Below are 57,671 nucleotides of genomic sequence, written 5' to 3' on the forward strand. Positions count from 1 at the left end.
GAAATGATTAAATCAAAAGAATTCAGGGAAAAGTGCTCAGTTACCTCCATAAAATCCATTTGGTAAAAACTCACGTTATTAAGCCCTTGCTGCATGGCCAACTGCTGTGCACATTGAATTCCATTTCCACACTGTTCAATGCCAACGATCTCCGCATCTGGAAAAATCGTGGCGTACCAGCAAGACAGCAACCCATTATCACAGCCAATTTCCAAAATCCGCTTCGGCTTTAAATGAGTTTGCTGACTGATCCAGTTAAGCAAGGACTGATGGAAATTCATCGTCCATGATTCTACTGCCAAACTGAAGGGCAGTGTTCGGTTTTTCACTTCATAAAGATTCCCTTTTAGTTTGCGGTCCATAGTGGGTTGGAGTTCCTTAGCCAAGAAGGAGTCAACCTCGGTTACGTGCCTCCAAAAGTCTTCTTTGGTAAAGCAGTTCTTGATACCCAGTGACTTAAAATAGTCAGAGACACTTTGTGACTTTAATTTGGTATTTATAAACATAGTATTATCTCCAGTTTAGGCGTATTTATTTTGCTTAACAGGACCAAAACCTATTAGTTAGTATTATTATCTGATACTAATTATAGCATAAAAAAAGCTTTACTCCTTAGTGAAGTAAAGAAAAAAGTGTAAGCGATTAAATGAAATTTTCTAAGGCCTTTGGAGGTTAAACAAATATTGTTAATCCGAAAGGCTAAACGCTAGCAGAAGCCTCATGGAAGAATTCACTCACGAATGACAGAGGAATAATGGTAATAATTCAGCCCTAACTTACTTCATCACCTTGTCACTAGAAAGTGCATGTTTAAACTGTTCGATTAGGACAGGAACGATCTCAAAGGCATCGCCAACAATTCCATAATGACAGTTCTGAAAAATAGGAGCTTCTTTGTCCTTATTAATGGCAATAATTAAACCAGAATTTTTCATTCCCACAATATGTTGAATCGCACCAGAAATCCCAATCGCAAAATAAATCTTTGGCGTTACCGTCACACCGGTTTGCCCTACTTGATGAGGGTGGGCAATCCACCCCGCTTCCACCACATCCCTGCTCGCACCAACGGCTCCTCCAAGGGTTTCCGCCAACCGGTGTATTAACTGAAATCCTTCGTAGCTGCCTAAGCCTTTTCCGCCAGCCACAACGATGTCCGCTTCGTCGATTCTTACCTTCTTAACCGTTTCTTTTACAATTTCCAAGACTTTTGTCCGGATATCTTCATCCTTTAGTGAGACGGTTTCTTCGATGACCTTTCCTATTCTCCCCACCTCTGGGATCAGCGCCTTCATGACCTTGGCGCGTACGGTCGCCATTTGCGGCCTGTATTTTTTACATAAAATGGTCGCCATAATATTTCCGCCAAACGCCGGCCTACTCGCAAGGAGTAACCCCGTTTCCTCTTCCACATCCAGCTCCGTCGGATCCGCCGTCAACCCTGTCGGTAGGTCGGTGGCCACTGCACTTGCCAGGTCTTTTCCCGTTGAGGTGGCCCATAGAGGATAATTTCCGGTTTATATTTATCACTGCACTCTAGCAGCGCCTTCATGTAGGTTTCGGTCCGGTAATGCTTAAAGAGAGGTTGATCATAGACATACACGGTATCTGCTCCATATTCAAAAGCGGTCTTTGTTAAAGGTTTAACATTTTCCCCGATGAGAATACCCGCTAGTTAATAAAAACTCAGAAAGCTAATACATATTTAAAGGTTTACGTGATTGATAAAGCTGGAAATCAAAACTACCGTACGATTAAAGTCGTAAAATAATTAATACGATGTGATAAAAAGTGAATTTCTTATTGCATCGTATTTTTTTTAGGCAATCTGGAAATAAAAGTGGAGAAGTGCAAAGCTTGTTGAAGCTCAGTTTGACGGTTCCGATCGGACCATCCTAGATGTGGGTTTGTTCCCTTCTCTCTCACTTTCATATCTCCCTCTTAAAATACCCCGCTATTGCTGGAAAACTCATGAATTCCTTCCTCAAATCCCGAAACGAAATTACATCATTTCCTCTAGCGAGCCGGTAATCTAGCGAATTTTCGTGACAATTCAATGGGTTTTGATGAAATGTTTCTGTATAGAATTGGATGGCTTCTTTGTGGCTGCCAGCAAAGATAAAGACAAAATCCTTCTGGTTCATCTTCAGTGAGTAGATGCCACCTTTATGAATACCTAATACATTGTTTTGAACCAATTCCCTTACTTTCTGATGGTCGGCTTGTTCTAAGTCTATCTTGGATATGTCGTCATCTAATGAAATTTTCTGCTCTGCTAGTAAATGATAGATGCAATGGGCCAATGAGGATTCTTCATAACGGAAACAATCCATGTAAAGATCTTTCACAATCATGTGATCACACCTCGATTTAAGATTTTTTTCGGCTAAATATAGGTTATACAATGGTAGGACTCGATTCCTTCTGGTCCTCAATCCTTCCTGTATGCTCGTTGTAATTGACAGCGATGCTTCCAACTGGACCATTTCTGTTTTTCGAGACAATGATTTCAAGGGAATGATTGTCCGTTTCCTTGTCATAATACGCTTCACGATATAAGAACAAAATGACATCCGCATCCTGCTCCACACTGCCCGATTCCCGAATATCAGACATCATCGGCCGTTTATTGGCTCTTGATTCCACCGATCGATTGAGCTGCGCTAAACAAATGACGGGGCAATCAAATCCTTCGCCATTGTTTTAAGGGATTTGGATATTTCCGTTACTTGTAAATGGGAATTTCCACCGTAAAATTGTCCAGAATGGATTAGTGTTAAGTAGTCGATAAAAAGGATTGGTTTCTTGTATGGAAATTGATTGATCATTTTTCGCGTTTTCGTTCTCATTTCGGCAATGGTTTGTCCCGCCCCATCAAAAATTTACATATGGGTTTCCGGGAGATCACCAATCACATCCGACCATTTATTCTTTTGATTTTCAGTTAGCATTCTTTTTGGATCCCGCATTTTTGCACGGTTAAAGCCTCCAGTCGAAGCCATTAATCGGGAAGTGATCAGCTTTTCAGGCATTTCTAAGGAAAATACGAGTGGCAGGAACCCGGCCCAACCCGACATTTTCGCAAAATGAAGCATCACATCGGTTTTTCCCATCGATGGTCTTGCTGCTAGAATCGTAACTTCCCCGCCCTGAAAGCCTCCCGTCACTTCGTCGAGCTCTTTGATACCCATTGTTGCACTTTTCAACGATATTCGATCTTCCCATGGTGCCTCATAGATATCTACCAATTCTTGTTGTAAGGACGTGTGATCCTCCATTTTCATTTGGTTAATTTTATCCATTTCGGCAATGACTTTCGCAATCTCCCAATCATTCATGGCTGCAAGCGTCAAGATGTTTCTCTTTTCACGTTCCTTCCATAGATCGAGAATGAGCTTCTCCGTACCGTCAAATTTCTCCAGTTCCGCGTATGATAACAGCTCCGATAGGTAAGACATTCCACCTAATGAATTGAGGTCTGGTAAGGTTGTCCATGTGATTAAATCAACATTCTTCCCCGCCCGTTTTAACTCCACCATTCTTCGCATGATTTCTTTATGCCGTGTACTTTCTAGCTGTTCAGGTTGAATGATGGTATCTTGGAGTAAGTACTCCGCCTTCATCAAGCTTCCTAAGAACGCTTTTTCCACGATACTCATCACTCTTCACCTGCCGTAAGGTCAAGTTTAAATCCACCTGGAATCGCTCTTCCGGTAGGAAACGATTCGGTTGATTGCCTATGCTTTGGTGCGGAATTTTGACTCTCATAAAAGGAATCAATTTCTTCTACGGTCAGTAAGGAGTCATTTACCCAGTTTTTCAGAATCCCAACCACATAACTCAGCTTTCGCTTGTTATTGGCACAAGCAATATCCATCGCTTTTAATATCACATCTTTCGGTTGTAAAAAGATAGAATCATCTAACCAAGATAATAACTGTTGTTTGGCATTCACGTTCGAAAAACCAAATCCATTGTTGTCCCAACACTCAATAATTTCTTTTACATCTACATCTTTTTGATTATTTTCTGTGTCTGGATTTTTCTCTATATTTGGATTAAAAGCTTCTTGTTGTTGTTGTTTTTCTTTTTTATTATCTTTTTTATTTTCTTCTTCTTTTTGCCCTCTTGTCGTATCACGATGCGTCAACGTATCGTCAAGCTCTCCACATTCAGGTTCTAGATATGTATCATTTTCATCTTGGCTGCTAACTTCCTTGCCGAAAACCAGCTCTTCTTGTTCACAAAATGATTCAAATAGACTGCGAATTTCCTGTTTTTGAATCGCCTTCGAAACATATTGAATCAGTGTTAGATCCTCCACATCCTTTAACTCGGAAGATATACAATCCATGAACGGTTTCCCGCCTTTATCCAGGTTATATTTCCCCCAGTTCTTGATCGCCAGTTCTCTCGTTTCAGGATTGTAACGAATCAGCTTGTGATGCACGATGAATCGCTCCATTAACGAGTGAACACTCTCAATCGAATAACCCAAATCAAAAGCCATTTGTTTTTTGGTAATCTTATAGATTCCAATTTGGGTCGTATGTGGATTGGTAAGAAGATACAGGTAAAAGTATTTGTCCTCAGGAGTCATCTCCTCAGAAACAACCGGATTCTTCCAAAAATCAGTACGTACCATTCGATATTTTGCCATCTTCAACCACTGACTTTCTTCTAATAAAACTCCTTCATATTTGATATAGAAATAAATGAAGAAAAAGGTCATATGATTTTCATTAGAATGTGAATATTTTATGACACCTTTTCATCACCTTGTCCTTTGCGAGGGATTTAGGTGAAAGCCCGCATCCTTTGCACTTCTACGATATCGAGATTGGCGGGGTAAAGCGAATCGCCAATTTTCAAATTTGAGGGCATTTTTTGAGCGTAAACGTCAAAAAACGCCTTCAAATTTGATTTTTGAAGGCGTTTTTTGCAATTTTGGTTATTTTTTACCCTTTTTTTTGTGAAGGCGTTTATTTAAACTTTCTTAGGTTATAGAAAGAACTGTCCCCTGTTGCTTCTAAAATATTGGACCAAAAATTAATTGTTAACCTTTGTTTATGTCCAATCCAAACAATGAATTTTTTGGACCACAAGCACCGTTAGGAATAGCCTTATTTTCGGCCTCGTTCTTTATCGGGTCCGTCCTTCATGCCTTACTGATTGAGTACATTACGAAATGGTTCGACCAATCAAATGGCAAGCTGAAACTTGCCTACCTAAGCTTTGCAATTCTCTCCATACCTGCCATCCTAATACTAGTATTTATGTTTATCGAGATTTTTACCGAAATGCTGCCAAAAATAATAAACAACTGATTTATCGGTTCCCTGAACTCCAAGAAGATTGATAAACTAGCTTAAATACTTATAAATAGCTTCCTTAACTGTTAATTTAGATTCTTGATTAATGTATTTCCGGTTTGCTGCTGACGGTAGTGGTGAATAAATAGTTTCCTAGTTCTTCCAGAGTTAACCATTTCTGCGTTGTTTTTGATTAGCTTCATGGTTTTGCTCTTTTTACCGTTAGGAATTAGTTGATTTTTGGTGTAAACCTACTGCATTCACACTTCCAACAGTCAAAAACAAAGCTCTAATCATCTTTAATCGATTAGAGCTCTATCTTTATTTCAAAAAAAGTATTTACTTCCACACAGAACCTAGCTTCCATGATTCAATGCTATCTACACAAACCTTGCCGCCTTCTGTAAATAGGTTAAACTGCTTGCTAGTATCCTCTGGGAATATCCGATTGGTAATGACCTGCTCCCCATCGTTAACAAATAGCTTAATGGATGTAGTATCCATAAACATTCGCAGATTAATGGTGCCATCTTTCTTCACTACCATTGATGCTTTGCTAATTCCTTTTTCACCGCAGCCAATATGTTCTTTAAATCGATGATAAAGTCTTCAAAAATACTTACTTCTATAAAGATAAACACTTCAACTGTCTCAGTACGGTTATCTACGATCCAATACCCTTTAACTCCTGTCGGTTCATATACTTTTATTTTTAGCTAACGCTCATGTTTGTCAGTTAATGGCGATGATATTTTTACAATTATGGAGAGGGAACCGAATGGTAAACGTGGTTCCTTTTCCTTTTTGGCTTTGGACGGTGATTTTTCCATGAAGCGAGTCGATAATGCGATAGCTCACCATGAGTCCTATGCCGGTTCCTTTTTCTTTCAGGGAATAAAATGGTTGTCCAAGACGTTTCACTTCGTCTTCATTCATCCCCACTCCCTCATCTTGGATTTGGATCATCACATGCTGTGACTCCTGTTTCACGCAAATGGAAACCGCACCACCTTGAGGCATCGCTTCGATGCCATTTTTGATGATATTGAGGAAGGCTTGTTTCATTTTTGGGGGATGACCCAATATCGCACACTCTTGCTCCGGAAGTCGGACGTCTATGCTTACTTTTCGTTCTAAAGCATAGGAGTAGAGAATCTTGACGACTGTTTGTATTTTTTGGCAAACATCGACGGACTCTTTCGTATCCGCTTCTGGCTTGGCAAACGAAAGATATTCGGTAATGACGTCATTCGTTCGATCCACTTCTTCTATACAAATTTGAACATACCTTTTATACGTCTCTGAAATTGGCGATTGTAGAAGTAACTGGAGAAATCCTCGATTGGTCTGCATGGGATTTCGAACTTCATGAGCAAAGGAACTGGCCAATTCTCCGAGTATCTTATATTTTTCCGCCTGTTGAGCTTCCATGTGTAACTGGGCATTTTCCCTTAAGGTTTCAATCAAAAAGACGGTTACGATGGTGGCAACACATATCGCTAAAATTTCCTGAAGTGTGTGGGTAAAAAAATCCATCTCTTGAAAATCCACGAGGAAGAAGATCAAGGACATCCCCGATGTTATCATCCAAGCCAGTTTCATTCGACCTGCTCGATCCTGTTGGATGAAACGTGGATATGCTAAAAAAAACATGGGTAAGAAGAAAAGGACTTCGTATGCCGTTGAATAAAAACCTGCCCCCCCGAAATACCAACGATACAACAATAAGATGATCGTGAGAACAATACCTGTTGCGTATCCACCTCCATAAAATATACCTATCATAAGAGCTACAAACCGTAGGTCATTTCGCTCGTTTACATCCGAATAGATCGGGAAGGACATGCACAATACTAACGTAATCGTTGCCAAGAAACTGAAAATTAATTTTTGACGTTTCGTTTCGATGAATTGATGACGATTGGTTAAATACATAGAATAAAAAAAGACAGGGATCAAAATAATCAATACTTGTAAGAGCAAGTTTTTAGTATGTTCCATACAGGTTACCTCATTGTTAAGATCATTCTAGTATAAAAGAAAACCGAATATAAAAACAGAAGAAAAAAATGGGTTCTGGTGCAAAAAACTCAAAACAATCGCAATTAATCTCTAATGCTTGGACATACTGATACTATGACTCTAAAAGGGTGTGATCAGGACGCCAGAGGGGCGGTTCTCACTTTCCCTTCAAATTTAGCATCTACTACTCCATAATGTGCCAGTTCATAATTCGTTTTTGTGCTGTGCTGTGCTGTTCTGTTCATATCTCTCTAAAATGGTTAGTTCCCCAGACTTATATCTAATATCCTGATATATCGCAAAAGCCATAACAATAATGATTATTCCTAGAACAAGGATATATATTGCTAACACACGATTAAACATCGACACTACACCTTTTCGCCTATGGATTCCCCTGGTTTAATTTCCACATAATTTATCCTTCTACACCAAAACTTCTTACTTAAATTGAATAAGAAAAAACACCTAAAATGGCAGCTAGATCTTCAACTTTTGCATCCTATAGTTTAAGTACAATTTTTCACAAGGTTCGTATTAAATGGACTTATTTTAAACGCTATTATTACATCACCAAAAAAGTGCCTTCAATCCAAATGGGCGAGGCACTGTGAGTGTTACCTACTCACTGTTCTAAGATTTATAAGGGATTTTCGATGATTTTATTATTCCTCAGGTACAAATGTAACCATATCAATCAAAAATGGATAACCTTTATCGTCTTTATCTAACCGAATCTACTCCTTCCCCGCTATCATATGAAGGAAATGACTGGTTATACTAAAGAGGACGAATTGACTCAGAAAGGGGGAAAACGCTGTGATACGGAACCTGGTAGCCTTTTTTCTGTTTGCCGTCCTCTCTTTCGCCGGCGGTCTCCAAACAGACGGCCAAGCCCCGCCCGACCCCATCCAGATGGGGATGGAAGAGGGATATTATGAGGGAATCCGTTCGGGGCTAGAAGACCGACATAATTTCCGGATTTCCCGTGCCTGGCAGCAAATGCCACAATCTCGGCTGTTCATGGACAACAAGAAGGAAATCGTCCTGCCCCTCATGAAAATAGGGCTTCTCAAGCAGGTGTATCTCTCTTTTTCTTCCGGGAAGAAATTCTACTCATACCTTCATGCCCACCCGGAATTGACGGCGGAACAGGCGGCCCGACGGATACTCGGGCAGAGGTTTGTACGGGCGTACGAAAGAAGCTTCCGGAAAGGCTATGAGAGATCCCTCACGGCCCCGCCTGAAGAGGCGGCAAACTATGCGGCCTTTTTGAAGGCGAAAAGCAGATAAGGGGAAAACAAAAAGGGCAATCTCATACTGAGGACATAACTTCTGCATCAAAATAAAACTCAAAATCATTGCGATAACGATGATCCTAGGAATTTCCAAGCATATAAAAGGACATTGGAAGTAATAACAAACGACCTGTTGGGTCGCTTTAAATCGTAATCACGCTATATCATTTTGTAGTTGACTAAGTTCTTATAAATCCAGGTTGGCGGGGCTGCGTGGGAATCGAACCCACCAGACCTGGGGGGCCACTTTACGTGCTAATCACGTCTAAATGATTTATCAGCTGTAATATCGTTAAATGGCAGAATCAGTTTTTTCACCTTATCAAGGCTCATCGAATCTATTTCCTGTACTAATCGTGGAATGGACTGCTCTGGATAACCGTAATCACGAAGTAATTTTTCCTTTTCTTCATTATGTACCATGTATTGACACCTCCAAAATCTTTTTAGAATTAAACTTTGATATAGTTACCAAATAAAGTGACTGTATATCCAATTTGCCAATAATGATACAAGACCGAATGCAATATTCATCCATGCCAAAATAAACGCTGTTATATGGTCTTTTTTCTGTTTAGCTTTTTTGTACATTTTTGCAAGTTTGAATAGTCTTAAAAAAATAAAACATATTTGCATGGTACTGTCCAAAAATTTTAAGATGTTTCACTTGAAAATGACCATTTTTACCTAAAATGTTTTCTATTAAGGCTTCTGTTTCATTTTAGAGGTGCAGAAATCTTACTTTGAGAAATTGATCTATGTACTCCTCCACCTAATTAATACTTTTTGCCACTTTCTTATAAATATTCCTTATGTCTCTTATATCTGGGATTTTATTATCTAGTTGAACCTTTAAGAATCCCAACTACAGTATGCCATCTCAAAATGTTTAAGGATGATATAGAAAATCCCCTTTTATCAAAAAAACACGGTTTGGTGCGACCGTGTTTCCTTTGACTAAAAATAGTCATTTCATTACCAATCCTCCATTTACATTCAGACATTGACCAGTATTTTTGAGTGATTTTTAGGTTATTTTTGTGTGAAGGCGTTTATCTAGTCATACTTCCTAGGGGAAATATGGAATTTTTGATTCGCAACTAATAGTATTTAAAAACCTTTAAATCATGCGAACATACATTTTTTTTTTACAAAGCAGGGAAATTCCTTAATGCCTAATTTACTATCGAACTTAGATTGGATTTACCTGCTTTAACGACTCATCTATTTTTGTACATAATTTACTTATTCAGAATGGAAAAATAAATCGTCGCCTTTTAAACCAAAAAGATTGCAGAGCCAAGTTACATAGTTCAAACGTGGATAACCACTTTTCATTTACACCAGGTAATATATTGAATTTATTGCATCTGCCTAGACAATCCTATTTCTTTTCAAAAATTTGTTTATTTAGCTCAGAGAAATACATTTTTTTGTATTAACCCCTTCAATGTGTCTTTAACTAATACTAGTAATTCTCCATCTTTCATCTGCTATTCTTAGTTTCATTTACTACTTGGTCGAAAGCGTTAATGATTACCGAGTGTCCTGTAATCCCTACATAACAGGCTCCCATTTCGAAACTTTTCGCTGCTCCTGCTGAGTTTGCTGCTACGGTTCCGACCTTAAATCCATGCTCATTGGCGATTCTAAACAACTCATGGATTGACTGTTTTACTTCAGGATGATTTGCTCCCTCTGCCTTAAATCCCATACTGACTGATAAATCAGTGGATCCAATAAATGCCATGTCTATACCTGGCACACTCATAATTTCCTTAAAGTTGTTCACAGCCTCTGGTGTTTCAATATGAACACTGACTAGGAGATTCTCATCAGCTTCTATAAAATAGGATTCACCACCATCCCTTCCAAAACGTGCTGCCCGGATGGCAAAAGCGGCTCCCCTTTGTCCATGCGGCGGAAATTTAGCTCTTTTCACCACCCGCTCCGCATCTTCTTTTGTATTAACCATAGGTACCTGAATACCTTTTGCTCCTCGATCCAATGCCTTTTGAATGCTTGATGGATCATAAGAAACCCTGATAATTGGGACTAATTTAACCAACTCTGCAGCCCTTACCATGTTTTCAATTTCCGAATGACTAAACGCCCCATGTTCATCATCAATTACGACAAAATCATATCCAGAATATCCAATCATCTCGATCAGTGAGGGTGAGTAAATTCCAAGAAAAACACCCAGTACTTTTTCTCCATTCCTGATCTTTTCCTTCACTTTGTTAATCACTTTATTCACTCCTTTAATCAATATTGTTAATACGGAAATTTCTGATTTATTGGTGTTGTATTACGATTTTTACTCTACCTAACTAAGCAGCCAGTCACGTAAAACTGTTGTAACCTCCTTTGGCCGTTCCATCGTACTTAAGTGACCACAATTTTCAATAACTGCGAGTTCTGCATTAGGAATGACAGAAGCAAGATATTCATGCATCCCAATGGGACAAAGTTCATCCTGGTCTCCAAGAATAACAAGTGTTGGAGATTTAATTGAGGATAAATGCTCCCTTACATCCGGACGAGTCATAAGCGCGTTCATTTGTCTGCTCATGGCATTAGGTCCGATGTCTTCAGCCATTTGTATAATGGTTTTAACTAAATTATCGTCCTTCTGTCTATTAGGATGGATTAAAACAGGCAGCAAATACTTTTCGGTAATTTCCAAAAATCGTCCGTTATTTGCCATGGCAATAAAATTTTCCCAGCCCGCGATCTGTTCTGAGCGTGGAGGGGTAGGATTTGTATCCAGCAAAGCTAATCTCTTGACCCTTTCAGGGGCTTGGCGCATTATTTCCAACGCAACAATCCCGCCCATAGACAGACCAGCAAGGCAAAATTCCGATGGGGCTTCTCTTAATATCGATTCCGCCATCCCTTGGATTGTATCGTTCTGTGTCAAATCGCCAACTTGGATATTCGCCACATCTGACAATTGTTCTATTTGATATTTCCAAAGACTTTCCGTGCACAGTGTCCCTGGAAGCAAAATTAAATCTTCTTTACTCATCATTATCCCTTTCTTGAATATGTATTTTATCTTTTGAAAGTAATAAAAGAATCAGCAAGAATCTCCCCGAAGCAATTCTTTGAAAATAATATTTTAATAAAATCGTCTGAATCAGCATTGGAACCTCCTCAGCTTCTTAAATAGCTGTCCATCCTCCATCAACTCGAATGGTCTCTCCCGTTATAAAATCTGACATTTCAGAAGCCAAAAATAGAACCGATCCTGTGACATCAGAAGGGCGGGCCATTTTCCCCAGCGGAATCCTGCTTATCACATCTTGATAAAAATCTTGATCCTCAAACATTTTTTTTGTAAAATCGGTCTCGATAAACGTTGGGGCAACTGCATTAACCTTTATATTATAAGGAGCCCATTCAACCGCTAATGCTTTCGTAAGCTGAACTGCCCCACCTTTACTAGAACAATAGGACGCTCGTTTAACATATCCAACAAAAGCCATTTGTGAAACAATATTAATAATTTTTCCTTTTCTTTGGGAAACCATATATTTCCCGACCTGTTGGGAACAAAAGAACACTCCTTTCAAATTAGTGTCCAGTACCCGATCCCAATCCTCTTCTGTCACTTCAAGCGCGGGTTTCGGAATATTTATTCCTGCATTATTGACAAGAACATCAAGGCCTTTCATCCGAGAGTATGCTTCATCAACCATTAAATAGATACTCTTAATATCTTGCATATCACAAACAATATAGGAACAATCGGAATTATATACTTTTAATTGATCAGCTGTTTCCTTAAGGGATGATTCTTCCCTCCCGGTAATGATGACGGTTGCTCCTAGTTTGGCAAAAGAATGGGCAATTTCCTTTCCGATTCCTTTATTTCCACCGGTAACAATCACCTTTTGACTCTTCAGGTCTGTAAAATGGTCCACTTTCTTCCCTCCACTTATATCTGCTTGCTATCTCATAAATAAAAGTATTGATATGGAACATGGAAAACTTTTAGTCTTTGAAAAAATCGTAACCCTCAAGCTGTTCTGAAACAGAAAACTTGGGGTTACGACCATTTCATTTTATTATTACTTATCTATAATTCTAGCAACCTATTGTTTTCATCCAGATATAAGCCGGTTTTCCTAGCAGCGCTTACCACTTCAGGTGCCCACTCAAGCTTTGGACGATCGTCCCCGCTGTTGATAATAAAGAGGAATCCTGTTTCCTTTCCTACACTTTCAATACGACGAAAAACATCCCTTGGAATAGACATGATATCCTTAGCTTTTAGCACGACTTCTCCGTCTTCTCCACTTTCTCCCAAAGAAACTTTCCATTCACCACTTTGAACGAAAACAACTTGCTTACCTGGTTGTTTGAAAGTATGGAATCCATTGCCGGGTTCAGCTTCCACTAACTCTAGGCTAAATGAATGTTTATAATTTAGGATTGTTGGACGATCAATGGCCTCCGCCATTCCCGGTCCAATCAACCCGTAGCTATTTTTGTTTCCTTTAGGAATTCGGCAATCCAAGTATGAAACTTCGTGAGGCACTCGTTTTTGGAAGCGAAAAATCTGTTTGCTCATTTCTTCTACGTTTATTTTCGGAACATTAGCCAGTTCTTCATCGTTTATAGGCACTACTACCTTTGCATCTGCTGGAACTTCCTGTCCAGCTGTCGTATCAATTAATCGTCCATCCTCCAATAAAACTAGTCCGTATCCTTCAGCAGCTCGCAGCACTTGAGGAGCCCATGTAACTTTCCCAGGATTATCTTCACCTAAAATGCAATACAAGAAACCATCGTCAGAGCCAATATTTTCAAATGCCCGGAAAATCTTAGTAGGAATGGAGAAAACGTCTCCCTCTTTTAAGATCGCCTCTCCTTCTGTCCCATCATTACCCCAGAAAAAGCGCCATGTCCCCTTAGCAACTATAAAAACCTCTGCAGTTAAGTGAGAATGAAGCGAGTTTTTTATTCCGTGCGGCATACCAGCCGCACCAAAGTTAAATCCATGTGCTTCCTCTAAATTGATAAACCTGTTTCTGCTTTCTGAAACACCAGGACCGATAATGGTATAGTTTTCTTTTCTGTCCGAACCAGGAGTTTTCGCATCTATAAAAGCGGTTCGGTCAGCGACCAAATCTTCGAAACGAATCACTCTCTTTTTAAATTGTTCTTTGGTTATAGTTATCAAAATATTTTTTCCTCCTTTTATAAGTAAAATGTTGTTATACTTCATTTCTCTGGGTAAAAATCGAACCCTCTAATGGTATTTGAATGTATTTCAATCCTATCCGGATTTTTAAACAAGGATTAACTTGTCACTGTTTTCTTGCCATACCGTTTAACGCGGAGTAAAGCTTGCTCACGATGGCCCATAAAGTTTTCTAATTCACATAATCTAGCGGCGTATTCACCAATAAAGGCACTCGCTTCTGGAGTACATTTTTGATAAGTACATGTCTTAATGAATTTTCCAACCCAAAGTCCTCCTGTGTAACGTGCAGCCCCCTTCGTTGGCAGGGTATGGTTTGTTCCAATCACTTTATCTCCATACGCAACATTCGTTTCTGGTCCTAAAAATAATGCACCGAAATTTTTCAGATTTTCTAAGAAATAGTCAGAATTTTCAGTTAGTATTTCTACATGTTCAAATGCTAATTTATCCGCTTCTTCTACAGCCTCTTCCAGTGTGTCAACAACAATAACGATTCCGTTTTCTTCCCAAGCAACCCTTGCTACGTCAGCAGTTGGCAGGACTTTTAATTGCCGCTCTATTTCAATTAAGGTTTCCTTTGCAATCCTGGCAGAGGTGGTAATTAAAGCTCCTGGGGAAGTCGGGCCATGTTCGGCTTGACCAAGAATATCACAGGCGATCATTTCAGGGTCAGCTTTGTCATCAGCGATTACTAAGGTTTCAGTTGGTCCTGCTAGCAAATCAATGCCTACAATTCCGAAAAGTTGCCGTTTTGCTTCAGCCACAAAGGCATTTCCAGGGCCGACAATCATATCTACCGGTACGATTGTTTCTGTACCAATCGCCATAGCAGCTAATGCCTGAACTCCGCCAAGGATATAAATTTCATCTGCTCCTGCCAGTGACATGGCAGCAATCGTTGCAGCTGGAATTTCTCCATTAATGGGGGGCGTACATGCGATCACCCGTTTTACTCCTGCAACTTTTGCAGTTAAAACGCTCATATGTGCCGAAGCAACCATCGGATACCTTCCTCCAGGGATATAGCATCCGACACTATTGATTGGGATATTTTTATGACCCAATGTTATTCCAGGTAATGTTTCCACTTCAATATCTCTAATCGATGATTTTTGGACCTCAGCAAATCTTTTTACTTGAGCCTGTGCAAATTTAATATCATTAATCGTTTCCTCAGGTACAGAATTAATAATTTCCTTAACTTGTTCCTGAGAGAGTTTAAAACTCTCTGGAGACCATTTGTCTAATTGTTTAGAAAACTCCCTTACAGCACTATCACCATTTTTCTTAACCTCTTCTATCATGGACTTCACTGTTTGGTAAACCTGCTCCTCTGACTGAGCTAGTTCTTCAACCGATTTTCCAACCTTTATAAACTGTGCCATCCGCATACACTCCTATTAAAATATCAAAATTATATTTGTTCTTTTCATTCAATCATCATTTTTTACATTAAGCTTTCGCCTAAAATTTCCAGATTAAATGATAGTATGAGGGCATGAATAGAAACGGTTGTAAGCAACTTTAGTCTCTATCCCTGCCCTTGTCTTTAAAAGATTTAGACCTAACATAACGAATCAAGAAATTTAAGGGTCGGGATTATTAAAAAATGGAAACAGGACCTGTGGTCTTTCGAATAATGAGTTCGGGTGCTAATTCAATTTGAATAGATTTCTCCATCACTTCATTTCCCTCAATTAATAGAAGCAGATTTTCCAATGCTAGAGTAGCCATGGTAACGATATTTTGAGAAACAGTAGTTAGACTGATTAAATGGTTGGCAGAAAAATTTATATTATCGTAACCTATGATAGAAAGATCTTCCGGCATTCTAAGACCTTGCTTAGCTGCAGCATCCATTATCGCTAATGCGATTTGATCAGAACCAGCAAAAATGGCAGTTGGCCTATTGTGAGTAAAGAGACGTGTAATAACAAAAGTGATAATTTCTTGGAAAGTCAATTCACCTTTATAAACCAAACTTTCATTATATGGAATATTATATTTTTTTAATGCATTAACATAACCTATGTGCCGCTGATAAAGATTCAAAAATCGATCAGGTCCGGAGACAAATGCGATTCTTTGATGACCGAGATTGATGAGGTGTTCTGTCGCTAAATAAGCACCTCTTTCATTATTTAGCACAACAAAATTGGCATGCTCATAATCATCCACCGGGCTATTATATAAAATAATAGGAAAACCAGATTGATATAGTTCATTGATTTTTTTATTAGACCGATTAATTGAACCAATAATAATCCCATCCACTCTTTTTCCAATAAAAGTCTGAATGGCTTGATCCAGATTATCATTTTGATAATCAGTGTAGCTTATGATGACATCATAATTTTGGTCATTGGCTCTTTTCATAATAATGCTAGATGTCTCAGCGTAAAATGGATTTGTAATATCACCAATGATTAAGCCGATTGTCCTTGTCTTCTTTTCCGCTAAGCTCCTGGCAATCTCATCCCGTGTAAAATTAAGTTCCTTAATGGCAGATAGAACCTTTTTTTTCGTATCTTCCTTAATATGTGGATAATTATTTAATACCCGCGAAACTGTTGATTGGGAAACACCAGCTTTTCTTGCGACATCATATGCATTAATACTATGTTTCATTTCTACCTTCACATTAATCATTACCCCTTTTGAATCCGCATTCATATATTTACCCGATTGATTAATTCATGATGTAGTAACATAGTAAAAAAATTTATTTAGCTGTTGGTACTCCATCCTAGGCTAAACGTATGGCAGCCGAGAGACGATGTCCCTCAAGACCTTCAATATCTGATTGTTTAGCAGCATGTGATGCTAAGTAATGTACACCATCCCCAATAATCTGTTGATGGGTCAATACCTTAACATAACTTCCTACCCACAGCCCTCCCGTATATCGGGCAGCTCTATTCGTTGGCAATGTATGGTTAGTTCCAGAAACCTTATCGGAAAATACAACTGAACTATCAGAATCTATAAAAAGTGAACCGTAATTATGAAGCTGCTCCATCAGAAGTCTACTATCTCTTACATGTAAATGCAGATGTTCGATCGCATAATCATTACAAATTTTAATTCCTTCTTGTAAAGACTCTGCATAGATAATTTCTCCCAAATTGGACCATGATTCATGCGCTGGGGAACTTGGAGAAAACTCTTGAAGCAAATGTTCAATTTCGTCCACGGTTTGTTTAGCCAGGTTACGAGAGGTTGTAACGAAAATGGCTCTTGCAAATGGATCATGTTCCGCCTGGGCCAAGAGGTCAGCAGCACATTTTTTTGGATTTGCTGAATCATCTGCAAAAACCATTACCTCGCTTGGACCAGCAATAAGATCTATCCCTACTTTTCCGAATACTTGACGTTTGGCCTCTGCAACAAATCGGTTTCCTGGGCCAGCTATGATATCCACTTCAGGGACTGATTCTGTTCCATAAGCCATGGCAGCAATAGCTTGGGCTCCCCCAATGGCAAATATATCGGTTGCACCTGATTTCACGAGCCCGTAAAGGACGGCAGGGTGGATACCCCCATTAAAATTTGCCGGACTGCATGCAACGATTTGTTTAGCTCCAGCTACTTTTGCAGGTGCAACAACCATCGGACCAGATGACAATAGCGGGAATCTCCCCCCTGGTACATAGGCTCCAATCTTTTCAATTGGAATAATACGATGACCCATTTGGATCCCTGGCCCAAATTCTCTTTCAAGTGGCATTAGACACTCAAGCTGCGCCTGAGAAAATGCCGAAATTCGGTCCACAACCCGGTCAATTAATTCTTTTACTTCATCTGATAGCGTATTGATGCATCTTTCAATTTCCTCATCGTTTACTCTTAACGGACGATCCGATTGACTAAAACGTTTTTCGTATTCTTTAACACCAGCATCGCCATCAGATTTAACAACTTCAATAATTTCTTTTACTGTTTGTTCAACATCATTAGAAAATGTCTGTTCATATAATTTTGCCTTTTTTAAGTATTCCAACTTACTTCCTCCTTTTTTTAAAAAAACTAGCCCAATACTATTAATCACGATACTCCAGTAAAATTTCCATCTTCGGTTTGAGAATTTTCAGATGATGCCTTTTCTTCTGATTCAGGCAAATAGATTTGCCGCAATACTTCCATTCCGTCAAATAATAGCCATTCTTCTACGATTCTTTCATTTCTTACTTTATAGTGACTAATTCCAAAGATATCAATCGGTTTTCCACTTGGCACCCCAAAATAACCAGTGCCCTCATGCATTCCTTGTAACCGCCAGCGAACAGCAACATCCCAATCTTGATCATTCTCTCTTCTATTGCAAGTAATCCGTTCAAGTACTAACTTTGCATTTGGTACTGAAGCAAACAGACTAATAAACATCCCCTGAATCTCATTTACGCCGACTAAATCTCTGTTACAGACATAATGAACCACTGCTTTATCTTCATAGAATTTTTTGACAAAGTTAAAGGAACGTCTCTCCCAAACTTTATTAAACAAATCGAGCATAAATTCCCCAATTTCGAACTCATCTGATGAAGGTATGAAGTGTTTTGGAGGAAGTCCTGTTTCAGCTGTTTCTGGGAGGCCAAAACTTAACGACGGGGCAAGCTTTTGAGTGCCTTTCGCTACTTTCTTAGCCACCTCAATCGGGTCAAATCCCAATTGTTGAACCAGATGATAGGTATCCATTACCAGCCATTCTTCATAAATTTTATTGGAATGAATAAGGCAGTCTGCCGTTGTTCTAAACATTACTTTTTTACCTGTTGCCGGTCCGTAATAGCTGTCCCCAGTATTAGTCGCAACTGATCTTCCTCTGTGAGAGGTAAAAAATCCATCTTGGTCATTGCCCGACCAAACAACACTCCAGCCTAATCCTTTTCGATCCGGAAAAGAATGCAGCGTTTGAAGAGTTCCGGAAATTACCTCATTTATTCCATGGCTGTTAATTAAGCCTTTGTGAATGCTTACCCCGGTACTGTAGGTATCATAAATTAAGCCAATATCTTTTTCTTTCCAAATTTGGCGGGTTATTTTAACAATATAATCAACAATATTGTTATACTCTTCATTAAATCCCCTCATGCTTTGCTTTTTCTGGTCAACAGGACTAATATTGACATAGTCGTAATCATCCTTAGAATCGATTGGATTCACTTCACTAGAGTCAGCATAAAAGATTAAATTTCCCCTATTCTTTATTTGAATGTTACTTCTTTTCTTATCTTCTGTTTTAATCATCACACTGGTTTCTTCTTTAGTTAATGTTTTCTCCATTTTCTGAACCATCCTTTTATAAATAATTATTGGCTAATCAGGCAATCACTCTTTATTTAACTCCGCCTGAAGTCATTCCTAAAATAAATTGCTTTCTTACAATCAACATAAAAATGATCGTTGGTATAACAAAGATGATTCCCGCTGCAGCCATTTGATTCCATAAGACTCCCTTTTCCCCATTAAAGAATGACAGGGCGACCGGTAATGTAACAGCCTCTTGATTTGTTAAAACTAATGCGAACATAAATTCATTCCATGTGATAACAAAGCAAAAAACGGTAGCTGTAATAATTCCCGGTTTAGCAAGAGGTAATAAAACATGCCAAATTACTTGAAGTCGATTTGCTCCATCAATCGTTGCGGCTTCCTCCATATCCTGTGGGATTTTATCAATAAAACCTTTAAGAAGCCAAATACCATAGGGAATTGTGTGACCTAAGTTAACAATGATTAGGGCGATCGTTGTATCAAGCAATCCCCAATTTCTGAACATGATAAAGTATGGAATGACGTTAACAATTAATGGAATAAATTGTGTCGCTAAAATTGCAAACAAAAATATTTGTTTCCCGGGGATTTTGAATCGGGAAAGACTATATGATGCAAGGATACTCACTGGCATTGTTATCAGCAGTGTTACAATAACAACAATGGTACTGTTAGAATAATATTTTCCAATATTAGATTGACTAAAGACAGTCTTAAAATTGTCTAGTGTAGCCTGAAAAAAAATGCTTGTTGTATAAACTTCCTGTTCCGGCTTAAATGCTGTAATTCCGATCCAAAAAATAGGAAGAAAAAGAAACAGGACGACAAGTATCACTCCAAAGCCTTCAAAAATAGCAGAAAAGGAAACCTTCTTATTTTTTTTGTTTATAACCAATGGGTCTGTCAATAATACTGAATCACTTTCTTTTTTGCTTAAATCCATTACACTACTCATTAATTCCAATCATCTCCTTTGACAAGCCTTCTCATGTATATGACGACAAACCCTATAGTGATCATCGCTAAAATGTAACCAAGTGCTGAGGCATATCCCATATCAAAGAAACGGAAGCCTGTTTTATAAATAAGGAAATTTAACACTTCTGTGGAATTTCCTGGTCCTCCTTGAGTTAGTGTGGCAATAGGGTCAAATGCCTTTAATGAAAACATTGTCATTAAAATGGAAGCAATTAAAATAATTGGTCTTAGCATCGGTAATGTAATATGTATTAGAGTTCGAATTCGAGAGGCCCCATCCACCTGAGCCGCTTCAAACACTTCTCTTGGCATACCCATTAAACCGCTAATAAACATGAGACTCATAAATGGAAGCCAAATCCAAACAACCACTGAAACTAGTGCTGCCATTGCTGTTTGTGGAGTGCCTAACCAAACTACATCTGCCAAAGGCGGAATGAAAAAGTCAATAATTTTATCAAATAAACCATAATCCGAATTTAACATGAATCGCCAAGAGTAACCGATAAGAGCTGCACTCATTGCAAAAGGAATAATTAAAACTGCGCGCAGATAGGAAAGATAACGCTTTTCTTTACTTAACAAGAGTGAAACCCCGATACTCAGTACAATGGTAATAAGTACAGTCAGTCCAGTAAAAATTAGTGTAATGACAACGCTATTCCAAAATTGTGAGTCCGAAAAGGCGCGTATATAATTTTCAAAGCCAATGAAAGGACCCATTTCTGTTGATTTCTTTAAGTCCCAAGTATGGAGACTGATCCAAAACGACCTAATAAGAGGGTAAATTGTCGTTGCTAAAATAAGAATGAGCGCAGGAGCAAGGATTGTATATTTAAAAACATTATTTTTCATTTAAAGTCCCTCCTAAGTAGTGTAGTAGGGTAATAGGAAACATCAATTGTGACATTTACACCCAATAGAGTACCAGATCCCCTATCTTGAAGGTTTAGAAGAAATTAGAAACCTTCTAAACCTTTATTGATAGGTGTATTTTAATCTTCAAATGTTACTTATAGTAACCAGCTTTATCCAAGAGCTTTTCAACCTGCTCTGAGGCTTTTTTTAGATTAGATTCAACCGGTTCACCTGTAGCCATTTTTGAGATGGCCGCACTAATAATATCCGCCACTTGTGGCCATTCCTGTATTTTTGGCAATGCACGAGAATTCTCAAAATTATCAGCTGCCACATCATAAAACCCATCACTTAAACTATTAAGTTCCTTATTTCGGAGGTTCTCAGTTTGTGTGATTACGGTAGATTGCACTTCAGCTGGGACTTCATTCTTAACCGTCTTCATTACAATATCAAGTTCTTCTTGAGGCTCTGCAATCCACTTCATAACTTCCCATGCAGCCTCTTTATTTTTAGACCCCTTCATCATTGCCAATGGGAAAGATGAAACGTTTGCTTTGCTATCTTTCCCTTCCCATCCAGGAACAGGGGCAAACCCTACATTTCCTGCAACTTCTGGAGCAGCTGATTCTTTGCTGTTGAATTCAGAGAACACCCACCACCAGCCTAACCACATGGCAGCCTTACCTTGTTTAAAGAATGTACGAGAATCTTGTTCACCAAAGGTTACAGAACCCGGCGGTGCCACTTTATCTTTTACAAGAAGATCAATATAGCGTTGCGTAGCCTCTACGCCTTCCTTGGATGCAAATGTTGGTTTCATATCTTTATCAAAAATGTCACCACCATTACTCCATAAATAAGCTGTCCACATAAATAGGTTTTGACCATTATTACCTGCACCATAGTACGGAACGACACCAGATAAGTCAGTGTTGTCGGTAATTTTTTTACTTGCTTCCTCAAACTCTTTCCAAGTGGTAGGAGGTTGAATGTTTAATTTTTGAAAGATATCTTTACGATAAAACAGCATTTGAACGTGAGCCCTTACCGGCAAACTCTGAATCTTACCATCAAATGTGGATAGATCAATCGCAGCTTTTGGCCAACGATTTAAATCAATATTGTCCCTTTTTACATAGTTATCAAGAGGTTCTACAAACTGTGAAATAGAAGAACCCATGGAATCAAGGTGTACAACTAAATCGTATGCTCCTCCATTCGCAATACCGTCTGTGGTGATGTCTTCTAAAAGGTTTTCATAAGGAGTTTCAATAAATTTTACTTTAATGCCTGTTCTTTTCGTAAATTCTTTGGATCTTTCCTTCCATGCGTTAAATTGGCCAACACCGCCAGCTGAAAGTAATACTTTCACTGTTTTCCCCTTCAAAGAATCTGCACTCGGTTTGGTTTCGCCGTTTGAAGATTCTGAATTACTACATCCAGAAATAATAAGGGTTACTAGCATTAAGAGAACAGCGAAAAAACGAAATCCTTTTTTTATACTCATTTGCACATTCCTCTCTTTTAATAGGATGATTTAAATTTTTTTAGGTACATCATTTCTTGTAAAATGTTTTGTATATGACATTGAGCTATTAATAATTTTAGACCTTTAATAAAAGTGCACATACGGTAGAGCATTATTAATAAGCTAAATGATTTGCTGGGGTCTGGAGTTGATTAAGTACTATATTTTTTCAACTTAACTGGATGAAATATCTTGACGTAAAATTATCTGAAGGCTGTTTGAAGGATTATTGTGTAGTTTCTGTGGTGTGGTGGTATTTCAAAAAGTTTTTTATTAATCTGCATTATTGTTACAAGATTTGTTTTGAATCCGCATTCATTTTATAAAAATTACCTTTTGATCAAATTTAATTTAATCCGCATTCACAATAAAACATTTTCTATTTTTATCTGCACTCAGGTTCTAAAAAACTCCTTTGGAGAGCCTATCAACTACTTCCTACTGGCATTTGTTTCATTTGAATCCGCATTCATAAGAATAAATATTTCTTTTACCTTATTTAGTTTTTATTTCACAAAAAAATATAAGCTGCTAGCTAGCATTGAATGCGCATTCCTTATAAACAATATATTAAACTTGGAAACTATCTATGTCAATACTGAATATTCTAAAAAATTTAAAAATTAAATATCATTGAAACAATATAACTCTCATAATGTTTTAATTTATTACACTTTCTCGCTTAATTTTTTACGATTTTTTCCCTTACTTTATAAAAATCCAATAACATGGCTTGTTCATATGAATGCGCATTCCTGATCAAAAGGTCCTCCCTATGATGATTTGCTATTAATTGCAGACCAATTGGAACGGATCCATGAGATAATCCGCAAGGAATGGAAAGCGCTGGATGGCCCGTTATATTAAATAAACAGGTAAATCGAATCATGCATTCATCGATAGATTCCATCTCTCCAGCTAACAAGAACTCTTTAATCCCTATGTCTGGTGGCCCTATAGGCATAGTTGGAGTCACTAAAATATCAACAAATTCAAAAAGTTTGCTTAAATCTCTCGTCATTTGTGCTCTTTTGTTTAAGCCATCAATGTATGAGTGGGCGGAAATAGATTTACTCTTATCAAATGTGTTTATTGCTTCCTCACTATATTGGGATAGCGATAAGTTAATTAATTCACTATGGAAATAACCAACCTCGGAGGTAGCTAATATATGTGCTATTTTTCTTGGATCATCGAAATTAGGAATTTCAAGTTCTACTATTAATGCTCCTAACCTTTCAAAAGTACTAAATGCATTCTTATAGAAACTCAAAACATCATTATCTACCCTTTCATAAAAGTACTGCTTAGGAACCCCGATTCTCATTCCTCTTATGTCAGAAATACAATTATTCGTGAATGTTTTCTTTGTGATAGCCTCCATCATGATAGCTAAATCTTCAACATTTCGAGCAATTGGACCTGTATGATCGAGGGAATTGGATAATGGTTTTATACCGCTCATATTAATTAAATCATATGTTGGTTTTAACCCTATCACACCACAGCACGAAGAAGGTACTCGAATGGAACCTGCAGTATCTGTGCCGATTGACCCCATACAAAGATTAGCTGCAACGGCAACTGCTGAACCACCACTTGAACCGCCAGCTGTAACATTGTCATTCCAAGGATTTTTAATATCACCGAAAAAGGAATTTTTTGAGGTGATACCAAATGCAAATTCATACATATTGGTTTTTCCAATGTTCACAGCACCTTCAGAATTAAGAGCTTCAACAACACTTGCATTACTTTCAGGAATTCGATTTTTATGAATAACAGAACCGCTCGTTGTTAATATCCCTTTAGTATCAATGTTATCCTTGTAAGAAATTGGTATGCCCTCAAGAATTCTTATATCTCCTCCTTCCATTATTCTCTTTTCTGAAATTACAGCTTGGTCAAAGGCTTTTTCTTCATTAACCGTAATAAAAGCATTAAGTTTTGGGTTATGAGTTTTTATTTGTTTCACATACTCCTCGAGGATTTCTACAGGAGAAAATTCTTTTTCCCTATATCCGTTAATGATTTCTCTTATTGATTTTTCCAATACCATATATGCCCCCTTAATAATCCTTTAGTTCTGGAATCAAACCTGTTTTAAACATCTTTTTTTCCTTTGTTTAATTCTACATCAATTCGAGATATCCTTTATTTTCTGAAAATACTCATTATAATATTCCATTATTAAATAGAGTTACTATTTTAGAATATAAAGGAATTGAATTTACTAGTACTTAAAAGCCTTAACAACTTTATATTGGACCTGAAGGACCTATGGAGGCTATTTCCAAGATGGAAGACAATTTCCTTGGTAACATTAGCAATTTCATGAACATGAAGGTAACCGTTATAGTTGAATCCAACAGAATTATTGTAAAATTTTGTACTTAAACTAAAGTGCTTCGTTAGTACACTAAGAAAAGCTGCCAAAATGACAGTTCCGATCTTAAACTCTTACACTCGCTTGTTTAATAAGAGATTAACCATCAAGATTTTCAATTACTTTCAACAAACTCTATATACAAAAAAGATGCCCCACCCCAATGGAACATCTTTTTCTATTGAACGTTATCCTATTTTCTCATCTGTCCCTGTATCTCCAGAAGTCACATCCTCAATTAAAACAAACTCCTCCGACATTGGACGAAGTTTCTTGGATCCTACTAAGAAATAGTAGACAATCGCCACACCAAAAATCGTCAGAATCACACCCGCCAAAGGCAGCTCCACTCCAAACAAAGGAAGAGTTGTCGTTAACACGCTGTATTTTACCACGCAGAAGAAAGAGAAAACACCCAATACTAATGCAATCGCCGGTACAACAGGGTAGCTCACCTTAAATGGTCTTTCCAAATTCGGCTCCTTTTTACGCAGCACAAACAACGAAACCATACTTAAGCAGTACATCGTAATCGCACCAAAAACGGATAGGATAATCAACGCATTTGCAAAGTTTGCTGAGCCTGCTGCGATCACTCCAATCGCTCCAGGAACAATCAAGCCCCAATGCGGCACCCCGCGTTTCGAAAGATTAGACAAAAACTTAGGCAGGTATCCTGCACGAGCCAGGGCAAACGTTTGACGGGAATAACCAATAATAATACCGTGCAAGCTGGCAATTAAACCAAATAAACCAATAATGGCAACTGATTTTGGAATAAAGCTGCCTTCTCCATAAATACTTGCCAATGCCTGTGGAAGTGGATAATCCGCCGGTTTACCGGTACCGCCGCCAAGTCCTGCCGTTACGACTAAGGTTAAAATCGTTGCCACACCAAGCGTTAAAATACCGGAAATAAAGCCTTTTGGAATATCCTTCTTCGGGTCGCGTACCTCTTCTGCTGCCATCGCTCCCCCCTCAATCGCAAGGAAGAACCAAATGGCATATGGAATTGCTGCCAAAACACCGGACCAGCCATGACTAAAAGCCATATCATTAAATATATTGGATGATTGAACATGAGGTAAACCGGCCACATAATAAATCGCGAGGCCGATTAGTGCCAATACCGTTGCCACTAACTCAATGATAGCGGCACCTTTTACACCTATGAGGTTGACCAAAATAAATAAAATAAACATTCCGACCGTTGCATAAACGGGATTAATACTTGGGATTAAGAAATTGATATACGCTCCAACAGAAACCGCAATCGCTGGAGGGGCAAATACGAATTCCAGTAAACAGGCTAAACCGGTTATAAAGCCCATAAACGGCCCCATTGCCTTTCGGGCGTAGGCAGACGGTCCGCCGGCATGAGGGATGGAAGTTGAAAGCTCTGAATAACTAAAAATAAAGGTCGTATAAAAGACAATAATAATCAGTGCGGCAATGCCGAGGCCAATGGTGCCACCCGATTCAAAACCATAGTTCCAGCCAAAATATTGGCCGGATATGACCATCCCTACAGCAATACCCCAGAGATGGATTGGTTTAAGCGCTTTTTGTAAATGGTTGTTTCCCTGCTCCATATACCCTTCCCCTTTCAAAGTAAATCTCCTGGAAATATTAAAGTAAAACCATATCCCATACACGACTATTTCCAAAACTAGGTGTTACTAGTTTAATATAGAATTGTAGTAGGATTCACAGGATATATTATCCAAATATTATAGTTTCTTCAAAATCGACATAACATTCCGAACAGATTGGGCTGATTGATCAAGTGCTGTTTTTTCTTCAGGGGTTAACGCAATTTCAATTACCGTTTCAATCCCATCGCCGCCAAGGATCGTTGGAACCCCTAGATATAAATCCTGATAGCCATATTCCCCTTCCAGATAGGCAATACATGGCAAGATTCGTTTTTTGTCCTTTAATATGGCTTCAGCCATTTGGACCATCGAAGCTGCCGGGGCGTAGTAGGCACTGCCTTGACCTAGCAAACTGACAATCTCGCCGCCACCTTTACGCGTTCTTTCCACAATCGCTTCAATTCGGTGAGGCGGGAGAATTTTATCAAGCGGGATTCCGCCGGCATAAGAGAATCGAACCAATGGGACCATATCATCACCATGCCCGCCAAGGACAAAACCTGAAATATCTTCCACTGACACATTCAATTCCTGTGCAACAAAAGTGTTGAAACGCGCAGTATCTAAGACTCCGGACTGACCGATAATCCTATTTTTAGGAAACCCTGTTGTTTTATAGCAAACATAGGTCATCGCATCAACAGGATTACTTAAAACGATAATGTAGCTATTCGGCGCATATTTTTTAATATTTTCAGAGACTTGCTCGATAATTTTTGCATTGGTAGAAACCAAATCATCCCGGCTCATCCCTGGTTTCCGCGGCAGCCCTGCAGTGATTAACACCAAATCAGCATCCTGTATATCCGCATAATCTGAGGTACCCGTTATATTTGCATTAAAGCCTTGGACAGGGCTTGCTTCCAGCATATCCAGTGCCTTCCCTTTGGTCGGATCGTTTTGAGACGGGATATCAACCAGAATGACATCTCCTAATTCTTTTTGCGCAATCATCAGCGCCGCTGTTGCACCAGTAAATCCTGCACCAATCACTGCAATTTTTTTACGTTTGAAAACCATATTTCTTCCTCCATTCTTTTAAAAATTATTCTGTTTGTGCTGGAGGCTCATCTTGTTTTGCTCTTTGACCCCTTTTTGCAGGTTTTGGTTTCTCCTCGCCCTTTTTCGGCGTCTGTGCCAACATTTGCCCTACTTCCTCATCCGGACGCGGGATAACATGCGCGGTTACCAGCACCCCGACACTTTGAGCAGCATACTTGCCAGCATCGACCGCTGCCTGGACAGCCCCGACATCTCCTTCTACTAAAATCGAAACGAGTCCGGCGTCCACTTTTTCTTTTTTAACTAAACGTACATCCGCTGCTTTAACCATTGCATCTGCGGCAACGATCGAGGCAATCAGCCCTCTAGTTTCAATCATTCCTAAGGCTTTTGACATCACTTACGCACCTCCTTCAACATCAATAGAATCGATAATTCCGATAATGACAGCATCAATCGGCATTCTATGGTCACCGATAATATTTGCCGCCGCACTTCCCGTTGTAACCATCACTTTATCTCCGACTCCTGCACCAATCCGATCCACCGCAATAAACGGTGAAAGGATAGGCGCCCCGGATGGAAGCTCCGGCTGGACAAATAAATATTTTAATCCTATTAGATTCTCTTCCTTCCTTGTCGCCCATACATTTCCTATCACCGTTCCAACTAACAAAAAATCATCCCCTTAAACTAATCCATAACCTGGATGCTTTTCTTCAACTCTCTTGCAGCATCTCGTGCCAATGGAGTCACAATTGTGCCTTTTCGAACCAATATCATCTCGTACTGACATGCCTGCACATCTCTTTTGGTTAAGAGATTTTTTTGAAAATGAACTTCTATTGGTTCGTTTTGTTCAGGTGATACCTGATTGGTCACAGGCTGGGGTTTTACCAAAGGCTCCCCATCCTTAACAATGAAACCAGCCTGACCGCTTGTAATGAACCCGGCATTAGCTTCATCGGTATCGATATGCATCTCAAGCTGATATCTCGGTGAAACCCTTATAAGTACTTTTTCAAACGAAACCGGGCGTTCCCCTTCTGTTCGGATTCGTACATACTCGCCGTTTTCAAGGCCAAAATAAGCGGCATCCTCAGGGTGCATATGAATATGAGCCTGGGCAATGATCAGTCCTTCATTTTTGAAAATACTTCCTTTGGGCCCTGCCAGAGTAATCGGTGCAGAACCAGCAATATTGCCAGATTCCCTTACGGGCGGTTTCAACCCAAGCTTTACTGCATCCGTTCTGCTGACTTCCACTTGTGTTAAAGAACGGGCCGGACCGAGGATTCGCACTTTTTCAATGCTTCCTCTTGGTCCGACAATGACCACCGTTTCATTAGCCGCAAATTGACCGGGCTGAGACAAGTCCGCTTTTTTCGTTAACTCATACCCTTTGCCAAAAAGCGTTTCTAAATCAGCTTGACTTAAGTGGCAATGGCGTGCAGAGACAGCCATCGGGATTGTATTGGGTCTGAAGTCCTTTTTTAACAATTGCTGAATCACTTCTTCAACAACCGTTCGAATAGATTGTTCATTCATCGAATTGGCTCCTTACTTCTTACACTTCCACTTCTAATTTTGGTAAAATGCTCTCCAATTCGTTGTGCGGACGTGGGATGACATGAACAGATAATAGTTCACCAACACGTTCTGCTGCTGCCGCACCTGCTTCAGTTGCCGCTTTAACCGCACCTACATCTCCGCGGACAAGAACCGTTACAAGCCCGCCGCCAACATGTACTTTACCGACTAAATGTACGTTTGCTGCCTTTACCATTGCATCTGCTGCTTCCACGGATGCTACCAAACCTTTTGTTTCCACCATTCCTAATGCTGTTAATTCTCTAGCCATTGTAAATTCCTCCTATTAATTCATTTGATATTTTTTTAATACTTGATTTACCAATTCAGAGATTACCTGCGAATCTAGCTGGCCCGATACATTCACATTGCATAAAACCTGATTCACAATCTCGTCTACATGGTTGCTGGCACCCCATTGTGGAGCAGGACTTTTGCTGGATGGTTTTGGAACGTTAACCTCTTTTGTTCCATAGGCCATTCTTTTGATATTGATTAAATGGCGGGCCGTTAGATTGTCTGATGTAATATTACCGCCAAATGATCCACAGCCAAGTGTCAGCGATGGCATCAATTCCGTTGTGGCTCCAACCGCACCAATGGAAGAAAGAGTATTCACCATCAGTCGTGATACTGGCATGAATAGCGCAAATTCACGGGCTACATTTTCATCATTGGTGTGAAGGGATAAGCTATGTCCCATCCCGCCTAAATTTAAGATTTTCACACACAGCTCTTTTGCACTTTCATAGCTTTCAGCTGTATAAATCGGAAAGATCGGCGAAAGTTTTTCAATGGAAAAAGGAACGTCCTTCCCTATCCGCGTTTCTTCCGCAATTAAAATCGTTGTGTCGGCTGGAACGGAAATACCCGCCAATTCCGCAATCTTGACAGCTCTTTGACCAACAATTGCTGGATTCAGCTTTCCTGGCAATGGTGAAATCACCTTTTCTAAAAGTGATTTCTCCTGCTCATTTAAGAAATAGGCGCCATTATTTTTAAGCTCCCTTACGGCCATTTCTTTGACATTCTGGTCAACCACAATGGCTTGTTCCGTTGCACAAATCGTGCCGTTATCAAACGTTTTGCTTTGAACAATCATTTTGACCGCTTTTTCGATATTGGCGGTTTTTTCGATATAGACGGGCACGTTTCCAGGACCGACACCATATGCAGGCTTACCTGAACTGTAGGCAGCACGGACTAAATCTTTTCCGCCAGTTGCTAAAATCAAATTAATATCACGATGGTGCATTAATTCAGTGGTTGCTGCCATTGTTGGTTTTGAGATCCAGCCAATAATTCCGTCCGGCGCTCCCGCATCAACGGCTGCCTCCAAACAAATCTTTAAAGCGGCGACTGAGCATATCACTGCACGTGGGTGCGGACTAAATACGATTCCATTTCTTGTTTTTAGGGCGATTAATGCTTTAAAAATCGCACTCGAAGTTGGATTTGTCGTTGGAGTGATCCCGGCAATCACCCCAAAAGGTGAGGCGACTTCGACTATTTTCTTTGTACGGTCCTCGTTAATGATTCCAACTGTCTTCTCGTTTTTAATAGATTCATAGACAGCATGTGAACCGACGTCATTTTTCATTTTTTTATGTTCGACTACACCCATTCCGGTTTCTTCGACCGCCATCTGGGCTAATTCAAGTGATTTGGCAGCAGCCGCTTCGGCTGCCCGTTTCACAATTTTGTCGACTTGTTCTTGGGAAAACGCCAAGTACTTTTGCTGTGCTTCTTTAGCTTTCTGAACTGCATCCCGCATTTCCTGAATGGATTGTAAATCTAAATCGAATGGCAACAGGGACACTCCTTTCTCTCTTGTTTTTTGTGTGAAAAATTACACGTATGCAGCATTATCCGCCAATTAAATAGGAATCTAATACTGTCGTGGATTTCTCGCAATCTCGATAATCACAGCACGGAAAGCATCCGCTGCCGCCTGGCATGCCGATTGCGACCCGGTCAATAGCCCACCTCCAAAGTTTGTTTCCGAAGGCGGTCCAAAAAACTTAACCAGCTCTACATCCGCAGCCTTTAACGCCGCATCCATTCCATACACCGCTTCAAGCGGCGGGGCAATCAAATAGGCTAGTGCTTCACCTTGATTAATCCCTGCCTCAGCTGATAGATAAGAACCGGTTCTTGCCACGACATGGGCATACAATGCATGGTTTTTTTCCTCATTGATTGCCTCAAAATACGCTTCATTTTCTGCGGTTTGAATCACCGCATCTATCCCGCTTTTCACTTCATCTGGACTTGGACCGGCCAACACGCCGATCATTTCACCAGACAATGGCCCTGATGCATGCGCAGAACCTGCGTAGAAGGACTTTGCATAGACAACATCAACATCTGCGCGTTTCGTTGCTTCATCAAGAGCTGTATAGCCGACATCGTCAATCGTTGAGGTAAAAATCGCTAAACTCCGTTGATGGGGTTTTAACTGAAACTGAGCTGCTAAGGCAGGGTCAACGTTTGGAATAATCCGAACAGCCAAGATATTTGCATGAATTCGTTCTAATGCCATTTATTAACCCTCCCCTTATTGCTCTTTTTGTACCAGCGAAACACCACTGGCTTCATATTTTAATATTTTTTGCACGAGAGTTCCGATATAGGCGCCGGCCTCCACCGGTGGAATGCCTCCCTTATGAATATTGGAGATGACCATCCGGTCGGCCTCAATGGTGCCGTGGCGTGGTTCGTAGCAGAGATACGCACTTAACGATTCCGCACTCACGAGACCTGGACGTTCACCAATCAAGTAAACAATCACTTTCGGTTTTAGGATCTCCCCAACATCATCCATTGCCGCCACCCGGCCTTTTTCGATAAAAAATGGTGTTCCGACATCGAGCCCTAAGCTTTGAAGCGATTGATTAAGAGATAAATAGACATCCTCTAAATTTTCCTCGACCGCTTTCGAACTTAAGCCGTCAGAAAAAATAATTTGAACCGTCGGAGACTTTCTACATTTTTGATCAATTAATTGTTTTGCCTCATCAGAGAGCTTTCGGCCGAAGTCAGGACGGCGGATATAGACCTCTTTGTCGGTAACCTTCGTGTTAACTTTTAATAAGGATAAGCTTTCAAGTATTTTCGGATCGACATCACCATAAACGGCATCGACTGCTGCCGCATGGTCAAAGCGAAACTTCAGCCAAGTGTCCGTTTTGGGCCTTAATCCCGCACGGCCGACGCCAATTCTTGCCGGTGTTTTGCTAATTAAAAGATCCAGCTCTTCCTTATTAATCGGATTTTCAAGTCCTACAGGCGGCTTTGGTTCAAGAAGTATTTCTTTTTCATGGGCTGACACCACGCAGCCCGGACTTTGATTGCACTCTGTTTCAACATGATTCGTCCGGTGGCTCCAAAATTTCACTTCCACTTTTGCCGATGTATCATCGTTCGTCTTTTTCTTAACTTCTTCCACCGCCGCACCGCCTTCAGCGGTCTTCGTCTGCAATTTTTCAACCACCATTTTCGTGATTTGTTCCACTAACTCAGGATTCACTCCTTACACCTCCTATCGCGAAAAAATCGTCGGGTCACCTGCATATTTACTTAATTTCCCGTTTTCAAAAATCCCCATTTTCTCCAGCCATGCTTCAAATGATGGTGCCGGCCGTTTATTCAGCGTCTGTCTTAATGTCGCAACATCGTGATAACTTAAGCTCTGGTAATTGAGCATACAATCATCACCCATTGGCGCAGCGATAATAAAATTCACCCCTGCCGCGGAAAGCAGCACGCCAAGATCTTCAATGTCGTTCTGGTCTGCTTTAATATGGTTCGTATAGCAAATATCAACGCCCATTGGAATGCCATGCATTTTTCCCATAAAATGATCTTCAAGACCGGCTCGAATCACTTGTTTGTTGTTGTACAAGTACTCTGGTCCGATAAAGCCGACTACCGTATTGACAATATACGGGTCATAGTAGCGGGCAAAGCCATAATTTCGGGATTCCATTGTCAATTGGTCGATATCATAATGAGCTTCGGCGGATAATTCCGAGCCTTGACCTGTCTCAAAATACAAACGTTGTGGACCAGTTCCTGTACCGTATACTTTCGCCATTTCATTGGCTTCCTCCAAGAGGGAAGCGGTAATCCCGAAAGAACGATTCGCCGCTTCGGTTCCGGCAATACTCTGGAAAATCATATCTGCCGGCGCCCCCTGCTGGACCGCTTTCATTTGAGCTGTCACATGGGCAAGCACACAGTTTTGCGTTGGAATTTCCCATTTTTGAATAAAGTCATGTGTCGCATGCAATAACCGTTTTACACTTTCAACGGAGTCATCTACCGGGTTTATTCCAATTACTGCATCTCCAATCCCATACGCAAGCCCTTCTTTCATTGAGGCCATCATCCCGTCGACATTATCCGTCGGATGGTTTGGCTGCAGCCTAGAGGCTAACACTCCTTTTTGACCAATCGTAATATTGCATTTGGATAAAACTTCAATTTTATTGGCGGCATGGACTAAATCGAGGTTGGACATGATCTTTGCCACCGCTGCAATCATTTCACTATTCAGACCTCGGCTGAGGCGTTTCAAGTCTTCACCGGTAGTTGAATCGTTCAGGATATACTCGCGAAGTTCCGAAACAGACCAATTTTTAATCGATTGATAGATGGGTTTGTTGATCTGACCCTCGATAATCCTTGAAACCTCATCCTCTTCAGGAGATAGCATGGGATTTTCCCTAATATCTTGTAGTGTTAAATAGCTCACCACTTGTTTTGCTGCAATTCTTTCCTGGACGGTCTCAGCAGCAATCCCTGCTAAGCGGTCGCCGGATTTTTCTTCATTTGCTTTCGCAAATAAATCCTTTAGTGAGGAAAATTGATAGACAGTACCTAAATAGGTGGACTTTAATCTCATAAGAATGCCCCCTTTCGTCATTTCTGGAATGTTAATGTTTTTATAATGACAGGAACAACATCGGTTTCGAGCACTTGGCCTATATCCAAATAGTCCCCATTTTCAACTTTAATTTGATCAATACAAATGACGGATTGCACCGGAGCCTTTCGCTTAAGTGTTTGCCCAAGAACTTTTGCATAATCCCGGTCAAGCACAAGGACTAACTCTTGAGTTTGATTCGGTTTTTGTTTCATTGCTTTGAGGATGGATTCAGCAAATTCATCGATTTCACGGAATCTTAAGTAAGGCAATTCTGAAAAATAAACCGCAAAATTCTGTCCCTCACGCTGTGGGTCATAGAGATCGAGTGCTTCCTCAATCTGCTTTGATAATTGGTTTATTTCCGTTTTAAAATCACCCTCGAATCGAATCTGGTAAACCGGCAAGTTTTTCATCGGCAATTTACGATTATCAACTTCAATGGTTGCGCCGCTGATTTCAGTCGTTTGCATTCCGGCGCCCAGCACTGTGGCCCGAACCGTTTCCTGCGGCTTTACCCAAGTCCATTGAGCAAGACTTGAGCTTTCCTTTAAGGAGGCGGCTAACATCAACCCGATATCATCGTATTTGGCCGACTGTACGATTCCGGTCTCATGCTGATAAATGCATTCACTTATCCCGCCTGAGAACATAATCGCCTCAATATCTTCCACCCAGTTAGGTTCATGCCCTAGCAGCAACGTTAGATCCTCGTTTGTGAGTGCCTTTTTTAACATCCGCGCAATGACATCTGCCATAAAATCGGTTACTTGTTTTATCGCTGATGGATTTTGGTTTTGCCCCTCCACCATCCTTGAATCCCATTGTCGCAGTAAATTTTTAACAGGCGGAGAAATACTCTGGATTTTATTATCGTTACATTCAATTAATCTGCCGCCTACATGAAGGGTACAGGTTCCACAAAGTCTGCCAGATTTATAAACGGCCACATTGGCTGTACCCCCGCCGATATCGATATTGGCGATAACCTTACTCGTATCTTTCGAATATTCATAAGCGCCCGATCCCTTAGCGGCAATAATTCCTTCTAAGTCAGGACCAGCTGTTGCAACTAGAAACTCCCCAGCCTGGTCAGACAGCTGATGCAGCATTACTTCTGCATTTGACTTTGTGGCTGTTTCACCCGTAATGATCACTGCTCCCGTTTGAATATCCTTTGGCTCAATACCTGCTTTCTGATATTCCTTTCTGACAAAGTCTTCAATTTTTTCAATATCAATGGTGGTTGGTGAAAGCAGCGGTGTCCGGTAAATCGGGCTGCGATGGATGACCTGTTTGTCAATGATTTCAATTCGTGGCACATGTGCCCCGCCAGCCATATTCATTAACGTGAACCGGCTGATTACCAGCTTTGTTGTACTTGTGCCTATATCGATTCCCGCACTGATCATTTCTTCTTTTTGCGGGCCTTTGAACTTCATCTCAACTCCCCCAAAAAAACAAAAAGCGCCCCTTGTAAACTATCCCAAATTAGATAGTTTAAAAGAGGCGCCATTGCCATTAAATTCATTTGTTATTCATAATATAAATTATTTTCTGGATATTGTAAAGGCTCTCATTTAAAAAATTACAAATGGGGATGGATTTCCTTCAAAATACTTCTTCATTTCATGTGTCGAACGGAAGTTTACCAGATTCCGGATCTCCTCTATTCCTTCATTTTTTAGGGAAGAGGTAATGACAATCGAACCTTTGGTTACGATTACCTTTTTTAACAAAGAAATGGCTAGTTCAACGTCAGCCTGGTCTGAATCACTTTTTGTGACCACCCCAATGGGGATTTTATTGATTCCGCTGCTGAATCCTGGCGGGAAAATCATTTTCTTCTTGGTCGCATCCTGTAAATACAGGACATGTGTCACTTCTAATGCCGTTGCCATGATATTTTTATAGTAGAACGGGTTTTCACAATATTCACCTGGGGTATCAACAATCCAATCATAGTAATTCAGCGACTGCGTTTTGACAGCAGGCACGTCCCGGTCAAGCAATGCATTTGTTAACGTCGATTTTCCGGCCCCAATGGAACCGATCAGCATGGCTCGGTTCTTTTTCGTCATCATATTTCCTCCTTTCTTGAAAAATTCTATTTTCTGATTCTATGACTTCGTGATCTCCGCCGGGGTATATTTCAGCGTATCCTGCAAAAAACGGTTGATTTCCTGCATCGCCATTTCCACCTCTGAAACATTGCCGACAATCACAAGACTTCCGGTAAAGCGATCCAAAAATCCTAACTTGACATTAGCCGATTTGGTGGCTAAATCTCCGGCAATAATCACCGTCTCACTTGGGGTCAGCGTCAAAATCCCTAATGCCCCAGCCTCCTGTATCCCCAGTTTTTCAAACATATCCGGGTCCGGATTGGCAATAATATGGCTTAAAGTTACCTGTTTCCCTGGGACAAACTCCTGTATAAACCTCTTTTTCTCTTCGTTCACGACAAACCCACCTCTCAAATTAATAAAAAAATGCCTAATAGACTTTATTTTTATAAAAAATAAAACCTACTAAGCACCTTTGCTTCATCTATTCACTTGTAAACTAACTTGGGTACTTCAAAATAATGTACTTCGCCACTTTTTCCAATGGCATTTGTTTTTTCATGCTAAGGTCTCTAATCTTATTGTAAGCCGTTTCCTCCGGTAAATTCAATTGTTTCATTAAAATTCCTTTTGCTTTTTCAACAATCTTTCGGTTTTTCAGTTCCCGATTCATTTCTTCTACTTTTTCTTTATAAAGAATAGCATTTTCTGCCTGCTTCAAAGCAATTTCAACCGCAGGAATCAAGTTAGCCTCCGAAATCGGCTTTACAAGATATCCTAAAATATTTGCCTTCTTCGCTTTTTCTATATATTCCTTTTGACTATAGGCCGTTAACAGCAAAATCGGGATATTGAATTTGTTGGAAATAATCTCACTGGCCTTTAAACCGTTCAGCTTCGGCATTTTAATATCCATGATCATTAAGTCAGGCTTAAGGCTGTAAGCCAATTCAATTGCTTTCTCGCCATCAGCTGCTTCAGCCACAACATCATAGCCAGCATCTTTCAACATGAGGGAAACATCCAATCGGACGATGGACTCATCTTCAACAACGATAATTCGCTTTTTCATTCCTTAATCCTCCCACGCAAAGGGAAATTCGACGGATACTTCCGTTCCTTCACTTGTTCCTTCAATGGAAAAATGGCCCGATAAATCATGTTCTATCATCATTTTAACAATATCAAGCCCTAATGATGGCTTCATAGAAGGATTATAGCCAATTCCATTATCTTTTACAAGGACTCTTACTGCAGAAGCCTCTTCCTGGATGACTACATCAATTTGGCCCTCTGTCATCTCCGCAAATGCATGCTTCACACAATTTTGAATTAATTCATTTATAACAAGAGCAACGGAAACAGCTAGATTCGATTTAATAAGGATCTTTGGGCCGGAATAGTCGATCGAAATCAATTTTCCTTCATGATCTTCACTAAAGACCAGCATATTCCCAATTTTTTCTATTAAACTAACAATCTCTACATCATCCTGATTTTCAGAATTGGATAAGATGATTTCATAGACAGAGGCAATACTTAAAATTCGGTTGAGGCTTTCGATAAAATAAAACTTGCTTTCTTCAGGGACCCCTCTTCGCATCTGCAGCCGAAGAAGACTCGCTACCGTTTGCAAGTTATTTTTTACACGATGATGGATTTCCCGGATGGCCACAGTCTTTACGGTAAGCTCCCTCTCCTTTTGGCGCAGCTCTGTTAAGTCACGAAAAATGATAAACGATCCGCTATTTTTCTCATGCTGCACAAGAGCAATTTTTTTCATTTGAAAGACTTTATTTTGAATGATGATTTCTTGGACCACAAGTTCATCCGGCAGCCTGCAAATTTCTGCAAGGTTAGGAAAATAGGAAGTAAAAAGATTGCCGCTTTTACATTCCTCCGAACACATTTCTAAAACAAGATTCATCGCAGCAGGATTCGAATATTGAATCTGTAAATCCTCGTCAATAATGAATAGAGATTCCTCAATCACATCTGGGATAAAAGGGCGATTTTCAGCCATTCCCAGTAAGAGTTCGCTAAGTGTCTCATTCGCTTCTGTTAGCGCTTTCAGTTTATTTTGATTTTGGAGCTTATCACTGTTGTCTTTCTCCATGATCAACGTGCCAATCACTCGGTTATGAATTCCAACAATCGGAACAACGCTTTGTTCGACTTTTTTCCCTTCCTGGGTTAAGGCATGATTGAGAAAAAGCGGCTTACCCGTCCGAAACGCGTAAAAAACTGCAGGCTCAAACGTTTCGTAGGCAAACTTTCCGACCACCGGATTTTTATAGACAGAATTGGCCGTTGTAGGTGCTGCTTCTGCCACCACAATAGCATGCTTTTTTTCACTTGTTTGGCAATCTACAAACACATTTGCCTGATTTAAATCGGCAATTAATTGCAGGTTTTGAACCACTTCTTGGATCTTTTGTATGTCTTGTTCCGATAGGTCTGTGTGAAGCTGACATAGAGTTACTACGGTGTTCATCTCAGTTTTAAACATGTCATTGCCCCAATCTTTTATCTTTAAATATATAAAAATATTTTATATATCATTTATCATAGTGTCAATCTTCTGTTTTTTACAAAAAATGGTTCACTGTGCCCGGTATTAATTGTTAAATAAAGTCATTTATAAAAAAGAATTGATAATTTGTTTAATAATACAACCACAAATTATTACCAATTAGCTGGAGGACAGCATTGGATATTGCCATTCGTTTCGTCCATTGTCCCTTTATCAATTTAAATAGGGATAATGCTATTATTATACAGATTTTATGTCATAATATGGGTATTAAATAGGAATAAATTAGTAGTGTTTAGGGCTGAAAGCAAGTTCCAAAGAGGGTAACCAAAGGGTTTGAAGTCCTTATAGTATTTTGATAATTAATAAGATTAGGAGTAGAAAAATGCAACTTGACCTTATGAAAATATTTGACGGTTACGTTAGAAACTATCACACTTTAAACCTTTAACTACCAGGGTTCGCCATAACTATAACTGCATCCGGTTCATTTTGTATAAAGTTTCCTTTTCTGAAAATGAGCGCATGATTCCTACACTGATAGATCTTGTTACCCAACTCAATTTGATAAAAGCTTGCAATCACATCAAAATCTTTTTGCAGCTGTTTCATTGGACAGAATTCTATTATCATTTTACATACCCCACTTCATTTATAGAACTAAATGGATATCTTCCTTTTTAGGCCAAAAAAGACACCTAAAATGCGAAAGGTGTCATTGATGGTAGGTTTAAATACATTTTTTTATGTTAAAGAAACTATCGTGATTTTCTTATTTGTTTCGAACTATCAATCTCATTTCTCTTTTTCCAAATCGCATATTTTTCAGGAAGGCATGTTCCACATGGTCTAAATCCCACTGAAATGGCTGTTTGCTCATCAGCAAAAAATACCCGATCTTTGACATAACCACCCTTTGTGATGGCACGTAATGCTGCAGGACAATCTAATCGCCCGTAAATTTTTGTTTTGCGGTGCCCACCATAGGTGCCAGGAATTTTACTCAAATAAGGTCGCTTATCAGCTCCCATGAGAGTATAGTTTTTGTGATTCTTCTCATTTTCTATTCTCTCATCAGTAATATTGCTCAAATCATATGCCTCCTTTTCAATAACAGTTTGCGACTTAAATTATGATAGTAAATAAGATTTCTATTTGCTTTATTTCAACAAAAAGGTGGGAAAAACCTGTTAAATTTGGCCCCGAAGAAGAATATTTTTAACGTAATTGTTTATCTTTTAGCCTGGACCTCTTTTCTTCAATAAGGATCGCTTTTGTTACGAACAAATTTTTCCATAAATACAAAAGACACTCACAACGTTGATTTTGATGTAAAATATTTAAAAATAGGGCATCCAAATTTGGAAGCCCTATTTGCACATACGTAGTATTAATGGTATTAGCAGAAAAAACTATTGTCTTAGTAATTTCTCAATTTGTGTTTCAACATGAAAAACCCGTTTGTTTAAGGATTATGAGGGCTGGTCATAAAAAAAGCCTATATCTTTTAATCATAGATTCAGGCTAACAATCGTTTTGACATGGGATTAAATTTTGTTGTGACAGGATTTCTACTGCTTTTTTTACATTTGAGACGTTAATAAATATGATGTCGTTTTCTCCTAGATACACGGACTTAACCTCTACTTTACACCACAAGCTGTTGTAAAATCTGCTAAATACACCTGGAATTCCAGCAGGAATATTTGAAATGGTGATGATTTCTTCCTCTTTAAATGTAATATGTTGCGATTGTAGTGTTTTTCTTACTACCCTCAGATCACGACTGGTCTCGGACTCTGAGGTACCCGCCACTAGCCTGATGAAATTATTTTTATTACGGCTTTTGGTTATGACTAAACTCACAAGATTAACAGCGTTTGCAGCAATTTGTCTCAAAATGCAAGCTAAGGTTCGATCGTCCGCCATAAAAGTAAATTGCATTCTAAAATTTAGATCATAATTTAATGGTTCAGTATTACTTCCATTAGCACCTTTCAAATGCCACACTTCCTTTATTTTCCACTTTCTAATATAATATGAAAAAATAAAGGTATAGCTTGGGTTATAGATTAGATAGCAACTACCCTTTCGCAAATAATTTTCACATGGAAAGGATAAGGAACACTCGAATTCATATTCGAATAGGTGTTAAATAGTGAGTAGCCTTTAAGAATCTGTATTAAAAAGCTTGTGTGCATCCATGTTATGGATTATCAAAGATTCCATCTTTTATTCCAGCTTCACAATTACTCCATAGTTGTGATTGATGACATCAGAATTAATAAATTCTTTTTCAACAGGAAGTTGTAAGCTGGATACCATGTTGTTAACTGCACTAAACAGAGCTTTTACTGAGGAGGTCATAATATCAGTGTCAATTCCGCAGCCCCAATATACAGCACCATTCTTTGCGGTAATTCCTACATAAGATACAGCGTTTGATCCTGAACCTATTTCCAGCGCATGCTGCTTATAGACCAAATCTGTATAATCGATACCCAGTTGGGTTTGAAGAGCGTTGCTGACAGCATCAAGTCTTCCATTTCCCACACCAGTAAATTTATGTTCTTCATTATTCATCCGGATCGATACAATCGTTTCGTAATAACCATTTTGAGTGTATTTATAACTGATTAATTCGATAGGGGTGTTAATATTTACATATTCATTGATGAAAATGTCATAGATTTCATTGGGCATAAGTTCCTTGTGCTTATGATCTGAAACATTTTTCACACTATATCCAAAGCTCTCACGCATTTCGGTAGGTAGATCAATTCCATACTTTCGCTGAAGGATATAACCGATTCCTCCCTTACCGGATTGACTGTTAATTCGGATGATATCTCCTTCATATTCTCTTCCAATATCCATCGGATCAATTAATAGATAAGGTACAGTCCAATACTGACGTTCTTCTTCCTCTCGCCATTTCATACCTTTGGCAATGGCATCTTGATGGGAACCTGAAAATGCAGTAAAGACAAGTTCACCGCCATATGGGTGTCTTTCGTGAACCTTCATTCTTGTTAATTTTTCATATTTGGAAATAATAGTAGGGATATTTTCAAAATTCAGCTTGGGATCTACCCCGTGGGAATACATGTTTAATGCAAGCGTTACGATGTCCACGTTCCCTGTTCTTTCTCCATTTCCGAACAATGTTCCTTCGACTCTTTGCACACCGGCAAGCATTCCTAGCTCAGCATCTGCTACCCCTGTTCCTCTGTCATTGTGTGGATGAAGTGATAGGATTACATTATCTCGGTAGCTCAGATTGTCACTCATATACTCAATTTGACTTGCGTAAACGTGAGGCATGGACATTGATACCGTAGCTGGTAGGTTGATAATTACATTGTTATCAGCTGTCGGCTGCCAAATATCAAGTACCTTATTGCAAATTTCAAGCGCAAACTCCACTTCTGTACCCGTGAAGCTTTCAGGAGAATACTGAAATTGGAAATTCCCTTCGGTTTCAGCAGCATATTTCTTTAGTATTTTTGCTCCAGTTACAGCAATATTAATAATTTCTGCCTTAGATTTTCTAAATACTTGCTCACGCTGTGCCCTAGATGTGGAATTGTACAAGTGCACCACTGCTTTATTCGTACCCTGTAACGCATCAAATGTTTTTTTGATAATATGTTCTCTTGACTGTGTTAAAACTTGAATTTTCACATCATCCGGAATCAAATTTTCTTCAATTAATGTACGTAAAAAAGCAAATTCGGTTTCCGAGGCAGCTGGAAAACCTACTTCAATTTCCTTGAAACCTACTTGTAAAAGCAACTGAAAATATTCTAACTTTTCCTCTAGACTCATCGGGACGACCAAAGCCTGATTCCCATCGCGTAGATCAACACTACACCAGGTAGGAGCTTCTGTAATATACTCCTTCTCTGTCCATTTCAAGCATTGCACTGGGGGCATAAAGTAACCTCTAGAATATTTATCGATATTTTTCATCCCGACTCCCACCTTTTCATTTATAATTGTTAGTTTATTTAAAATAAAAAAAGCCCCGTCTCTATAAAAATATAGAGACGAGGCATTGCTCGCGGTACCACTCTAATTGATTAATCATAAAAATATTAACCCACTCATTTTCGGTGGCAATCACCACCTTTCTACATAACGGTAGAAAACCGACATCCCCTACTGATTAAGTTCAGGGAGTAGCTCTTGGATGAGTTCAAAGGCTATAACTACCGATTCTCACCAACCATCGGCTCTCTAATAAGTTTATAAATCCTTTTACTATTTCCAATCTTTGCTTATTATTTAATTAAATACGATAATATATCGATAAATTCGAGTTGTCAACACTAAATTTACTGAAAATAAAGATTAATATGAATTTACATCACTTCTTTAAAAGATAAATCCCCATATAATAAAACTCTTTTTAAAGTATTCTGCCCCGTTAGCACAATAAGGAAAGCTGCCACAATGACAGCTCCGATCTTCAACTTTTGCACCCGTTCGTTTTACAAGACAGTCCTTAAAAACCCCCTTGAAACATGATAAGTGGACATAACATCCCATGGCAAAAATCAATGAAACCTATCATTCCAGTTTACTTCCTTCCATTATTCAACTATAACTGATTAAAATAATGAATATGTGAATAATAAATTTATACTTGCCGTTTTTAACCATTGCTTTTCTTTATTAAAAAGTAGAAATTTCGGTTTTCAAACGTCTGGAAGCAATAAAAAATCGACCCTTATGGTCGAATATACTTTTACTTGGACCTGCCAAACTCCCTCAATCCCCAACAAATGGAGAAATCATGCACTTTTTGAATGAAGAAAAAGTAGATTCCAAAGGAATTAAGTGGCTAAAAGTTCAAACCGCAAACGGGATCGAAGGCTGGATTTCAGCCTTGATTGTCAGGGAAAAATAATAAATTGAGAGGAATATATACCGACTTAGTGTCGCAACGAATGGAACAATTTCCGTGATTTTTTGATCCTTTTTCCAGTTAATAGAACAACCTAAATAAGGAGAGTGGACTCCTATGGGAATAGTTCCCTCTCCTTTTAAATCTCTCCCAATTTATCAAACCATAAAACCACCAACTATGACAGAAAGTCGATCAAAAAGTTGGACAATATTTTAAGCAACTTTTAAGGATTGAATCTGTATGGTATAGGGCTCAACCCTTTTAATTTTTACTATTCGATTAATAGTAAATATATCTTTTTAGTTCTGTCCTAAAATGCTCCATACGCTCTAATTCTTGGAGTGTCAATAGCTTAAAGGAGTTCATTTACCTTTCAACTATACTTATAAAAATACCCCGCTATAGCTGGATAACTCATGAATTCCTTCCTCATGTCCCGAAACGAAATTACATCATTTCCTCAAGCGAGCTGGTAATCTAGCGAATAATCGTGACAGTTCAATGGGTTTTGATGAAATGTTTTGGTATAGAATTGCACAGCTTCTTGCTGGCTGTCAGCAAAGATAAAGACAAAATCCTTCTGGTTCATCTTCAGTGAGTAGATGCCACCTTTATGAATACCTAATACATTGTTTTGAACCAATTCCCTTACTTTCTGATGGTCGGCTTGTTCTAAGTCTATCTTAGAAATGTCGTTTCCATGTTTAACTGGGTAATACACGTTTATCTGCACAGTATCTTTGTAAGAATCGAACTTGAAATAAATAAAAAACGTTCCATACAATGTGTACGAAACGTTGATTTTATTGAATTTATCATGATGATTTGATACCGATTGTCGGGGTCGAACCTCTACTTCCGAAGGAAACCTAACAAAGTCTTTTTACTTAAGATGAAAATTTTCCAAATCGTAAAAGAATTGATTTCTTAAATAAATAGAGCGGCTAGTATTTGCCTTTTAACTGGAATTTCAATGATTTTTGGCTCGCCATATACAGTACCTAAAATGAACTACAGAACCTCTCTAGGTAAGTGAATCATTTATAAAAGTTTTAACGTTGTTCTGAATAGTACCTCGCACCCAAGGGCAACATCTTCAAAAGAACTCCACTCATCTGGATGATGACTTATGCCATTGTGGCTCCTTACAAAAATCATTCCAATATCTGTAAGCCCCCCCAATACCATCGCATCATGAGCAGCCCCGCTTGGTAATTCATAAACAGGATACTGTAATTCTTGCAGAGAATCTTTTACTGCTTTCATCACTATTGGTGAACTCATCACAGAAGATAGGGATTGAACCTGCCTAATTTCACACCCTAAATCACGGTTTGCAGCAATTGTCCGAATTGAATTATAGATTTTAGTAACCGTATTTTCACGCCGTTCATTAGATATATCCCGAACATCAAGTGTAAAATCCACTCTCCCAGGAATGACATTACTACTTCCAGGTTTTACTTCCAATTTTCCTACTGTCGCAACACTTCCGATATTGTCCAGTGCTATTTTCTCAATGGCTAATATACATTCTGCTGCAGCTGTTAAAGCATCTTTTCTCTCTTTCATCCATGTCGTTCCTGCATGCCCCGCTTCACCCATGATGGTTACTTCCGCCCATTCTCCACCAGAGATCCCCGTAACTATTCCAACAGCTAAATCTTTATTTTCTAACACTTTTCCCTGCTCAATATGTACTTCAATATAAGCTTTTACGTCATTTTTACCTAACTGAGCTTGTTCTAAAAGGTCTGGATTAATCTGATTAAAATATTCCCCTTCTAGACTGGCCTGCTTCATGGTCTCCAGATAGGAGATTCCATCTTTATCTGTTGCTGAAGCTAAATTTTCCTTTAATTTCTTCGAACCCTCTGTCCCAACCAAAGCGGTACTACCTACAAAAGCATAATCAAAACGTGCCCCTTCCTCATCTGTTAAGGAAACAACCTTTATCGTTCTTTCAGGTTGAATTCCCTTTTCCTTCAACGTACAAAGCACCTCAACACCCATTAGAACACCCATGGCGCCATCGAAACGCCCGCCAGAATTTACTGTATCAAGGTGAGAACCAATAAGAATGGCAGGTAATTCGGGATTTTTACCGATTATTTGCCCAAAGATATTCCCCGCTGCGTCCATATAAGGGGATAAATCAGCTTGTTCCAGTAGTTTCAGAAAGAATTTTCGTGCTTGGATATCATTTTGATCAAATGATGTTCGAGTGACCCCGCCATTATCTCCTTCTCCTATTTTCCCAAGGTCCATTAATTGGTTCCAAAGACGGTTTCCATCTATCGTTAAATTTAAACTCTCCATGAAATTTGCTTCCATAGGATTAAATTCTCCCTTCATTTGAATGTCCAGTATAGAGAAAATCCTGCTGTTTCCTTCCGAAAAAAAGCAGGATTCCTAATCTTTATGTTTTTATTGGTGACGAAAATTAGTATCTGCCAAAGTTAAAAGGTCTATCTCTCTAATAATTTAAGCACTGATTGAACCATTAATTTAACTCCAATTTTAATGGCATCTTCATCTACCATAAATTTCGGGTGATGCCACCCATATTTAATCCCTTTTTCTTGATTACCTGAACCAAGCCACACATAGCAGCCAGGTACTTCTTTTTGGTAAAAAGAAAAGTCCTCACCACCCATGGTTGGTTCTGCCCGTATCGTATTTTCTTTCCCAACTATTGTCTCTGCTGCTGACTGAACAATTTCTGCCACCTGGGCATCATTATAGACAGCTGGCAGCAGAAACTCATACTTAATCTCTACTTCCCCACCATGTGCTGCCACGGTATTTGTAACAAGTTGTGTAAATACCTCATATATTTTCTTTCTCACTTGTTCGTTGGAAGTTCTGACCGTTCCTTTGAGAATAGCCTTATCTGGAATGACATTATTTGTCATCCCTGCTTGGAAGGAACCAATGGTGACAACTGCCGATTCCTTAGATGAAATCGTACGGCTGACCACTGTTTGCAGCTGACTCACAACTGCACTGCCAATTACGATCGGATCAATGGTTTGCTCTGGAAGCGCAGCATGTCCGCCTTTACCTTTAATGGTTAGGGTAAAATCATCTACACTTCCCATTAAAAATCCTTCCTTCACACCTATCTGACCAACAGGAAGTTCTGGAACATTATGAAGACCGATAATTGAACTTATCCCTTCCAATAATCCTTGCTGGATCATAGATTCTGCTCCACCTTCAAATTCTTCAGCTGGCTGGAACAATATCCGAACATTCCCAGAGACTAGATCCTTCATTTCTTCTAAAATAATCGCTGCCCCAAGTGCAATTGTTGTATGAACATCATGGCCGCACATATGACTTACACCATCAATTTTTGAACGAAATGGAACATCTGCTTCTTCTTGAATGGGGAGAGCATCAATATCCGCTCGTATTGCAACCGTCGGTCCCTGTTCGATTCCCTTTACTTCTGCAGCGGTCCCAGTAGCTAAGCTAAGTGGTATTTGTTGAATCCCAAATTCATGTAACCATCCGTTTATTTTTTCGGTTGTTTTAAATTCTTGTTTACTAATTTCAGGATACATATGAAGATTCCTTCTTATTTCCACTAATTTAGGAAACCATTGTTCTACTTTATCATGAATAATTGAGGTTATTTCTACCTTTGAATCTTTCAACGTGAGGGCTCCTCCTTTCTAATATGTCCTAAAAATTCCTTCGTGCGATCATGCTCTGGATTTACAAAAATGTCTTCTGGAATTCCTTGTTCAATAATATTTCCGCCATCCATAAAGATAACCCGATCTGCTACTTCTTTTGCGAAACCCATTTCATGAGTAACTACGACCATGGTCATACCTTCCTTTGCCAGCTGCTTCATGACAGTGAGTACTTCCCCGACAAGTTCCGGATCAAGTGCAGAAGTAGGTTCATCGAATAGCATAACCGTCGGTTCCATGGCTAATGCCCGTGCGATCGCTACACGCTGCTTTTGCCCTCCAGATAAACGGTTTGGATATTCGTCCGCTTTTGCTTCAAGCCCAACTTTTTTAAGAAGCTGGATTCCTTTTTTCTTTGCTTCAGCTTTGGTCATTTTTTTCAATAAAATAGGAGCTTCTATAATGTTTTTCAAAACGGTCATATGTGGAAAAAGATTAAACTGCTGAAAAACCATTCCAATATCTTGACGAAGTTTATTCAACGCAGCCTCTTTGTTTTCTACCATTTTCCCATTAATAGTAATACTCCCACCATCAATAGACTCTAAATGATTCATACAACGAAGAAAGGTACTTTTCCCTGATCCGCTAGGTCCAATTATGACCACCACTTCACCTTGCGAGACATTTAAATCAACACCTTTTAAAACTTCTAAATCACCAAATGTTTTAATAACATTTTTGCATTTTATCATTCATAAGCACCTACCTTTTTCTCCACTTTCCCAATGATAAATGTCATGATAGTAGTAAGCACTAAGTAGATTAAACCAACTAGTAAAAAGATCTCCATATAACGGTACGTACTACTTATTATTTGCTGACCAGTTCTGAGTAAATCGTATAAAGCTATAGTTGATACGAGGGAGGATTCTTTAATTAAGGCAATAAATTCATTTCCTAGTGGGGGCAGCATACGGCGAAACGCTTGTGGTATAATAACCCGTCTCATCGCCTGTCCATAACTTAATCCAAGAGACCTTGCTGCTTCCATTTGTCCCTTATCAATCGACTGAATGGCGCCCCTAGCAATTTCCGCAATATAGGCAGCTGCATTAAGTGACAATGCGATGCAGGCGGAAACAAAAGGCGGCATCGTTAATACAGGAAATACGGAAGGGATCGCGAAATGGATGATGAATAATTGCACTAAAAGAGGAGTTCCTCGAATCACCCAAATATAAAATCTGCTAATTTGTGAAAATAATTTAGAGCTGGAAACACGGCCGAGACCGAATAGTAATCCTATAATACTTCCTGCTACTATCCCAATTACGGCTATTTCAACAGTGACCAATGCCCCCTGTAATAAGTAGGGAAGATAAGTTAATGCAAATGATAAAAAGTCCTTCATTTCCCTCTCTCCTTTTGAAAAAACATAAAAGTAAAAATAAGACGGATAAATCAGCATTCCGATTTATCCGTAACCTTTTTATTCTTTAGATTTGTCTGTTCCGAACCATTTCTTACTCACTTCTGTGTAGGCTCCGTTATCCTTCACAGTTTCTATTGCTTTTTGTAATGCTGCTTCAAGCTCGTCATCACCTTTACGTACAGCAATCCCTACTGGAAGACTTTGGAATGAACTACCTACAACATCGAAAGCATCAGGTTTAGTCGTTTTGTAGTAACGACCAACGGCTTCTGCAACAATAACTCCCTGTAAACGGCCAAGACCTAAGTCATTAAATACATCCGTATAACCATTGTATGTCTTTAATTCTTTTATTCCCTTAATCTCTTTCGCTGCACTTTCACTAGTTGAACCTAGTTGTACACCGACTATTTTCCCAGAAAGATCTTCTTTCGATTGAATCTTTTGAGGATTTCCTGATTTTACTGCAACAACTTGTCCTAATTTCATGTACTCTACAAAATCAACCTTTTGCTTTCTTTCATCTGTAATATTCATTGATGACATAATTATGTCATATCGTTTAGCGTCTAATCCTGGTAAAATTCCATCCCATGCAGTTGGTATAAATTCTACTTTCACACCAAGCTCTTTTGATATGGCGTTTGCAAGATCAATGTCAAAACCTACTAACTTGTTTTGATCATTACGGTATTCCATTGGAGGAAATGTATCATCCACAGCAATTTTAAGAACGCCTTGCTTTTTTATATTTTCAAATGTATTTCCTTCGGTTACTTTTTTACTCTGCTCACTCTTTGATTGTGCAGGTAATTTAGGCTGAGTACCACATGCAGTTGCCATTAGAGCCACTGATAAAATGATTAAAATCTGGGTGACTTTCTTCATATATTATTCCTCCATATCTCACTTTATCTCTTTACTTGTTTATCAAAGTAAAGTGTTTTATTATGTAATTCATTGTAATTTTATACATAAATAAATACAATACCTTCTAGAAATGTCCGATTAATAAAATTCTTTCAATTATTATGAATATAATATGCACTGCCTTCAAATAATGAAAGCGATACTAAAATGGCCTGCTACAACGAGTAACCATTTTTTAGAATTATTTTCCATTAGTATTAAGGCGTAAATTATTTTAAAGGTGGAGTTGGTGGCAGAATGTTGGAGTTTGCCACCAAGTTGCCACCATTGTTTCTACATACACATGTGTCGTAAATTGGTCACTACTTCCATTGACCAGAAAATGGTTAGAAAAACGGTAGTACATAATAAGATGCTTGTTTTCCTTCAGCTCAATTTTATGATTAGCTTATGAAGTAACTCCGGGGTTAAATCATTTATATTTATAAGCTTCTTTAGTTCATTTTGGACTTTTCAACCATCTCTGTACTTTTTGTGTATCGTTTTAACATATCCTTCTTTTCAAGAAATTCTGATTGTAGCTTTTTTATTACATTTCTATTTTCATTAACCGCTTCATCATAATCAACTTTTTCTATTACTTCATTCGCTAACAACTTTAGAAATTTCTTATTTTCCTTTTTCAGCTCAGCAATTTTGTTATCCCTGATTCCTATTTCTTGACTGTATCGCTACACTTTGAGTTTTGTAAGCTTCAAGCTCACTAATTTTATGTTTAATCCGTTCCAAACAAATCTGGGTGTTTGTTTCTTTGTTATAGGATGCCTCATCTACACTGGTTATCGATTCGCTGATGATAAACCCATTGGGCAGCTGGACCGCAACCATAGTGCATCTTCCAAAAGCCTTAACAACTTTAACCTGAGATTTTTCGATCATTTCATTGATATACGCTGGTACACTATGATTTATCATTAGTGCCTTTGCTTGTTGTTTCTCAATAGAGGAATAATCGGATGATGGTACAAATGCCATTTCAAAGGCTCGCATTGTTGTTTCAATGACCTCATCATTGTTGATATCCCTAACCTTCACTTTCCCATTCGCTGTGATTTCCAACAATTCAATTACAATATCTGGCGACCCTTTCACTTGGTATATCTTCAAGCTCTTTCCCTCCACCATGCCTTTTTAAATAAGCTTCCGTTAAACTAGTCTATTCAGCATGTAAAAAAGTTGTGAAACTTGAGAAAAAATTACAACCGTTCATACGAAAAAAGCCAGGCCACATCGCAAGAAGGCCTGACACTAACTAGGAATCATCGCTCTTTTTCAAATACAATCATATCTCATATTCATCATTACCTTAATAGAAAAAAGTTGGATAATGAAAATATTACCTTTGAGCAAAACATTCAAGAGAATATTTCTACTTATATCCCTAATGAACATGTTCTGCAGATCATGGATTCCCTTATGGAAAATGCCGTGAAATATTCATTTGAACCAAAAAAGATTTATACTGGATTGTCTTCAGATGGAACAAGTATTCAAATTACGGTTAGAAATAGAGGCGTGGAAATACCAAAGGATGAATTGGCTAAGATCTTTGAACATTCTTATCGAGCAAAAGCTTTGCAAAAAGATTATGTAGGCACGGGATTGGGCTTAGCTGTTGTCAAGAGATTTGTGGAATTGCATAAGGGACGGCCCTATGTTACCAGTGAAAATAATATTACTACATTTGTTGTTACTTTACCGAACAAATAAAAAAGCAAAAAATGACACAAGGAAAAAATCTTGGGTCATTTTTATTTGACATTATTCGGGGCGTGACAGGCACCTCATGTTAAAAAAATACGATTAATTTTTCAGCGTTATCTCCATCTGCTTTTTAATCCGATAACTTATGAATAGATAACTTAGAACAAAAGCCGTAAACAGCATAACTCCTAAAATCTCATAATCAAGTTCAGCCCATGGGAAGAAGAACGTAAATGCTTGGTAAAAGGAAACCCCGTAGGCCAAAACCACAATCACCCAGCCCATTACACGGGAAGCGGATTGTCCTAATCGATTGCTTTCTTTTAACAAGCGAAAGGCGACGATGGAATCTAGGGTGTCTGTAATCATCATCCCTAGCATAAAGATGATCCCTAATAAAACTGGCATATAACTTGCCGTATTACCTGCAGCAATCGCCCACATCGATGTTTGACTAACCGTTTCCGCCGCCAATGCGAATAATCCGCCAATCAGAATCACAAAAAAGGGATTCGTCGTTTCTTTCAACATCTTCGGCAGGAACTTCCCCTTAATTCCGCTAACACGAAAATCTTCATTTTCCGTCGATTTTTTCCGCAAAAGATTAAAAAGATTTAAGGTACCAATTGCGAACAGGGATAGAGTTGAAAACCAAGTCACCAGTGTATTCACGAGATCCGGTATTGTAAAACTCTTCATAAAAATCCCTAAGATCGCCGCGATGATGGTTACAACTAACCCGTGCCCAAAGGAGAAGAGCAAACCAACCCAGCGAGCAATCGAACTATTCAAACGCCCGTTATAACGGGTCAATCCATCAATACATGCCAGATGATCGGCATCCAATCCATGACGCAGCCCTAGCACAAATACAAGAAGAATTAACGAAATAGTTTCCATAAATCAATCCTCACTCTCTAATAAACTTTCTTTCCTGATTTCCCCATTCCTCATAAAATAGTAAATTCTCAAGAGTTCTTCTTTTCTCCCAATTCGCTTGCTCTAGAATTCTTTTCCCTGCTTTCATAATGAAATAAATTTATAGGAACACCCTTGAAAGCGAGTGACATTTCCCTAAATAAGTGTGAAACCACCTCATCACCGTTTGGAAGATTTCCATCTAGTAAAATTCCCGCGACCGTTCCACTGTGGGCGACAACGATTCCGCCCTGATAGCGATAGGCCAGCTGATCTAATAGTGGAAAAACAGGCTTAGGCAATATTTTTTGATTCACCCGTGCACTGAGGGTTGCTGCCTCCCCAATATAAGTTAAATTTTTCTCCTTAAACCCTTTTGTAACCAGATCATAAGCTTTAATAAATTGCTGTTGATCGTTCTGGCTGTACTCTTTCGGAACTTCATTAAATTCAATTGTGTTGATCATACCCCCAAGGTCGATACCAACGAGGATGAATGGGGGTAAGGCCCCAAAGCTTTCAATCAGCTGACCGTGAATATAGTCATAGACCACGACTTCCTCATACATTACCCCATCGGTAGGTTCCACTTTTGCGGCAATCATCGAGATCATTTCATTTGTGAGCGGAAGACTATAGCTGTCAGCAATTGCTCTTAATGCAGCAACAATATCTGCTGAACTGCTGGCCAGACCTTTACCAACTGGGATATTAGAGCGTATCTCGAGATCCCCGCCGCCCTTTACCCCAAACAGTTGGAATAACCATTCCCCTGCTCTTTGAGCTTTTACTTTTGAGTCTGCCACTCTTATTCCCTTAACGATTGGATCTGGAATAAACCTAGCCTCACTTCTTAAACTCGATATCGGCAGGGTGATTAAATAACGGCGATCACCAATGATTCCTTGGACCAATTCTCCAAATGTTCCATTGCAGCTTCCTTTTCCTAGTTTCATATAATTAGACTCCCAAGGCTTTAAAATCGGATTGGCTCACTTTCCGGGGACATTGGCTCATTTTGAAACTGTCGGGCCGTCAGTAAGTCGCCGCCATGTCCTAATTTTTCAATGTAGACCCTTAAAACTCAATTCCCTTCACGGCAGGAATTCCTTCATTATAATAGTGCTTAACGGGCTTCATTTCGGTTACTAAATCAGCGCAAGTGATGATCTCCTCTTTGGCAGACCGTCCGGTAATGACCAGATGCATCCCCTTGGGGCGCTGCTGAATCAACTCCAGTACTTCTGTCAACGGAAGGACATCGTCAATCGGGAATTTATCAATCGCGAGCGCATTATTCAGTTCATCTAAAATGACAACATCGTAGCCGCCAAACAGTACCTTTTCTTTCGTTAACGCCCACGCTGTTTTTAGTGCTCCCCGATGTTCCTCCGGTGTCTTCGTCCACGTAAAGCCGACTCCTGTCTGCACGATTTCAATCCCCAATTTCTCGAAGGTAATTTTTTCTCCATACGTTCGATCAGGTGATTTGATAAATTGAATCATGAGCACCCGTTTTCCCCGGCCGGCGGCACGGACAGCGAGCCCAAGGGCTGCCGTCGTTTTCCCTTTTCCATCACCGGTATATACTAATGTAAGACCACGTTTTACTTTGTTTTCTGTTACCTCTTCCATCCGCTTCACTCCTCGTTACAGCCAGACTGTTTTTTCTTCAAAGGATGTACGAGCCGGCACTTTCGCCTTTTTTAATACTTCTGGATCGGGATAACCGATAAACAAATTTCCGATAATTTTCTTGTTTTCAGGTGATCCAATAAACTCAACCATTCGTTGGTCGCGAACAAGTCCGACGCCCCTTGTCCGCCAAACCAGCCCTAGTCCCAATTCTTTGGCGGCAAGCCACATCGAATGGATCGCGCAGCATACGGCATATTCATTGTCGGCAGAGGCCTCTTCATCTTCTTGAACGATGTCGGCTGTAACGACAATATGAACCGGTGTGGTTTTCAGCACTTTTAAGGAGCTTTCGATTAAATTTGGTTTGGTTGGAAAGCGTTCCTGTAAATATTCATAGGCCAACGCCTCATATCGTTTTTTAGCTTCGCCTTTGATGACATAAAAGCTCCATGGTTCCCGCATCCGGTCATTCGGTGCCCATGTCGCTGCTTCTAATAAGCTGTGAATCTTTTCGTCTTCGACCTCTCGTGCCGCATAATCACGGATTGCTCTTCGATTTTTGATTTCCGCTATAATCGACATCTTAGTCCCTCCCTAATCCTACTTCTTGTTTTTCTTCTGCTTCTTGAAACCAGCGTAATTTCTCGCGCAGGCCGACCACATCACCCACCAGAACAATCGCCGGATGAGTAATCCCAGCTTCAAGGACCCGGACTTCGATATCCTTTAAACTTCCGGTCACCGTCTTCTGCTTGGCCGTCGTCCCCCATTGGATAATGGCGGCTTTCGTATCAGGGCTTTTTCCGTTCTCGATTAATCTCGAAACAATATAGGGTAAATTCCCAATTCCCATATAAAAGGCAATCGTATCGATTCCTTGAGCGAGGGCTGGCCAATTTAATTGATCCTCATCCTTTTCCGCTCGGCTGTGGCCAGTGACGATCGCGAAGGAGGAAGCATAAGCGCGGTGGGTCACCGGAATTCCGGCATAAGCAGGCGCTGCAATACCAGCTGTAATCCCCGGCACCATTTCATAGCGGATCCCATGTTCCGCGAGAATTTCCGCTTCTTCACCGACACGGCCGAAAATACAGGGATCGCCTCCTTTTAATCTGGTGACAGTCTTGCCCTGACTGGCTTTTTCAATTAACAGCTCGTGAATTTGATCTTGAATGATCTGATGTCTTCCTGGCTCTTTGCCGCAAAATATCAGCTCTGCCTCCGCCTTTGCATATTTCAGCAGTTCCTCATTTACCAAGCGGTCATATAAAATCACATCCGCCTGCTGGATACACTCCATCCCATAAACCGTGATCAGCTTAGGGTCTCCTGGTCCAGCACCAACAAGATACACTTTTCCATTTGTCATCTTCTCGCTCCTTTCCTAAGTTACTCATTTGAAATTCCGGCCGATGCAAAGGTGGCCATTTCTTTCAACATTAAGGCCGCTGATTGTAAGATAGGAAAAGCCACTGCTGCCCCGCTCCCTTCGCCTAGCCGCAAATCTAAATCAAGTAGTGGCTTCTTGCCTAATAACTGCAGTGCAATTTCATGTCCAGGCTCGACGGAACGATGACCGACCATCATATAATCCGCTGCTGTCTCACAGATTTCCCTTGCCAAAAGAGCTGCTATTGTGCAAATAAATCCATCAACCAATATCGGGATCCGGTTCGCAGCGGCGGAGAGCATTGCACCGGTCATACCGGCTATTTCCAAACCGCCAAGTTTAGCTAAGATATCGATTGGATCCTTCCGGTCAGGGTTTCTTTCCTTCAGTGCCCGTGTGATGACCTCTTGCTTATGACGGATTTTTTCTGTGGGAATCCCTGTTCCTCGGCCGACGAGTGCACCGATGTCCTGCCCGCTTAGAACCGCTGCGATCGCACTGCTTGGCGTCGTATTGCCAATCCCCATTTCACCAACAATTAGGCATTTGATTCCCTGTTGAATCATCTGTTCCGCCCGTTCATAGCCAACGGCGATGGCTTGTTCGGCCTCTTCTCTTGTCATTGCATCCTGCTGGCAAAAATTATTCGTTCCATAGCGAATTTTCCGATTTACAAACCCGTCGGCCTCAATATCTGCTGCGACACCGATATCGACCACTTCAAACATAGCCCCGATTTGCCGGCTAAAGACATTGATGGCCGCACCGCTGTTTAAAAAGTTCATAACCATTTGCACAGTTACTTCCTGCGGAAAAGCGGATACCCCTTCTTCGACCACGCCATGATCAGCGGCAAACACGATCACTCCAGGTGGTGACACGACCGGAAAGGCTTCAGATGTCATTTCCGCCAGTTGAATCGCTAATTCCTCTAATCTCCCCAAACTGCCCGGAGGTTTGGTTAACGTATCGATATACTCACGAACTTGCTGCCCCATTTCTCTATCGAGAGGCTGAATGGCTGTTTTTACGCTATTCATTGGGTGATCCCCCTTTTTTGATAATCCTTCATTAATTGTTCAATGACATCGAGTTTTACATGTTCCCTAACATGTTCTGCCAGACGGTCAAACGCTTCTTCCCTCAGTTGGTTAAAAGATGGGCGCTTGTGGATGGGCTCCAACCCCTTTTTGCGTCGGATCTGATTAAGCAATTCCTCGCGAAATTCATCATTATGAAATATCCCATGAAAATAAGTGCCAATGATGGTTTCGTCTGAAGAATGACAGCCATCCCATTTTTCATTCGTAAAAATAAGCCCTTGGGACGCTCCTGTCGCAAAGGTTTCACCCATATGAATCTCGTAACCTGTCACATGGAAATTTTTTCCGAAAAGATGCAACATCCCATTTGATAAGATCGTCGTCTTTTCTTTCGTAATGGTCGTTTCAATTGGCAGTAACTGAAGACCTTTGATTTCTTGAAGGAGCGACTCGATCGCCAACGGATCCCCAATTTTATCACCGAGCATTTGATAGCCGCCGCAGATTCCGAAAAGAACGGTGTGTTTCTTTCTCTGTAATTCTGCTATTTTTTGAGCGATGCCGCTCTTTCTTAAAAACAGCAAATCTTCAATTGTATTCTTGCTGCCTGGGAGAATCACTAAATCTGGGTCGTGTAATTGATCCGCTCTCGTTATAAAACGGACATGACAATCGGGCTCGGCAAAAAACGGGTCGACATCGGTGAAATTGGAGATTTTCGGATACTGGATCACCGCGATATCCAATTCTTTTTCGGTATTTTGAGTGGAGGTATATTGATTTAAAATCACGGAATCCTCGGCATCAATATTTAAATTTTCCAAGTAAGGAATCACGCCGAGAACTGGTTTACCTGAATACTCCTCAAACCACGTTAATCCCGATTCTAGCAGGCGGATATCGCCGCGGAATTTATTGATAATCACGCCTATCACTCGGTCGCGGTCCGCTGGTTCCATCAGTTGAAGGGTTCCTACTAAACTAGCAAACACTCCGCCTTTTTCGATATCCCCAATCAGGATCACAGGGGCACCCGCCATTTTGGCGACCCGCATATTGACCATTTCCCGATCATTGAGATTAATCTCGGCCGGACTGCCTGCCCCTTCAATGACCATCCGTTCATAATTTTGGGACAGGGTGGAGAGTGATTGTTGAATCAGCGTCAATCCCGTTTGAAAGAATTCCCGGCGGTACCTTCCTGCTTCCATATTCTTATATGGTTTACCATGGACGACAATTTGGGATTGGTTATCCCGGTTCGGCTTTAGTAGAATCGGGTTCATATCGGTGGTTGCCTGAATCCCTGCGGCTTCGGCCTGAACTCCCTGTGCTCTGCCGATTTCTTTTCCGTCCACGGTGATATAGGAATTTAACGCCATATTTTGTGATTTAAACGGAACCGTTTTA

Annotated in this window: 58 protein-coding genes, 2 pseudogenes and 1 other annotated feature (2 of these 61 cut by a window edge); of the genes and pseudogenes, 4 read left to right on the forward strand and 56 right to left on the reverse strand. The window is 39.7% G+C overall.

The window, feature by feature from the left end; translation table 11 throughout:
• The 5 genes and pseudogenes from J7E77_RS00625 to J7E77_RS00645 form a co-directional block, all read right to left on the reverse strand.
• A protein-coding gene (locus J7E77_RS00625) for a class I SAM-dependent methyltransferase (protein WP_214711671.1) crosses the window boundary here: on the reverse strand, positions 1 to 506 show its beginning. It extends 676 nt beyond the left edge of the window; the window shows 506 of its 1,182 coding nt (coding positions 1-506); it begins with the start codon at positions 504 to 506; its stop codon lies beyond the left edge, outside the window.
• Between the two features lie 270 nt (positions 507 to 776).
• A pseudogene (locus J7E77_RS00630) lies at positions 777 to 1,666 on the reverse strand (electron transfer flavoprotein subunit alpha/FixB family protein).
• A gap of 262 nt (positions 1,667 to 1,928) precedes the next feature.
• The gene (locus J7E77_RS00635) at positions 1,929 to 2,354 is read right to left on the reverse strand and encodes a hypothetical protein (RefSeq protein ID WP_214711673.1); all 426 of its coding nucleotides are present in this window, start codon (positions 2,352 to 2,354) and stop codon (positions 1,929 to 1,931) included.
• Between the two features lie 43 nt (positions 2,355 to 2,397).
• Positions 2,398 to 3,659, reverse strand: a pseudogene (locus J7E77_RS31570) (replicative DNA helicase).
• Positions 3,659 to 4,660, reverse strand: coding sequence for a DnaD domain protein (locus tag J7E77_RS00645; RefSeq protein WP_251027955.1), 1,002 nt, complete (start codon positions 4,658 to 4,660; stop codon positions 3,659 to 3,661). The pseudogene J7E77_RS31570 and the gene J7E77_RS00645 overlap by 1 nt, the downstream one beginning before the upstream one ends.
• A 409-nt stretch (positions 4,661 to 5,069) precedes the next feature.
• Here J7E77_RS00645 and J7E77_RS00650 point away from each other — a divergent pair, with 409 nt between their 5' ends.
• Positions 5,070 to 5,327: a hypothetical protein gene (locus J7E77_RS00650; RefSeq protein ID WP_214711675.1), complete on the forward strand. Its 258-nt coding sequence runs from the start codon at positions 5,070 to 5,072 to the stop codon at positions 5,325 to 5,327.
• Positions 5,328 to 5,651: 324 nt separating this feature from the next.
• Here J7E77_RS00650 and J7E77_RS00655 read toward each other — a convergent pair whose 3' ends face one another.
• The 3 genes from J7E77_RS00655 to J7E77_RS00670 form a co-directional block, all read right to left on the reverse strand.
• On the reverse strand, positions 5,652 to 5,858 hold the full coding sequence (locus tag J7E77_RS00655; protein WP_214711677.1) for a GH32 C-terminal domain-containing protein: 207 nt from the start codon (positions 5,856 to 5,858) through the stop codon (positions 5,652 to 5,654).
• A 186-nt stretch (positions 5,859 to 6,044) separates the two neighbouring features.
• Positions 6,045 to 7,313 (reverse strand): ATP-binding protein, encoded by a 1,269-nt coding sequence (locus tag J7E77_RS00665; protein ID WP_214711679.1) that lies wholly within the window; start codon positions 7,311 to 7,313, stop codon positions 6,045 to 6,047.
• Between the two features lie 225 nt (positions 7,314 to 7,538).
• Positions 7,539 to 7,700, reverse strand: coding sequence for a hypothetical protein (locus J7E77_RS00670; protein ID WP_214711681.1), 162 nt, complete (start codon positions 7,698 to 7,700; stop codon positions 7,539 to 7,541).
• 453 nt (positions 7,701 to 8,153) lie between these two features.
• On the opposite strand from J7E77_RS00670, the gene J7E77_RS00675 reads away from it, so the two are divergent.
• The gene (locus tag J7E77_RS00675; protein ID WP_214711683.1) at positions 8,154 to 8,627 is read left to right on the forward strand and encodes a hypothetical protein; all 474 of its coding nucleotides are present in this window, start codon (positions 8,154 to 8,156) and stop codon (positions 8,625 to 8,627) included.
• Positions 8,628 to 8,887: 260 nt separating this feature from the next.
• Here J7E77_RS00675 and J7E77_RS00680 read toward each other — a convergent pair whose 3' ends face one another.
• The 34 genes from J7E77_RS00680 to J7E77_RS00835 all read right to left on the reverse strand — a co-directional run bounded on the left by J7E77_RS00680 (position 8,888) and on the right by J7E77_RS00835 (position 42,619).
• Positions 8,888 to 9,055: a hypothetical protein gene (locus J7E77_RS00680; protein WP_214711685.1), complete on the reverse strand. Its 168-nt coding sequence runs from the start codon at positions 9,053 to 9,055 to the stop codon at positions 8,888 to 8,890.
• A gap of 45 nt (positions 9,056 to 9,100) precedes the next feature.
• Positions 9,101 to 9,268, reverse strand: a complete 168-nt coding sequence (locus tag J7E77_RS31575; RefSeq protein ID WP_374102937.1) for a CLC_0170 family protein — start codon at positions 9,266 to 9,268, stop codon at positions 9,101 to 9,103.
• Between the two features lie 850 nt (positions 9,269 to 10,118).
• Positions 10,119 to 10,883 carry an HpcH/HpaI aldolase family protein gene (locus J7E77_RS00685; RefSeq protein ID WP_214711687.1) on the reverse strand — a complete coding sequence of 255 codons (765 nt, stop codon included), beginning with the start codon at positions 10,881 to 10,883 and terminating at the stop codon, positions 10,119 to 10,121.
• 78 nt (positions 10,884 to 10,961) lie between these two features.
• Complete coding sequence (locus J7E77_RS00690) at positions 10,962 to 11,663, reverse strand: alpha/beta fold hydrolase (RefSeq protein ID WP_214711689.1); 702 nt, start codon at positions 11,661 to 11,663, stop codon at positions 10,962 to 10,964.
• On the reverse strand, positions 11,656 to 11,781 hold the full coding sequence (locus J7E77_RS31025; RefSeq protein ID WP_285290445.1) for a hypothetical protein: 126 nt from the start codon (positions 11,779 to 11,781) through the stop codon (positions 11,656 to 11,658). Before J7E77_RS31025 ends, J7E77_RS00690 begins: the two co-directional genes overlap by 8 nt.
• A gap of 18 nt (positions 11,782 to 11,799) precedes the next feature.
• Positions 11,800 to 12,561: an SDR family NAD(P)-dependent oxidoreductase gene (locus J7E77_RS00695; RefSeq protein ID WP_214711691.1), complete on the reverse strand. Its 762-nt coding sequence runs from the start codon at positions 12,559 to 12,561 to the stop codon at positions 11,800 to 11,802.
• A 155-nt stretch (positions 12,562 to 12,716) separates the two neighbouring features.
• Positions 12,717 to 13,823: a cupin domain-containing protein gene (locus tag J7E77_RS00700; protein WP_214711693.1), complete on the reverse strand. Its 1,107-nt coding sequence runs from the start codon at positions 13,821 to 13,823 to the stop codon at positions 12,717 to 12,719.
• A gap of 119 nt (positions 13,824 to 13,942) precedes the next feature.
• A complete protein-coding gene (gene hisD, locus J7E77_RS00705) occupies positions 13,943 to 15,232 on the reverse strand; it encodes a histidinol dehydrogenase (RefSeq protein WP_214711695.1) in 1,290 nt (429 codons plus the stop codon).
• A gap of 217 nt (positions 15,233 to 15,449) precedes the next feature.
• Entirely contained in the window at positions 15,450 to 16,520 is a 1,071-nt protein-coding gene (locus J7E77_RS00710; RefSeq protein ID WP_214711697.1) for a LacI family DNA-binding transcriptional regulator, read from the reverse strand.
• Between the two features lie 73 nt (positions 16,521 to 16,593).
• Positions 16,594 to 17,847 carry a histidinol dehydrogenase gene (gene hisD, locus J7E77_RS00715; RefSeq protein ID WP_214711699.1) on the reverse strand — a complete coding sequence of 418 codons (1,254 nt, stop codon included), beginning with the start codon at positions 17,845 to 17,847 and terminating at the stop codon, positions 16,594 to 16,596.
• Positions 17,848 to 17,891: 44 nt separating this feature from the next.
• Entirely contained in the window at positions 17,892 to 19,130 is a 1,239-nt protein-coding gene (locus tag J7E77_RS00720; RefSeq protein ID WP_214711700.1) for an ester cyclase, read from the reverse strand.
• 52 nt (positions 19,131 to 19,182) lie between these two features.
• Positions 19,183 to 20,076 (reverse strand): carbohydrate ABC transporter permease, encoded by an 894-nt coding sequence (locus J7E77_RS00725; protein ID WP_251027949.1) that lies wholly within the window; start codon positions 20,074 to 20,076, stop codon positions 19,183 to 19,185.
• Positions 20,076 to 20,954 (reverse strand): carbohydrate ABC transporter permease, encoded by an 879-nt coding sequence (locus J7E77_RS00730; protein ID WP_214711702.1) that lies wholly within the window; start codon positions 20,952 to 20,954, stop codon positions 20,076 to 20,078. The genes J7E77_RS00725 and J7E77_RS00730 overlap by 1 nt, the downstream gene beginning before the upstream one ends.
• Before the next feature lie 154 nt (positions 20,955 to 21,108).
• On the reverse strand, positions 21,109 to 22,467 hold the full coding sequence (locus J7E77_RS00735; RefSeq protein ID WP_214711704.1) for an ABC transporter substrate-binding protein: 1,359 nt from the start codon (positions 22,465 to 22,467) through the stop codon (positions 21,109 to 21,111).
• Positions 22,468 to 23,170: 703 nt separating this feature from the next.
• On the reverse strand, positions 23,171 to 24,547 hold the full coding sequence (locus J7E77_RS00740) for an amidase (protein ID WP_214711706.1): 1,377 nt from the start codon (positions 24,545 to 24,547) through the stop codon (positions 23,171 to 23,173).
• Between the two features lie 515 nt (positions 24,548 to 25,062).
• Entirely contained in the window at positions 25,063 to 26,466 is a 1,404-nt protein-coding gene (gene eat / locus J7E77_RS00745) for an ethanolamine permease (RefSeq protein WP_214711708.1), read from the reverse strand.
• Positions 26,467 to 26,604: 138 nt separating this feature from the next.
• Positions 26,605 to 27,549: a malate dehydrogenase gene (gene mdh, locus J7E77_RS00750; RefSeq protein WP_214711710.1), complete on the reverse strand. Its 945-nt coding sequence runs from the start codon at positions 27,547 to 27,549 to the stop codon at positions 26,605 to 26,607.
• A 25-nt stretch (positions 27,550 to 27,574) separates the two neighbouring features.
• Positions 27,575 to 27,928, reverse strand: a complete 354-nt coding sequence (locus J7E77_RS00755; RefSeq protein WP_214711801.1) for a BMC domain-containing protein — start codon at positions 27,926 to 27,928, stop codon at positions 27,575 to 27,577.
• A gap of 3 nt (positions 27,929 to 27,931) precedes the next feature.
• Positions 27,932 to 28,207 carry a EutN/CcmL family microcompartment protein gene (locus tag J7E77_RS00760; protein WP_214711712.1) on the reverse strand — a complete coding sequence of 92 codons (276 nt, stop codon included), beginning with the start codon at positions 28,205 to 28,207 and terminating at the stop codon, positions 27,932 to 27,934.
• Positions 28,208 to 28,224: 17 nt separating this feature from the next.
• Complete coding sequence (gene pduL, locus J7E77_RS00765; protein ID WP_214711714.1) at positions 28,225 to 29,079, reverse strand: phosphate propanoyltransferase; 855 nt, start codon at positions 29,077 to 29,079, stop codon at positions 28,225 to 28,227.
• Positions 29,080 to 29,098: 19 nt separating this feature from the next.
• Complete coding sequence (locus tag J7E77_RS00770) at positions 29,099 to 29,392, reverse strand: BMC domain-containing protein (RefSeq protein ID WP_144555092.1); 294 nt, start codon at positions 29,390 to 29,392, stop codon at positions 29,099 to 29,101.
• A 15-nt stretch (positions 29,393 to 29,407) separates the two neighbouring features.
• The gene (locus J7E77_RS00775; protein WP_214711716.1) at positions 29,408 to 30,931 is read right to left on the reverse strand and encodes an aldehyde dehydrogenase family protein; all 1,524 of its coding nucleotides are present in this window, start codon (positions 30,929 to 30,931) and stop codon (positions 29,408 to 29,410) included.
• 78 nt (positions 30,932 to 31,009) lie between these two features.
• Positions 31,010 to 31,663 (reverse strand): ethanolamine utilization microcompartment protein EutL, encoded by a 654-nt coding sequence (gene eutL, locus J7E77_RS00780; RefSeq protein WP_214711718.1) that lies wholly within the window; start codon positions 31,661 to 31,663, stop codon positions 31,010 to 31,012.
• A 15-nt stretch (positions 31,664 to 31,678) separates the two neighbouring features.
• A complete protein-coding gene (eutC, locus tag J7E77_RS00785) occupies positions 31,679 to 32,650 on the reverse strand; it encodes an ethanolamine ammonia-lyase subunit EutC (protein WP_214711720.1) in 972 nt (323 codons plus the stop codon).
• Between the two features lie 12 nt (positions 32,651 to 32,662).
• The gene (locus tag J7E77_RS00790) at positions 32,663 to 34,027 is read right to left on the reverse strand and encodes an ethanolamine ammonia-lyase subunit EutB (protein WP_214711723.1); all 1,365 of its coding nucleotides are present in this window, start codon (positions 34,025 to 34,027) and stop codon (positions 32,663 to 32,665) included.
• Between the two features lie 17 nt (positions 34,028 to 34,044).
• Positions 34,045 to 35,490 (reverse strand): ethanolamine ammonia-lyase reactivating factor EutA, encoded by a 1,446-nt coding sequence (locus J7E77_RS00795; RefSeq protein WP_214711725.1) that lies wholly within the window; start codon positions 35,488 to 35,490, stop codon positions 34,045 to 34,047.
• A gap of 138 nt (positions 35,491 to 35,628) precedes the next feature.
• Complete coding sequence (locus J7E77_RS00800; RefSeq protein ID WP_214711727.1) at positions 35,629 to 36,129, reverse strand: EutP/PduV family microcompartment system protein; 501 nt, start codon at positions 36,127 to 36,129, stop codon at positions 35,629 to 35,631.
• Positions 36,130 to 36,168: 39 nt separating this feature from the next.
• Positions 36,169 to 36,510 (reverse strand): ethanolamine utilization microcompartment protein EutS, encoded by a 342-nt coding sequence (gene eutS / locus J7E77_RS00805; protein WP_168243707.1) that lies wholly within the window; start codon positions 36,508 to 36,510, stop codon positions 36,169 to 36,171.
• A gap of 103 nt (positions 36,511 to 36,613) precedes the next feature.
• Complete coding sequence (locus J7E77_RS00810; protein WP_026564955.1) at positions 36,614 to 37,186, reverse strand: ANTAR domain-containing response regulator; 573 nt, start codon at positions 37,184 to 37,186, stop codon at positions 36,614 to 36,616.
• 3 nt (positions 37,187 to 37,189) lie between these two features.
• Complete coding sequence (locus tag J7E77_RS00815) at positions 37,190 to 38,623, reverse strand: sensor histidine kinase (RefSeq protein ID WP_251027950.1); 1,434 nt, start codon at positions 38,621 to 38,623, stop codon at positions 37,190 to 37,192.
• 471 nt (positions 38,624 to 39,094) lie between these two features.
• Positions 39,095 to 39,280, reverse strand: coding sequence for a hypothetical protein (locus J7E77_RS00820; protein ID WP_214711729.1), 186 nt, complete (start codon positions 39,278 to 39,280; stop codon positions 39,095 to 39,097).
• A 125-nt stretch (positions 39,281 to 39,405) separates the two neighbouring features.
• Positions 39,406 to 39,738: an Ada metal-binding domain-containing protein gene (locus J7E77_RS00825; protein ID WP_308160320.1), complete on the reverse strand. Its 333-nt coding sequence runs from the start codon at positions 39,736 to 39,738 to the stop codon at positions 39,406 to 39,408.
• A 433-nt stretch (positions 39,739 to 40,171) separates the two neighbouring features.
• Positions 40,172 to 40,648, reverse strand: a complete 477-nt coding sequence (locus J7E77_RS00830) for a hypothetical protein (protein WP_214711731.1) — start codon at positions 40,646 to 40,648, stop codon at positions 40,172 to 40,174.
• Positions 40,649 to 40,879: 231 nt separating this feature from the next.
• On the reverse strand, positions 40,880 to 42,619 hold the full coding sequence (locus tag J7E77_RS00835; protein ID WP_214711733.1) for a 2-isopropylmalate synthase: 1,740 nt from the start codon (positions 42,617 to 42,619) through the stop codon (positions 40,880 to 40,882).
• Positions 42,620 to 42,689: 70 nt separating this feature from the next.
• Positions 42,690 to 42,933, reverse strand: a binding site (T-box leader).
• Positions 42,934 to 43,445: 512 nt separating this feature from the next.
• On the opposite strand from J7E77_RS00835, the gene J7E77_RS31580 reads away from it, so the two are divergent.
• A complete protein-coding gene (locus J7E77_RS31580; protein ID WP_214711735.1) occupies positions 43,446 to 43,559 on the forward strand; it encodes an SH3 domain-containing protein in 114 nt (37 codons plus the stop codon).
• A 460-nt stretch (positions 43,560 to 44,019) separates the two neighbouring features.
• Here J7E77_RS31580 and J7E77_RS00845 read toward each other — a convergent pair whose 3' ends face one another.
• The 7 genes from J7E77_RS00845 to J7E77_RS30315 all read right to left on the reverse strand — a co-directional run bounded on the left by J7E77_RS00845 (position 44,020) and on the right by J7E77_RS30315 (position 50,675).
• Positions 44,020 to 44,280: a hypothetical protein gene (locus J7E77_RS00845; protein ID WP_214711737.1), complete on the reverse strand. Its 261-nt coding sequence runs from the start codon at positions 44,278 to 44,280 to the stop codon at positions 44,020 to 44,022.
• Between the two features lie 320 nt (positions 44,281 to 44,600).
• Positions 44,601 to 45,893, reverse strand: coding sequence for a M20 family metallo-hydrolase (locus J7E77_RS00850; RefSeq protein WP_214711739.1), 1,293 nt, complete (start codon positions 45,891 to 45,893; stop codon positions 44,601 to 44,603).
• 134 nt (positions 45,894 to 46,027) lie between these two features.
• Entirely contained in the window at positions 46,028 to 47,221 is a 1,194-nt protein-coding gene (locus J7E77_RS00855) for a M20 metallopeptidase family protein (protein ID WP_251027951.1), read from the reverse strand.
• The gene (locus tag J7E77_RS00860; RefSeq protein WP_214711741.1) at positions 47,218 to 47,958 is read right to left on the reverse strand and encodes an amino acid ABC transporter ATP-binding protein; all 741 of its coding nucleotides are present in this window, start codon (positions 47,956 to 47,958) and stop codon (positions 47,218 to 47,220) included. The genes J7E77_RS00855 and J7E77_RS00860 overlap by 4 nt, the downstream gene beginning before the upstream one ends.
• Positions 47,955 to 48,617 (reverse strand): amino acid ABC transporter permease, encoded by a 663-nt coding sequence (locus J7E77_RS00865; protein WP_214711744.1) that lies wholly within the window; start codon positions 48,615 to 48,617, stop codon positions 47,955 to 47,957. Before J7E77_RS00865 ends, J7E77_RS00860 begins: the two co-directional genes overlap by 4 nt.
• Positions 48,618 to 48,695: 78 nt before the next feature.
• A complete protein-coding gene (locus tag J7E77_RS00870; RefSeq protein WP_214711746.1) occupies positions 48,696 to 49,526 on the reverse strand; it encodes an ABC transporter substrate-binding protein in 831 nt (276 codons plus the stop codon).
• Between the two features lie 681 nt (positions 49,527 to 50,207).
• A complete protein-coding gene (locus tag J7E77_RS30315) occupies positions 50,208 to 50,675 on the reverse strand; it encodes a Gp49 family protein (RefSeq protein WP_251026545.1) in 468 nt (155 codons plus the stop codon).
• Between the two features lie 78 nt (positions 50,676 to 50,753).
• On the opposite strand from J7E77_RS30315, the gene J7E77_RS00880 reads away from it, so the two are divergent.
• Positions 50,754 to 51,278, forward strand: a complete 525-nt coding sequence (locus tag J7E77_RS00880) for a sensor histidine kinase (protein ID WP_214711748.1) — start codon at positions 50,754 to 50,756, stop codon at positions 51,276 to 51,278.
• A gap of 93 nt (positions 51,279 to 51,371) precedes the next feature.
• On the opposite strand, the gene J7E77_RS00885 is transcribed toward J7E77_RS00880, so the two are convergent.
• From J7E77_RS00885 to J7E77_RS00915, 7 genes are all read right to left on the reverse strand, one after another.
• Positions 51,372 to 52,172: a HoxN/HupN/NixA family nickel/cobalt transporter gene (locus tag J7E77_RS00885; protein WP_214711750.1), complete on the reverse strand. Its 801-nt coding sequence runs from the start codon at positions 52,170 to 52,172 to the stop codon at positions 51,372 to 51,374.
• Between the two features lie 68 nt (positions 52,173 to 52,240).
• Positions 52,241 to 53,146 (reverse strand): GHMP family kinase ATP-binding protein, encoded by a 906-nt coding sequence (locus J7E77_RS00890; protein ID WP_214711752.1) that lies wholly within the window; start codon positions 53,144 to 53,146, stop codon positions 52,241 to 52,243.
• A gap of 121 nt (positions 53,147 to 53,267) precedes the next feature.
• Positions 53,268 to 53,825 carry a cob(I)yrinic acid a,c-diamide adenosyltransferase gene (gene cobO / locus J7E77_RS00895; protein WP_214711754.1) on the reverse strand — a complete coding sequence of 186 codons (558 nt, stop codon included), beginning with the start codon at positions 53,823 to 53,825 and terminating at the stop codon, positions 53,268 to 53,270.
• A gap of 15 nt (positions 53,826 to 53,840) precedes the next feature.
• Positions 53,841 to 54,410: a nitroreductase family protein gene (locus tag J7E77_RS00900; protein WP_088087501.1), complete on the reverse strand. Its 570-nt coding sequence runs from the start codon at positions 54,408 to 54,410 to the stop codon at positions 53,841 to 53,843.
• A gap of 1 nt (position 54,411) precedes the next feature.
• Complete coding sequence (cobA, locus tag J7E77_RS00905; protein ID WP_214711756.1) at positions 54,412 to 55,197, reverse strand: uroporphyrinogen-III C-methyltransferase; 786 nt, start codon at positions 55,195 to 55,197, stop codon at positions 54,412 to 54,414.
• 20 nt (positions 55,198 to 55,217) lie between these two features.
• A complete protein-coding gene (gene cobT, locus J7E77_RS00910) occupies positions 55,218 to 56,258 on the reverse strand; it encodes a nicotinate-nucleotide--dimethylbenzimidazole phosphoribosyltransferase (protein ID WP_214711758.1) in 1,041 nt (346 codons plus the stop codon).
• Positions 56,255 to 57,671 carry the 3' portion of a cobyric acid synthase gene (locus J7E77_RS00915; protein WP_214711760.1) on the reverse strand. It continues 101 nt past the right edge of the window, so 1,417 of the gene's 1,518 nt are visible here — the last part of the coding sequence; its start codon lies off the right edge, out of view; its stop codon occupies positions 56,255 to 56,257. The genes cobT and J7E77_RS00915 overlap by 4 nt, the downstream gene beginning before the upstream one ends.

It is taken from the genome of Bacillus sp. ISL-77 (genome assembly GCF_018613105.1).

What these genes read in the sequence shown, in the direction of transcription:
- mdh (WP_214711710.1), bottom strand. Translation starts at nt 27,549, where the DNA reads ATGGTTTTCAAACGTAAAAAAATTGCAGTGATTGGTGCAGGATTTACT.
- J7E77_RS00885 (WP_214711750.1), bottom strand. Translation starts at nt 52,172, where the DNA reads ATGGAAACTATTTCGTTAATTCTTCTTGTATTTGTGCTAGGGCTGCGT.
- J7E77_RS31025 (WP_285290445.1), bottom strand. Translation starts at nt 11,781, where the DNA reads ATGCTGATTCAGACGATTTTATTAAAATATTATTTTCAAAGAATTGCT.
- J7E77_RS00710 (WP_214711697.1), bottom strand. Translation starts at nt 16,520, where the DNA reads ATGAATGCGGATTCAAAAGGGGTAATGATTAATGTGAAGGTAGAAATG.
- J7E77_RS00650 (WP_214711675.1), top strand. Translation starts at nt 5,070, where the DNA reads ATGTCCAATCCAAACAATGAATTTTTTGGACCACAAGCACCGTTAGGA.
- eat (WP_214711708.1), bottom strand. Translation starts at nt 26,466, where the DNA reads ATGGAGCAGGGAAACAACCATTTACAAAAAGCGCTTAAACCAATCCAT.
- J7E77_RS00815 (WP_251027950.1), bottom strand. Translation starts at nt 38,623, where the DNA reads ATGTTTAAAACTGAGATGAACACCGTAGTAACTCTATGTCAGCTTCAC.
- J7E77_RS00770 (WP_144555092.1), bottom strand. Translation starts at nt 29,392, where the DNA reads ATGGCTAGAGAATTAACAGCATTAGGAATGGTGGAAACAAAAGGTTTG.
- J7E77_RS00755 (WP_214711801.1), bottom strand. Translation starts at nt 27,928, where the DNA reads ATGTCAAAAGCCTTAGGAATGATTGAAACTAGAGGGCTGATTGCCTCG.
- cobT (WP_214711758.1), bottom strand. Translation starts at nt 56,258, where the DNA reads ATGAATAGCGTAAAAACAGCCATTCAGCCTCTCGATAGAGAAATGGGG.
- J7E77_RS00665 (WP_214711679.1), bottom strand. Translation starts at nt 7,313, where the DNA reads ATGGAACATACTAAAAACTTGCTCTTACAAGTATTGATTATTTTGATC.
- J7E77_RS31575 (WP_374102937.1), bottom strand. Translation starts at nt 9,268, where the DNA reads ATGCAAATATGTTTTATTTTTTTAAGACTATTCAAACTTGCAAAAATG.
- hisD (WP_214711695.1), bottom strand. Translation starts at nt 15,232, where the DNA reads ATGGCACAGTTTATAAAGGTTGGAAAATCGGTTGAAGAACTAGCTCAG.
- J7E77_RS00720 (WP_214711700.1), bottom strand. Translation starts at nt 19,130, where the DNA reads ATGGAGAAAACATTAACTAAAGAAGAAACCAGTGTGATGATTAAAACA.
- J7E77_RS00800 (WP_214711727.1), bottom strand. Translation starts at nt 36,129, where the DNA reads ATGACGAAAAAGAACCGAGCCATGCTGATCGGTTCCATTGGGGCCGGA.
- J7E77_RS00740 (WP_214711706.1), bottom strand. Translation starts at nt 24,547, where the DNA reads ATGGTATTGGAAAAATCAATAAGAGAAATCATTAACGGATATAGGGAA.
- J7E77_RS00725 (WP_251027949.1), bottom strand. Translation starts at nt 20,076, where the DNA reads ATGAGTAGTGTAATGGATTTAAGCAAAAAAGAAAGTGATTCAGTATTA.
- J7E77_RS00730 (WP_214711702.1), bottom strand. Translation starts at nt 20,954, where the DNA reads ATGAAAAATAATGTTTTTAAATATACAATCCTTGCTCCTGCGCTCATT.
- eutL (WP_214711718.1), bottom strand. Translation starts at nt 31,663, where the DNA reads ATGGCATTAGAACGAATTCATGCAAATATCTTGGCTGTTCGGATTATT.
- J7E77_RS00890 (WP_214711752.1), bottom strand. Translation starts at nt 53,146, where the DNA reads ATGAAACTAGGAAAAGGAAGCTGCAATGGAACATTTGGAGAATTGGTC.
- J7E77_RS00670 (WP_214711681.1), bottom strand. Translation starts at nt 7,700, where the DNA reads ATGTTTAATCGTGTGTTAGCAATATATATCCTTGTTCTAGGAATAATC.
- J7E77_RS00860 (WP_214711741.1), bottom strand. Translation starts at nt 47,958, where the DNA reads ATGATAAAATGCAAAAATGTTATTAAAACATTTGGTGATTTAGAAGTT.
- J7E77_RS00795 (WP_214711725.1), bottom strand. Translation starts at nt 35,490, where the DNA reads ATGAAGTTCAAAGGCCCGCAAAAAGAAGAAATGATCAGTGCGGGAATC.
- J7E77_RS00820 (WP_214711729.1), bottom strand. Translation starts at nt 39,280, where the DNA reads ATGATAATAGAATTCTGTCCAATGAAACAGCTGCAAAAAGATTTTGAT.
- cobA (WP_214711756.1), bottom strand. Translation starts at nt 55,197, where the DNA reads ATGACAAATGGAAAAGTGTATCTTGTTGGTGCTGGACCAGGAGACCCT.
- J7E77_RS00645 (WP_251027955.1), bottom strand. Translation starts at nt 4,660, where the DNA reads ATGGCAAAATATCGAATGGTACGTACTGATTTTTGGAAGAATCCGGTT.
- J7E77_RS00810 (WP_026564955.1), bottom strand. Translation starts at nt 37,186, where the DNA reads ATGAAAAAGCGAATTATCGTTGTTGAAGATGAGTCCATCGTCCGATTG.
- J7E77_RS00680 (WP_214711685.1), bottom strand. Translation starts at nt 9,055, where the DNA reads ATGGTACATAATGAAGAAAAGGAAAAATTACTTCGTGATTACGGTTAT.
- cobO (WP_214711754.1), bottom strand. Translation starts at nt 53,825, where the DNA reads ATGGAAGAGGTAACAGAAAACAAAGTAAAACGTGGTCTTACATTAGTA.
- J7E77_RS00865 (WP_214711744.1), bottom strand. Translation starts at nt 48,617, where the DNA reads ATGAAGGACTTTTTATCATTTGCATTAACTTATCTTCCCTACTTATTA.
- J7E77_RS00735 (WP_214711704.1), bottom strand. Translation starts at nt 22,467, where the DNA reads ATGAGTATAAAAAAAGGATTTCGTTTTTTCGCTGTTCTCTTAATGCTA.
- J7E77_RS00690 (WP_214711689.1), bottom strand. Translation starts at nt 11,663, where the DNA reads ATGAGTAAAGAAGATTTAATTTTGCTTCCAGGGACACTGTGCACGGAA.
- J7E77_RS31580 (WP_214711735.1), top strand. Translation starts at nt 43,446, where the DNA reads ATGCACTTTTTGAATGAAGAAAAAGTAGATTCCAAAGGAATTAAGTGG.
- J7E77_RS00900 (WP_088087501.1), bottom strand. Translation starts at nt 54,410, where the DNA reads ATGTCGATTATAGCGGAAATCAAAAATCGAAGAGCAATCCGTGATTAT.
- J7E77_RS00790 (WP_214711723.1), bottom strand. Translation starts at nt 34,027, where the DNA reads ATGAGATTAAAGTCCACCTATTTAGGTACTGTCTATCAATTTTCCTCA.
- J7E77_RS00635 (WP_214711673.1), bottom strand. Translation starts at nt 2,354, where the DNA reads ATGATTGTGAAAGATCTTTACATGGATTGTTTCCGTTATGAAGAATCC.
- J7E77_RS00655 (WP_214711677.1), bottom strand. Translation starts at nt 5,858, where the DNA reads ATGGTAGTGAAGAAAGATGGCACCATTAATCTGCGAATGTTTATGGAT.
- J7E77_RS00850 (WP_214711739.1), bottom strand. Translation starts at nt 45,893, where the DNA reads ATGGAAGCAAATTTCATGGAGAGTTTAAATTTAACGATAGATGGAAAC.
- pduL (WP_214711714.1), bottom strand. Translation starts at nt 29,079, where the DNA reads ATGAATGAACAATCTATTCGAACGGTTGTTGAAGAAGTGATTCAGCAA.
- J7E77_RS00835 (WP_214711733.1), bottom strand. Translation starts at nt 42,619, where the DNA reads ATGAAAAATATCGATAAATATTCTAGAGGTTACTTTATGCCCCCAGTG.
- J7E77_RS00870 (WP_214711746.1), bottom strand. Translation starts at nt 49,526, where the DNA reads ATGAAGAAAGTCACCCAGATTTTAATCATTTTATCAGTGGCTCTAATG.